Below are 57,671 nucleotides of genomic sequence, written 5' to 3'. Positions count from 1 at the left end.
TGTTTCTGTAAATCAAAATTTTTATTTTTTTGTTCTAGTTTTTTGTAACTTAATGTGCCATTGATCTTTTTTTCAATATAGTTTTGATCAGATTTGTATAGCCTTTTCTTATTTTTTAGCGATTCTATGATAAAATTTAATCGTCCGATATCTCCTTGATTATTTGCTATGATATTTTGAATTAACAGTATTGCCTGTTGAACGTCTATCTTCTTGTTATCCACTATGAAACTTTTGTAGATGACCTGTTTAAGAAGGTGGTTGGCAAAAGATCATTTTTTGGTTGTAATTATTTTATCAAGAGTATTTTGAAAATTTGATGTGTAATTTACACTCATTTATCCAGGTACTCTTAATGAATCAAATTTGCATTCAATTTTTGATGATGCATTCTTTTTGATGTGTTGAAAATACAGGTCAATCATTTTGATTCCTGCTACGATTCTTGGGGCATTGGTTTTTACAAATTCTAGTTTATCTGAGGCAGTTTTTGGTTTATTGTTTTTATAATTTTCAAATGCCTTTGTACCGTCATAATCTACAAATGCCATTCTTGCACTAAAGTCGGTTCTTTCCAAAACAAGGCTGTCTCCTCCCACTATTGCAGTGTGATATGGATGTTGGATTAATGATTCTGCAAATCTTTGTGAAACTTGAATTTTAGAGCCTGCCAACTCGGATGAATAGTGATTAAAGTTTGCCAAAAGATAGAATGTTGCTTCGGGTTTAGTTGCTTTTACGCCATCAATGGCGGTAACTGCATTATAGGTATACTCACCCATGATTTCATGAATACGTCTTGTTATCTCAAAATATTCATCCATCTCTTTGCTTATCTCAAAACCTGCTACTGCTGCATGTTGTATTGGTGTAGATACTGCAGTATACTCTGTTGCAAGAATTTTCTTGAATTGCTGTTTTAATTCAGTCACATATTGGGGAAATATCACATAACCTAGTCTGTATCCACCGGCTGCATGAGATTTTGATAATCCATTGGTAACAAATGTTCCTTCTGGATAGATTTTTCCCATACTGACAAATTCTTTCATGTCATATGTTGTCTGTGCATAAATTTCATCAGAGATTACAGTGATGTTTTGCTCTCTGCAGATATCTGCAATCTCTTCTAACTCTAATCTAGAGTATAAGAGGCCTGTTGGATTATTGGGGTTATTTAGTATGAGTATCTTTTGTCTATCGTGTAACCTTAATGCTAATTTCTTTAGGTCATCTGCATTGATCTTTCTGCTAGACTTTGTTGGCAGCATGTGATAATTTTTCTTTAAGAATCTAATCTGTGGGAGATACCCTATCCATGCAGGTGTTGGTAGAATTACAGTGCCGTGAAGAATTTCAAAGAGATTAAAGATTAGTTCTTTGGTACCTGGCCCGACATATACTCTCTTTGGGTCAATATCCATTCCAAAATAATGTTTATTGTAAGTGGCTATTGCCTCACGCAGTTCCTCAATTCCTGGTACCGGTGCATATTTTCCTTTATCGGAATTTTTCTGTAATGCAGTTTGCATTATCTGTGGCACATGAAATGGCGATTGGCCAAACGCAAATCCATAAAATCCAAAATTACACTCTGGATGAGGACAATCTTGATGAAATTCCTGTAAAAAAGTGTTTAATCTCAGATTCTCAGGCAGCTCGATGTCTTCTACCTGCTGATCTACGATGAATTTCATATCAATTCTCTAAATTTTAGAAATTAAAGGCTTATGCTTATTCATATCAGACAAATCAAATCCACTAGGAAATTGGAGTAATTTCATCTAAAACGTGGGGATTTTCTAGGGATGATTTGTCTCCTATTTGATTTCCAAGTAGTTTGTCTTTGAGCAATCTTCGCATAATTTTACCCGTACGAGTTTTTGGAAGATCCGATAACTGGATTACAAATTTTGGTTTTGCTAATTTACCAATCTTTTCAGAAACAAAAGATGTGATTTCATCTGATAAATTCTCTTCTTTGTAGTTGCCCTCTGGTACCACAAACACAACTATTGCCTCACCCGTAATCTCATCTGGAATTGAAATAGAAGCAACATCTGAAATCTTTGGATGCGATATTATTGTTTGCTCAATCTCTGCAGTGCTCATTCTGTGGCCTGAAATGTTAATCACATCATCAATTCTTCCATGCATATACCACAAACCATCTGAATTTGCCATTACGTAATCCCCATGAAACCAAATATTTTCAAATCTAGACCAATATGTCTTGAGATATCTTTCATTGTCATTGAGTAATCCTTTTGTCATTCCTGGCCATGAATTCTTTACAACAAGATAGCCTTTTTGGTCCCTGACTTGATTTCCTTTATCATCAAAAACATCAACATCAATTCCAGGACAGGGGGTTCCAACTGTTGTGGGTTTTAGTTTCATTCCTGGTAATACAGATAACATTGCTCCACCAATTTCTGTACCGCCAGACAAATTCATAATTGGAATTCTTTTTTTCCCTACCTTTTCAAAAAGCCACCACCATGACTCTTCATCAATTGGTTCTCCAGTAGTTGGAATCAATCTAATTTTTTTAAAATCATGTAAATCTGTTGGAGTGATTCCATTTTTTTTAAACATGCGAACAGCTGTTGGTGAAATTCCAAAAATTGTTGCACCATACTTTTCCATTATGCCCCATATTCTATTGATGTTAGGATAATCCAATGCACCATCATAGATTATGCCGGTTGCACCCATCTCAAGTAGACCATACACATTCCAAACTATACCTGTAATCCAGCCAATATCTGCAGGCCAAAACAAGACATCATCTTGATGATTATCGATTAGATAGGCTGATTGATGTCCTGCAAATACTGAAAAACCCCCATGTGTATGTACAACTCCTTTTGGTTTGCCAGTTGTTCCTGAAGTGTACAAAATGAATAGTTTATCATTAGAATCTAAAATTTCAGTTGGACACTCTTTTGATTGATTTTTTATTAGTTCATTGTAGTGTAGTAGCATTTGAGATGATGAGTAATCATCAAATCCCTTGTATTGTACTATAATGACATTTTGTACATTGGTATCTTTGATTCCAACTGTTAGTGCTTCCTTTTGAGAAATTTTTTTTCCCTTTCGTTCAAAGCCATCAGAGATTAACAAAATCTTTGCATTACAATCTTGTAGTCTAATTTTTAGTGAATCTGCACTGTATCCAGAAAAAATTACCGTTTGAATTGCTCCAATCTTAGCACATGCCAATATTGCAATGATTGCCTCCTTGATCATTGGCATGTAAATTGCAACGACATCTCCCTTGAGAATTTTTAATGATTTTAGGCCATTTGCAAGTTGATTTACCTCATCTTCTAGTTCTTTGTACGTTAAGGAGTCATAATCTCCACCTTCAGAAATGAAATGATAGGCTACCTTTTGAGGCGTCTTTTTTGCAAATTTATCAAGAGTTGATAGAATTATGTTTGTTTTACCGTTTACAAACCAGTCTATCCAGGGTACTCCTTTTGAAGAATCTAGAACCTTTTCAAATTTTTTGTCCCAAACAATACCAACATCTTCACTAACTGCATTCCAGTACCAAGAAGGATCCGAAATTGATTTTTGATGCAACTCCTCTAATGTTTTCAGATTGTATCTTTGCATGAATTTGTAAATGTTTGATGTTTCAATCTGTTCTTTTGTTGGAACAAAGACGTACTCTGACATAAAATAATGGTATTTTGAAATGATATAATGGCTTCTCTTGTTTTAAGATAATTTCTTTTTAAATAATTCAAGTGTAATTATCGGGTCTGCTTTTCCTTTTGTTTTTTGCATTACCTTCCCAACTAGATAGTTTATTGCCTGGGGATTTGCTTTTGCCTCCTCTACTGCTTTGCTCTCTTGGGATATTATCTCATCCACTATCTTTTCTAATTCACCTTGATCAGATTTGCCGAGGTCTAAATCTTTGATGATGTCATCCAGGCTTTTACCTGATTTTACCATCTCTTGTAATGCTGTCTTTGCAGATGTTCTGGTAATTGTATTTGCTTGAATTGCACTTACCAAGTCTTTCAAATGATTTGGCTTTAGCTTTGATTGCTCTCTTTTTTCACGTGTATCAACAAGGCCCATCAAATCAGTCGTTATCAGATTTGCAATATCTTTTGCATTTTTATCATCATGGGATTTTTCAAATAAATCTGAATAATACTTGTCAGAGGATAAGACATCGGCAACCTGTGGAGGGATATCAAACTGTGTAACGTATCTCTGCTTTTTTGAGCTGATACTCTCAGGCATCTCTTCTTTTAATTTTTGAATTCTTTGATCTGCAATTTTTATCCATGGTATGTCGCCTTCTGGGAAGTAACGATAATCCATCTCCTCTTCTTTTGATCTTGCCGAGACTGTAACTTTACGTCTGTCATCCCAATGTCTTGTTTCTTGGGCAATTGGAATGTCTCTTGCAGAAAGACTCTCCTGCCTTGTAATCTCAAAGTGCAGTGCTTTTTCTAAATCATGAAACGAACCAATGTTTTTGATTTCAACCTTTGGACCATTTTCTATTGAGACGTTTCCGTCTGCACGCATTGCTCCCTCTAATGTGGGCTCACTTACCCCTAGGTTCTCCAACAGATCAGATAGTATGTTCAAAAATATTCTCACTTGTTTTGGATTATCAAAATCAGGCTCTGTGACAATTTCAACTAGAGGAGTTCCTGCACGATTATAATCAACTAGTGTAATCTGGGTTTTTTCTGATGTTCCCTCGTAGATTAATCGTCCCGGATCTTCTTCAAGCTGTATTCTTCGTATTCTAATTTCCTTATCTTCAACATTTACCATGCCCTTTTCACCAATGCTAGTTGGGCCATACACGTTAAGCTGAGTAATTTGGAAGTTCTTTGGCAAATCTGGGTAAAAGTAATTTTTTCTAAAGAATGCAATCTTTTCTGGAATTTGGCAGCTTAACGCCAATGCAATTGTAGTTGCCTTTTCTACTGCTTTTTGATTTAATCGTGGTAATGAACCAGGCAAGCCCATGCATATTGGACAGATGTTAGTGTTTGGCTCAAATTCTCTATAATCTGCCTTACATGAACAGAATAGCTTGCTGTTTAATTTTGTTAGCTGACAGTGAATCTCTAAACCAATTTTGGTCATAAAGGAACCTCCGGTAGTTTTGTATTTTGTTCTAATGTATAAGCTGCCTGTAAAAGGAATTTGTCTTTGTTATGTTCTGCCATCAATTGTATTCCTATTGGTAATCCATTTGTTACTTTGAATGGAACAGATATTGCAGGTTTTCCTGTAAGATTTGCAGTAACAGTGTTAAAATCAACTAGGAACAATGCAATCGGGTCCTCAATCTTTTCTCCAATCTTAAATGGTTGTACAGGAACTGTCGGCGAGATTAGCAAATCGACTTTCTTAAATGCCTCATTGACCTCTCTTGTTAGCTTGTTTTTTACTTTCATTGCTTTTAGGAAATATTTTCCGGCATATCCAGCTGATGGAACAAAACCTCCTAGTATCATTCGTCTTGTAACTTCTGGGCCAAATCTTTTTCTTGCCCTTGATATGTAAGAGTTAAACTCGTATCCCTCTACTGGAAAGTCATAACCATATCTTAGGTTATCATATCTTGCAAGATTACTTCCTGCCTCTGTAGCAGTTATGGTATAATATGCAGCAACAGAATAATCCACTGCTTCAAGGTTGATGTCTTGAATCTGTGCTCCCTGTTTTTCTAATTTTGATATTGCTTCATTTGTTGCATCAACTACATCCTTTGATGCTCCTTCTCCCATCATCTGCTTGATGATTCCTATCTTTTTTCCTTCGATTCCTTGATCAATCTCACCTAGATAATCGTCATTGTGATTATCAATGGTGGTATTGTCATTTTCATCAATACCTGCAATTGTATTTAGCACAAATGCAGTATCCTTTACAGTTCTGGTTATGGGGCCAATCTGCTCGATGCTATTTGCATATGAGATAAGGCCATATCTGCTGATTAACCCATAACTTGGTTTTATTCCTACAACTGAACAAAAGCTGGCAGGATTTCTTGTAGAACCACCCGTATCTGAGCCTAAAGATGCTAGGCATTCAAAGGCACTAACTGCCACTGCACTTCCTCCCGATGAGCCGCCTGGCACATAATCTGGATTCCATGGGTTTCTGCTTGGTCCATAGGCGCTAAACTCTGTAGTCAGGCCCATCGCAAACTCGTCTAGATTGTTTTTTCCAATGAATAATGCGTCTTGGCCTTTGAGTCTAGTTATTACCGTGGCATCATATGGTGCAACAAAATCCTCTAACATTCTTGATGCACATGTTGTCTTTGAGTTCTTTATGCAGATGTTATCCTTGATTCCAATTGGAGCCCCATAAAATGCACCGACCTTTTCACCAGACTGTATTTTCTTGTCGATTTTTTTTGCATCCTCGATTGCTTTTTGGTTGATTGAAATGTATGAGTGTAGAACTTCCTCGTGTTTTTCTATATGCTCCAGTGTCTCTAAAACAAAATCTTCACATGTGTAAGTTCCATTTTTTACATTATCTACATATTCTAACAGGGATTGTTTGATTCTCAATTAAACCATCTTTGGGGCTCGAACATGGGTTCCTTTGTAATTTTTTAATTTCTCAATTAATTTTTCATCATACGGAATAAATTCGTCCTTACGTAAATTCTCAATTGGCATTATTGTAAAATTAATCTCTTCAGATTTCACGTCTGCTTTGTCTAATAAATCAAAATAGCCAAGCATCTTTTTTACTCGCTCAATATACTCTGAATGATCATCCATCTCTATTCTCATCAGTTTTGCAACTCTTTCAATCTCTTCTGCAGTAACCAATCAAATCACCTATGGAGTTAGCCTATCCACGTCTCTTGGATAAAATGTTACATCACGAATGTTCTCAGTACCAGTTAATGCCATCATCAGTCTCTCTAATCCTATGCCACAACCTGCATGTGGTGGCACGCCGTAATCAAATGCTTTAAGATGATACTCAAATGCTTCTGCCTTCATTCCCTTATTCTTCATTCGCTCAACTAACTCATGGCGCTTTTCAATTCTAGTACTGCCTGAGGATAACTCCAAATCACCAAACATCAAATCAAATGATTCAGAAATCTTTGGATTCTCTTTACTTGCTTTTACATAGAATGGTTTTGGAGCCATCGGCCAATCTTTTATAAAGTAAAAACCAGATAGTCCTATCTTTTTTAGATTTGAAGGGTACAAATCATCTCCCCACTCTGTCTTTGCGCCTGCTTTTTGCATCTTTTCGACTAGCTCATCATAGGTATATCGAGGAATAGAGTCTGGAATTTCAGGTATTGTAAACTCTACCTCTTCATTAGAACTGGCAAATTCTTTTACAGCTTTTACTGATGCCTTGATGATGTCTTCTATTCGATTCATCACATCATTGTAATCAACAAATGCTTCTTCCAAATCAATTGAGATTGCTTCAGCAAGATGTCGATTAGTTCTTGAAGGCTCTGCTCTAAATATTGGTGCAATCTCAAAAACTTTCTCAAGACTCATTGTGAGTTGTTCTTTGTACAATTGTGGGCTCTGTGCAAGAAATGCTTCTTTGTTATAGTAAAATATTGCAAAGAGTGCGGCACCGCCTTCAGTTGCAGTTGCAATCATCTTTGGTGTATTTATCTCTGAAAAATTTTGTGAATAAAAATAATCTCGGATTGATTTTAAGACAGCACTTCTTGCATGAAAGATATCAAGCAAAACTTTTCTTCTAAGATCAATTGGTCGTACCTCCAATCTTGTATCGATGTTTTTTACTGTTTTTGCTAATGGTTCAAATGGTGGAATCAACTCTACTTCTGAAAATACTCGGAGCTCAGTTGGGGTAATCTCTAAACCCTTTGGAGCCTTATCTGATGGTTTAATCTTTCCAGTAATTGCAATTGAAGAATGAGCCTTTAGTGAAGAAATCTTATCACGAACATCATCAGGACAATCTCCTTTCTTTGCAACAACTTGAATATCTCCTGTTTTATCGCGTAACGTCAAAAAGGAAATGTTTCCATGGCCTCGTATGGTTAGAACCCATCCCATCAAGGTAACTTGTGTGCTAATTGATGGATCTAAATCAGCAGCATAATGCGTTCTACGTAAATTTCCTAACTCTGTATCGATCATGATTTACTAAATGCCTCTTTTTTTGGTGTATTTAGTTTTCTTTTAAAGATTAGTTGAGAAACTGATCTAATTTACCTGAACTTGGGGCAGATTCAGTGGTTTAGAATTTTCCCATAATAGGCTACACAGTGTGAAGATATTGCCTGACATCTCTACTGAATTAGTACAAATGGCAAAATCTGATTCTGAATTGGAATGATCAGATAGGGCATCTGAGAGTATCATGTTTCGATTCTTTTCTACGACCATTCTGCCCCTTGTGCGTAAAATCCCCCTTCTAGTCGATGTGGCTCCAAATCTTCTGATGAATTGGACCTCTGAATAGTTTAACATTTCAGTGATTAATCTTACTTGGCCTCCGTTTTTCTCACATATCTTTATCTTTTCAGGAATATCAGTATGATACATCTTTGAGATGTCTTTTAGCGTGGTGACAAGGTATATGATGTCTTCAGATTCCTCAATTAATTTTTCAATCTCTGAATAGATCTTACCAGTTCCTTGGGTTACATGAAATGTTGGGATAGTTGTTTTGAAATTAGTTGGTATCGTAGTTTGGATTGATTCTATAATTTGTTGTTGTGAGTTCTTTATTCTATTAACCTGGTTCTCTTTTTGTTGTAGAATGTTATTTAGAACATCTTCTGGTTTGTTTGCTACACATAATTTTGGTTTTGATAGAGTAGTTGAAACAATTTGAAGATGCAATAACTTGTCAATAGTTCGGTATGCTTTGGTTCTATCCATGTGTAATTCTTTAGCTAAAGAACTAGCAGTTACAGGACCTAGTCTTAGCAAGTTTAGATAAACATGGGCATCTATTTCATCTAGTTCTAGTAAAGATGATAATTTGATTCCCAATTCCTCAATTTTATTTATTGAGGAATACATTTTGTTTTCTGATTCTGAAAAAAACTGATCTGAGATTTCAAGATTATTTTCTATATTTTTTTGATTCATTTTTTCCAGACCTTTGTTTAGCTCAACTATTTTTTTCGTGGTTTAATTATTCAAAATTTTATTAAAATGATTACGTATCAATCATCAGTGGAGTTTGAATTTTTAGAAATTTTTGTCTGATATGCAAGTACAATTACAGGTCTGCAAAAAGTTGTTCCTTCAATGATGGCATCTCTGCACCAAGATGAAACTGTTGTAACTCTTTTTTCTTTATTTTTCCTACAAGTGTTAGATCTCGCTCAAAGAGTAGATCAATAGTCCAATCTGTTGCAACCTTGATCTTCTTCTCTAGCGTTGGAAGATTTGCCAAATAATATGCACGCCATATTGCCCAAGCAGTAACTCCACTCAGATTTTTACCAAATATTGAGACTACGCCCACCCTATTTCCTATGGTGGCCATCATTCCCTTGCTTTTGTATGAGAATTCTTGGAATTTCGTGCCTCCTTTGAGTGATTCTAGGATGTTTTTGGCAACAACCTTGCTCTCACGAATTGCATGCTGAGCAGTTGGCGGATAGTACTTGCCATTCTTTTCATCTTTAATTGCGGCACAGTCCCCTAGTGCAAATACATTGGGATTGCAAGGATTTTGCAAAAACTTGTTTACCTTGATTCTTCCACCGTTTTCATGTTCGCAATTAATTGATGATATTACAGGATCTATTGCAACTCCTCCTGCCCAAATAATTGTAGAACATGGGATGCTTCCTCCATTATCTAATTTTATCTCAGCTTCGGATGCACCAACTGCTTTTGTATTTGTGACAATGTTTACACCTACTTTTTGAAGATACTTCATTGCAACATTTCCCAGTTTTTCACCAACTTCTGGTAAAATTCCTCCTCTTGCTGAAATTAATATCGGAGTAATATTTTTTGAATCAATTGTTGGATATGCATGCTTTACTGATTGTCTGATAAAATGATTCAACTCCCCTATTGTTTCAACTCCTGCAAAACCTCCACCAACTACTGCAAATGTTAACAATCTTTTCTGTAAATCTTCATCTCCTGTCTGCGCTGCATTTTCCATCATAGTTATTGCATGATTCTTTAATGCAATTCCATCCTCAATTGATTTGATTGTAAAGGAGTTATCCTCCATGTTTTTATTTCCAAAAAAGTTATTTTGACTTCCTAATGAAAGCACAAGATAATCGTATTCTAATGCATGAACCTTTCCATCAAAAGTTCTTGTAATTGTGACTAATCTTTCATTTAGATTAATATCGGAAACTACTGCCTGGTAAAATTTAGCTTGTTTACAAAATTTTCTAATTGGAATTGCAATGTTACTTGGATGAATCACCCCTGCTGCCATCTCAGGTAGCATCGGAGTAAACAGGAAATAATTTTCTTCATTTACAATTGTAATGCTTACCTCTTTATCTGATACTCTCTTTTGAATCTCCTTGAGAACTCCAACTCCTCCAAAACCCCCACCTAAAATTAAGACCTTCTTTATTGTAGGAGATGTTGTTTTGTGTGCAAATATTACATGGGCATTTTGAGATTTCTTTGAATCAAATACCAGATCACAATGCTTGCACCTATGCTGTCCAGACACAGCAAAAAATTAATGAAAATCCATCAAAAGGCTAAGTATGTCCACCCACCACAAACAAAATTACAAAATTTGTACATTAATTTAGAAGATTTATACCTAAATTTGCATGGATTTAACACAAAAAGAAAAGGCCATTGCTCTGATATCAAATGCAGTGTCTGTCTATTCCCTATACCAGGAAAGAGGAAAAATTCCACAAAATACTAGCATGATTGATTTTATCCTAAAGGCAATTCCTGCGGACATCAAACCGGAGATATCGATGGAGTTAGTTGATACCGTCTTTAATTATGTCTCGAGCGCACATAATTCATAAAGTCAAGGTTTTTTCTATCTAGTATCGCCTTGACATCGATAGCAACACTTGGATCTCACTGCTCTCTTCAGGTTTTAAAGGGTGCAAAAGATGAAGGATTCAAAACACTTTTGGTCTGTGAGAAAAAAAGAGAGAAACTATATCGTAGATTCAACTTTATTGATGAGTTAATTCTGGTTGATTCCTTTCCTGAAATTTTAGAAAAGAAATGCCTTGACATTTTAGAAAAGAATAACTCTGTACTGATTCCTCATGGTACCCTGATTGCTCAGATGAGCTCAGAAGAAATCGAATCAATAAAGATTCCAATATTTGGCAACAAGTGGATTCTGCGATGGGAATCAGACAGAAACAAAAAAGAGCAGCTCATGAAGGAGTCCAATCTTAACCTGCCAAGAACAATTCCAACACCTGAAGATATCAATGGGCTTGTAATAGTAAAGAGACAAGGTGCTGCTGGTGGTAAAGGATACTTTTTGGCAACAAACAAAGAAGATTATGATGCAAAGAGGGACTCACTAATCAAGCAAGGAATATTATCAAAAGATGAGCAACTCTACATCCAGGAGTATTCCCCTGGAGTTTTGGCGTATCTGCAATTCTTTTACTCTCCGTTAAATGAAGACATTGAATTCTTTGGCTCTGATCAAAGACATGAGTCTGACATTGAAAGTCTAGCAAGAATTCCATCCTCTGTTCAGATCAAACACGAGAAGGTTCCATCATTTAATGTCATAGGGAATACTCCAATTGTTTTACGTGAATCATTACTACAAGAAGCATATGATATGGGTGAGCGATTCGTTGAAGCATCACGGCGACTGGTAAAACCAGGAATGAACGGTCCTTTCTGTATTGAAGGCGTATACGATGAGAATGCAAAATTCACATCATTTGAGTTTTCAGCCAGAATTGTAGCTGGAACCAACATCTACATGGAAGGCTCACCATACTATGGTCTCTTATTTAATGAACCAATGAGTATGGGGAAACGAATTGCACGCGAGATAAAAAATGCAGATAAATCAAATCAGCTTGATAAGGTTACAACCTAAACAACTGGCTTTTCTTTGTTAATACAATAATTGATGTCGTTGTTACTATCAAAATTGCCAAAGCTCCTATAGGAAATTCCGGAATTACATTTGTTCCAATAATCTCAATCTCCTGGGCACCACTGAACAAAGGAATGGCAAACGTATTGATATCTTCAGATGATTCCAGGCCATATTCTACATCAATACCATCTACCAGAACCACGAAATCTCCATTCTGGGCGGAAATCATCTCATTTGGAATACTAATTACGAATTGACCTCCAATTGTATCTTCAATTCCTATTAGAAAAGAACGTAATTCTTGATCAATTTGCATTGCTAAAACATTACCAGAAAAATGATACTCTAAATCAAAAGTATGCTCATCTATAGAATACTGATATGTCCCAGTTTCTGCATATGCTGAATTAATGCATCCCAGAAAAATAATCCCAATTAAGGTTAGCGTATAATTTCTCATTGGAATTTCTAGAGCATATCAGTATTAGAATATTGTTTAGTACTGTTTAGTGTGTTCAACTGTTGTGCATTTTGCACAGCATTTGCCTTAACAAAAGTATGATGATATAGATGTGTAATAATGACAAACCTAACACCAAAAGAACATTTGACCAACCGAAGAGCAGTTGCACCAGTAATTGCAACACTTCTAATGGTTGCAATAGCAGTAGTTGGAGGAACTATCATCTTTGTATTCTCACAAGGATTCTTTAGTTCATCACAAATCAGTGGTACTCCAACTATTGAAGCAGTAAAGATTCTTGGTTATGACGCAAGAGCCGTGTCTGAATTACAAGCACATAACGGAAATCCAATGTTAGCAGGTTCTGCAGGTGATGGTAATCCAAACGTACAAGCAGATGAAAGAGTTGCAGTATATGTCACAAATGACAGTGTACAGCCAGTAGTTATCGGTACTCTAAGATTTGCAGGTTACGAGTATGATTACATCCAAGCAACAGGCGGTATGGGATTATACAACTCTGCAAACATCCCACAAGGAAACTACACTGTCTTGTTAAACACACCAGATGCAGTATTACAAGAAGGCGCTGCAGAAATTGCCCCAGGCCAAACTGCAACCATACTGATGGACCTTCCACAGGACCTAAGATCTGGACGCTCTGCACAGTTTAACATCCAAACAACTAACGGAAATCAGTTCGTCGGCACTGTCCAAGTTGGTCAACAAAGTGGTTAATCCACCTTTTTTTCTTTTTATGAGGGGAAAAGCATGAATCAAAAAATTCCAGTTCTGTTTTTTTCAGCAATACTGTTTACATCATCATTTGGATTTTCAGAAGCACAAATTCTTGTAACAAATTTAGATCATGCATCCCTTGAGCTAAGATTAGCACCATCCAGAGTAATATCAGAGGAAAACGTTCACCTTGCAGGATACATCAATCTTATTGATTCAAAGGGTACCATGATAAAACCATCAAAGGATGTTAGAATATTTTTAGAATCAGATAAACCTGGAATTGCTAAAGTTCCAGAGCTTGTAACCATACAAGCTGAGCAAGGATATGCATCGTTTTTTATTGAGACATTTGGTGTAGATGGCTCATCTGTAATCTCTGCTACATTTAATGATCAAACCATATCAAAGAAGTTTTTTGTTGGTGAAAAGGTGCCTATCCTTCCAGACACCCTGGATATTGTAATCAATCTTCCATCAAATGAGATGCATGTTTCCTCTGAGATGCCGTTTTCTGTTTATCTCATAGATGATGAAAAGAAGATAATCCAAGCACCATATGATATTACAATCGATTTTGAGTATGAAGACTCTTTGATTTCATTAAGGGATTCCTCGCTAACTATCAACAAAGGAAATTACTATTCTTGGAGTACGATTCTTACAAAAGGAGATGTAGGAAATGCATTCATTCGTGCAACACAGGATGATCTTAACATTCACAGTGCAAAGAATATTCGAATATCCTCATCATTACCTGCATCACTAGATATCGACATCTTTCCAAAATTTGTACCAAAGGAAGTAGACAGAACTGTAGAGGTAATAGTTAGTCTAGTTGATGCAGATGGAAATCCTACCTTGGCAACTGAAGACATTCCTCTAGAGTTTTTTTCTGATTATGATTATGTTGGAAGAATCATTGATGATAAGATAAAGGAATCTCTTTCAACTGGGGTCATAAAAAAGGGTGAGTTTAGCCATCACTTTCAAATCAAGATGAATCTGAATAGCTCACCTGAGGACATCACAATAGGTGCAAGTACAAAGGGATTGGGAATTGCATCTGACATGTTTACCACAGCTGATGCAATGAACTTTGAGAATAAACTAATTGCAGAAAACAAAACAATGATTGTCTATACACTAGAAAAGATTCCAAGCGATTCTACAACAATAGCAGTGTATCAAATTATAGTAGAAGAGGAAGAAGATGAAGAAACAGAAGAGACAGCAGAGGAATCAAGTGAAGAAGATGAAGAGCCAATCACCATACCCGTAATATCTAATGAGAACTTTCAATCAAAGGGCAGTCTGCAAAAGATCAACCTGATTTCTAGTGACGATCTACTGCTGCACATCATAGAATCTGGAAAGATTGAATCTGGAAAGTCATATGGCATTGCCACAATCAAATCTGGCAAAGAAAATGGTATAGTTACCCTAGCTTCTACCTTGAAGGGGGTGGGTTCAGGTACAGTTGATGCCCAAATAATCAACACACTACGACATGACAAGACAAAGATTTTTTCTCCAACAGGTCCCAACATGATTCTCTTTGATAAGACCGGTAATTTTGATATCTTTGTAATCTCACTAGATTCAAAGGGTCGTCCTACTATAGTAGAGGATGAAGCTAGATTCTTGTTGTCTCCAGTGAATGAGATGGTTGAGATAAAACGAAACAAGACGTTTAGTCATGCAACATTACACAGTACCTCATTTATCAAAGGAGAGTCATCCTTTACAATTAATGCAATTCCAATAGGAATATCAGCTGATTCTGATTTGGAGACTTCTTCCACATACAGTACAGAGCCTTCAGCTAAAATCAGAATTAGCCTGCCATATTCTGTAATGGATTCAAATGCAAAATCAGAATTTCCTGGAGTCATTCAGATAACTGATTTTAATGACAATCCTATTCATGCACTAGAGGATATCAAGATTCAGCTAATCACAGAAGAATCTGATTTGTTAAACATTCCAAGAAATATTCAGATACTCAAAGGAGAATCGCAAGCAATCTTTCCAATAATGACTAATGGGATAGCTGGTGAGAGCAAGATTTCTGCAAATGCAAAGGGTGCCATATCATCTGAATCCTCCTTTGAGACAAGGTCATTTCTAACAAAACTTGAGATATCTACAGGCGGAATAATAGAGCCATTGCCTGTGAATCAGCCAGTTACACTTGATGTCTATGTGGATGATGAGAATTTAGAGCCAGTAGATGGTGCCATTATTCAGATATCAAGTATTAATGGTGTTGCAACACCTACTAGCATTACTACAGACAATGGTGGAATTGCAAAGATTCGCTTTACTGCAAATGACCTTGATTCCTTTACTTCATTACAAATTATTGCAACTGCCGAAGGATACCTTGAGGAGTCTGAAACATTTGAGTTTGAAGTCGATGTACCAGAAGTTTTAGTGGAAGAAGAGATGACAGTACTTGGGTTGCCTGAATGGGTAATCTATGTTGGAATAGCTGGCATACTGGTAATAGTTGGAATAATTGTAATGTTTCTTAAAAAACCAAAGCAGGTTTTGGAAGACGAAGATGAAATCTACGAAGAAGACGAGATTTGAGAATGTTCAGCTGTTCATTCAGATGAACAGCATCGGACGTAAAAGTTTCTGAAATTCTTCTTTTCTTAATGACTACAAACAAGAAACTTCTATCGACAATAATATTGACATTCATACTAGCAGGGGGAATTATTTCCATTGCACCAAATGCATATTCGACATACTATGATGATGACGATGATGATCATGATGATGATCATGATGATCATGAGCCAACATGTGAATGCAGTAAACCAAAGGTATTTTCTGTGATATACAACGGTCCGGGAATTGAAAATGGATCTGAAGGAACAACCGATGAGCCAGTAACTGTGGAAATCTACAAAAAAGTTGACGATGTTGGAAAGGAGGGTAAAAAACTAGTCTCATTTCCAAACATTGTAGATGGTGATTCTATTGTTCTGGATGCAAATTCTTTTGGGAAAAAGAAGATAAACTCAAACACCGTTTATCATATCATACAGGGAGATGATGCCATTGCAACAATATCATTTCACACGTCATGTTCCCAATCATTATTCATAGGTGATATGCACAGTGACGGTCCGGTTACAATTACAGTTGAATCAGGAATTGATCACAAGGGAAGACAGTCCATATTTTTGGAAAATGATCCTTTGTGTCAAGGTGATACACCTGTTGTAATATCCGCAAAGGTGACATTCTTCAACTCTATAACAACTGATAACGGAGTTGCAATACCAGATGAATCATCATTTGGTTATGGAATCACGGGAGTAACTAGTCCTACATTCTCTAGTACTCATGAGGTAACACCAGATACTCCAATTACAATATCTATGGTAGTTCCTGATGGGTTTACACGAGTAATGATATCTGGTGATGACTGCCCTAGTGCAGCTGATTTTGAGGGAACAAACTCTGTTAGTATAACGCTGAGTCAAGGAGAAGAACTAGTCTGTACTGTTTATCATGATGATAATGGGGATGGTGCATCTGGAGGGTCAGGAGTGATATTTCACTTTGCCAACCAGCAGTTTAGCCTAGATGGTGGAGTTCAGCAGACTGGAACAGGAAACATCTGTGGTGATGTCACCGCAGGACCATGTATTACAATAGATGGTCAAAATGTTATTGTTGTGCCGGATTTGACAGGAACGGGCCAGGAATTAACTGACACTACAATTGTGATATTTACTATAATTCCAATTGGTGCTCACATTAATCCAATGGTAGAGCCACCACAGGCAATCTGTACATTTGATGGACTAGGTGAGCCATTTGATAATGGTGCTCTTTTAGGATTCCGATTGAATTGTCAAGCAGGACTCGATGGAAACACCTCGTTTAATGTAAACTATGCATTAATCGAGACCACATAATCTCTTTTTTTCTTTTTTTTGTATCTAATTTAATCTAGTTAGGAATTTTAAGGTGATTTTGTAAACACAAAGGATGACTGATCTTTACAGGCTGTTTCCAGAAGAGATGGAAGAGATGGTAAAGAAATTAGGTTATGAGCGATTTCGTGCTGATCAAATTTTGCATTATATCTACAAGGAGTTTCCTAAAACCATCAATGACATGTTGCAGCTCCCAGCTGCTATGCGTGAGAAATTAATTGCAGATGGATATACTCTTGGTTCTGCAAAACAGACTCACATGATACAGAGTGACAATGAAGATACTGTAAAGTTGTTGTTGGAGCTAGATGATAAAAAATCAGTGGAGACTGTACTGATGAGATACAGACCATTAAAGCTAAACACAAAGACACGACATACTGTTTGTGTATCCACTCAAGTCGGGTGTGCAATGGGGTGTACATTTTGTGCAACAGGCCAGATGGGCTTTGAGCGAAACATGAAAGCAGAAGAGATTGTCACACAGGTGATTCATTTTGCCAATCTACTAAAGGAGAGAGGCGAACATGTTACTAATCTTGTATTTATGGGAATGGGGGAACCGTTAGCAAACTATGATGAGATGATTCGCGCTATAAGATTACTGACAAACCCTCGTGCATTTGGATTGGGTCAGCGACACATCACAGTGTCTACAATTGGATTGGTATCAGGTATTTCAAAACTGGCTGGCGAAGATCTTCAGATTGGTCTTGCAGTATCATTGCATGCACCAAATGATACTCTGCGAAGAAGATTGGTTCCAACTGCTAGTGCAAATTCAGTTAGTGAAATTATAGAATCAGGTAGGGAATATTTCAAAAGAACTGGAAGACGGGTTACATTCGAGTATGCATTGATTGAAGGAGTAAATGACACACCTGAAATTGCAAATGAATTGGCAGAGTTACTTGATGGCAACGGTTCTCACATAAACCTGATTCCATTGAATCCAACTGCAGGTGACTTTTCTCGTCCTGCAAAGAAAAGAATCCTAGAATTTGAACGGGTATTGTATCGACACAACATCAACTGTACTGTGCGCGTTGAGAAGGGAGTAGAGATTGCAGCAGCATGTGGTCAGCTTCGAACCGATGTTTTGAATGAAAAAGATGCCAATTTACCCTGATTTTAGGTGTAAAACTATGCCAAACTAGGCCATTTTGAAAATTTGTATACTTTCGATGACAAATGTTTCTTAGCAATTCGATCAATGATCTCAAATCGTAGATTCTCTTTGCGCCTTTATGGCAGAAATTGAGCATAAAGGAGGCCCATATACCAAACCTGAACAAGATGCAAGAAGAAAAGAAGTCGCTCGTTTACATTTTGAATTTGGTTACTCTGCAAGAAAAATTGCAGACATGATGAACATTAATCGAAATACAATCATGGCCGACATCAAATATCATTATGATAACATCAAAGATGAAATTATACAAGAAAAAGATGATTGGGTTTTACAGCAAAAAGGGAGACTAGAAGCTCAACGGAGTAGAGTGATGCAGTACATTCTGGAGGGAAATGGTGACAAGCTAAAATTAGAAAAATTATTGCTTGAAATTGATGATAAGTTAAATCCCATTTTGCTCAAGATAGGCTCTGATGAAACAAGTGATGACATTGATGAAATCACCATAAAAGAGATTGTATTGTACATTATAATAAAATATTCAGGAGTATCAACATTAACTCAACAAAAGATTGTTAGTGAAATTATCAGTATGCAACAATGTTCATTTGAGAAAGGAAATAAAATATTTTCAAAGATGTGCTCTTTGGGTCTAGAGTGCTCAAAGAAAATTAAACAAGATGTAGTGTCTTATGATTTGATTGAATTTGCGTTATTGAGAAAGTATATAGTTTACGATGATAAATTATTCAAAATTATTTATGACCTGTGGTCATTGGATTTACAAAATCTTGAAAAATTAGAATTACTTGATAAAAGGTATCAAGAAAAGTTTGGACCAAAACAAAGATGGAGTAAAGATACTTTTGTTCAAAATGATAATGATAGACTAAAGATCCGCAATGATCAGACAAGAAAAAGAATAGAGGCAATTTCAAAGGCATTCGATACCTATGATGAGAAAACAATCAACAAAGAGAGATTCATGGAGTATGTACAATGTGCAAATGTTTTCTTTGCAGATGAGACTCCAATGATGGAAAAGATGGTTGATCATCCATAATTTTTCATATACATCTTGTATAATCTATGTCTACTCAAAATCAAACATAGAACTTTGTTTCTTGTCATGAAACTCTAATTTATCCAAACCTAACAACATTCTAAGCGTATTTGCCGATTCTGGTGCAAAACCTTCTAGGTGATTGTTTGAAAATGCCCAAAAGAATTTCACCTTTTCATTATTTTCTAAATTTGATAATCTATCTGCCCATTTCTGCAGGGTGTCTGTCTTGTCTCTAACCTTATGATCATAGACATCCTCTGGAAGATTTCTATCTCCAATTAATCTTGCATAGACAAAATCAGTAGTTATTGGTGCAGGGTTATCCACCATTGGAACTTCATTCCATACAAGACAAAGATCATTCTTCGACAAAAATTCTAATGATTCTTTTGAGAACCAACTTTCATGGCGTCCTTCTATTGCATATCTGCAGTAATGTGGCAGATGTTTTCCCAAAGATTCCAGTCTTTCTTTTGCCTGTAGAAACGTCAATGAAGGAGGAAGCTGCATTACTAGTATGCGTATTTTCTTTTTGAGTGGTTCTAAACCTGAAAAGAAAGCAGTTAGTGTATCCTTTGATGAATCATAGTCTAGCTTGTTTTCATGTGTAATCTTTCCAGGAAATTTTAACGAGAACTCAAAATGATCAGGAGTATCTTCATTCCATTTTGCTGCCATACTTTTTGGTATCACTTGGTAAAAGCTAGAGTTTACTTCTGTAACATCAAAGATTGATGAATAGTGTTTCAACCAATCCTTTTGTTTTATTGTCTTTGGGTAAAATGTTCCAGTCCATTCTTTGTAACCCCATCCCGTACATCCTATTTTCTTTTCAAGCAATGCTTGTCTTGTGAAATGCTCTTAATTCAAAATTTGTATTCTGACCATTATACTATCACCTGAGATCATCATGGCATGATTTTTACAGAATCTCCACAGTGCCTTGCACGCTGGTTTTTTGGTATATTCATCCTCAAAGAAATACACCATTGCTTGTCTATTTGATTCAGTGTCACATCCTTGTATGGTACAAAGCATTATGATCACGTATCCAGGCCTCTTGGTTCTGGCTCCTTTACCCCCCATTTGTGCACAATTTGTAGGTGAACTTCTAGTCTTCTTGGGGTTTCAAAGACATCACCGCATTTTAAGCATCGATAAATCATGTTTCCAGTAGGATTTATGGATAATAATGGATGGGTTATTGTGGAATATCTAATCTAGCAGAATTTTTCCACGGTCTGTATTTTGGGATGATCCTCTCCCCTGCAATAACCCTCTCAATATTGTTAATCAACACATCCATGTCGTAAGGTTTGTAAATTATTCCAGATACATCATTATCTACCAGTCTTTTGAAAGTGTCATCGCCCACACTTGCAGTAAGCATAACGATCTTTGCATCAGGATCAAAGTCTCGTATCCTTGTAATTGCGTATAATCCGTCATACTGTGGCATAAGAAAATCCAACAGGACAACATCAGGCTTGTGGTGTTGGTATAATTCAAACGCATCTTTGCCATTCTGCCCAGTAGCCAGAATGCTGACTCCTTTGATTTCCAAATACTCCGAAAGGGATGTACGTAGATCAGTCTCATCATCTACGACGATTGCCGAAAGCACGCATTATCTCAGAAGTAATCTACTATCAGCAAGCGTTAGTTTAATCTGAACAGACGATAACTGATAATATTTTCATAAATAATGAAAATGAGCCATAAAGTGGGATAACGTCTGAGTCCACCAAGTTTCAGACATTCCCACAACATCATGATTTTAGTTATAGGAATTTTCCGTGCGTAAGGGGGCGTTCTATTTTTACTCTTTATCGATAAACTCGTTAACCTATGGTATCACTTGTAACACAACCTCAGATGTTGGACCTATTGCAAAATCTTCCCCAGGATCCCCATTTGTAACCTTACCGTCTGCCAAAATATACATCACATACATCTGCTCATTAGTCACTGTAGGTGCTGTTGCAGAAAATTGAATCGTTTTTCCCTCTAAACCTGCTGGACCACTACCATCAATTGCACTATTCAAATCACCAATTATCTGAGATGAATTATCTGAAAATGTCTGGTAACTAGTCGTAAAATCACCAAATCCATTGATGCTAGCTGGATTTACAGTCCATCCCCTAGGTACATTAATGATTAATCGAGAGCTAGCATCAATCTCATTTGTTGTTCCCTTTTCAAAATCAGCTAAAACTACATTAAATGTCTGAGAAGAACCAGATAAAATACCAGTCTTGTTAACATAGATGTTACTGCTCAATGTAGAATCTGGAACTGTTGACAGATACACATTGACCATTGAAGTATCTGAATTTCTATTATCAAATGATGTGCTGTATCCTGCTTTGCCAAACTCACCTACTGTAGTAAACACATCAACATGTACAATTACTGATTCTAGTAATGCAGAGCTTGCAACACCACCAGGATGGACTTTAGCTAGAAATGGAAACACAGAGTATGGTGCAATTCTTTGTGGAGTATCCAAGTCCTGCCACATTAACTGGTTGTGAGCTGGACAAGACCATTGGTTAGTAGTAGGCGCTACAGTTAACGGATTACACTTGTCAGAACCAGATGATGAATCAAGCATTACATCCTGACTGTTTGCCCTAGGACTAAACACTGATATCGTAACCTTACTGACATACATCTCCTGTCCTGTAGGATTTACGATATTTGCACCCCATAGTGCATGCTCAGGTGCATCACCAAACGGAGATGGAATCACCATGAATATTTCAGGACGAGACAGCAAGTCCTGTGTCAGAACAATAAGCTCAGATGAATCAGGTGCTTGCAGTTTTACAGAATCAGAATCATCATTGCTTTTAACAAAATATCCTGTTATTGCTTCAGTTCCAGTTGCATTGCCAGAAAATGTAACAAAATTTCCAGCAGTGCCATTTACTCTAAACTTCCAAGTGAATATTGTAGATTCGGCAGGATCCAGTGTAACTGGGATGGGATTTGGCGGCAAAGGCGTTGCAACGCCACTGGATGGTGTGATGATTAGCTGCTGTGGTGCAACATCATAGATTCTGCTTTTTCCAATGTTTGTAACATGCATTGCCAGTGTAGTATTCTGGCCAACTTTGACATCAGGTGGAATTGTAAATACTTCGGCTCGAAGCTTGTTTGCACCTCCTGCAAAGAGCTCCTCAGTGTGTATCGTACCTAAAGTAGATACCACTTTAACATCATAGGTATCAGGAATCATGTGTAATTGCTGGTTTGATACAATGTCTGCCCCATATCCAGGCGGTATCACAGTATCAACTCCAGTCAGATTATACGCCTTTACTGGATAATCATTTGCAGCATCAGTCTTGTTGATAATCCATAGTCTAGATATCTCAACTGGGTAGGTTCCCTCATTTTTTACTAAAACACTTAGCTTGTTATCATTTAATGGGTCAGTAGAGACCGATATAGAATACTGTTCACGAATTTTCTTGATTTCATTTTTTGTAATTGATTGCTGTGAATTTATCAGTTCATTTTGTGTATCTAATGCCAGAAACACTACAGATAGTGAGCTTGTCATTAGTACAAGAAAAAATAAGGCTCCAACTACAGTTGATATTCCACGTCTAGTATTCTTCCATGGTATCACCGTGTATCACCACTTAGTATGATAAATTCAGATGGCTGGTTTGCACCAAAGTTGATATGAATTTGCAGTGGACGCCAGACTAGAATGTCAGGTGCGATATCACCACTTAGTTTTATCACCAGTCTGACTTCTTGGTCTGGAAGTAACTGATTTGTTGACTGTTGTAATAGCTGCACACTATCTGATTCGGGAATGATACTAAACTGTCCACCTAATGGATACTTTCCAGTAAAATCATCAACAGATGTCTCTAATAATTTTCCTGATGTATTTGGATCCCAGCTGTGAAGTACATTGTTTATCTGAACATTATGTATAAAGACAGGTTTTGTGTATGTATTTTTTATTTTCAAAACAATAAAGTGAGTTCCTTCATTGCTAACACTTAGTGGAATGTTATCTTCGTATAATGCACATGAATCAGTACACAGCTCCTGATCAAAGTTATTATCAAGCTGAATTATATTTGAAAGATTTACAGAATCGCGTGTATCATATCCTGTCAGTTTAATTGAATTTGGCGGTATATCTGAAACTGTTTTTCCAACGTTTGTCAAATCCGAATCACTCATTATTATTGATAGAAACAGTGCGCCAACTAGCGTCATTGCTAATATCAATAAAGTAGTGATAACTTCTGATACTCCTCTGTGCGATGATGATACCATCATGTGTTAAACGGCCTCGCTATAGTATCAAAAAAATTCCCACGTCCAGTGATTATTGAGATTTTATACTCGCTGTTTGAATAGTAGGAATCCTGCCATTCCTCTGGTGTGGCATTTGGCAAATCTGCCTTAAATGATATATCTCCTGAATCTTTTATCATCATCAAAGAGGCCAGATTACTCTGAGAGAAGATTACCTCTTGGGTATCCATTTTTACTACAGTAATTTTGTCAACTGAGGTCTGAATCGTGCCTATATTGCGTATTGATATGGTAACAGTATCGCTTTTTGGCTCAAATCTAATATGCTCAAATATCAAATCCTCACGCAGTGAATTTGATGTCTCAGGGCCCGTGGTGATTAGCCTCTGGTTTAGCTCATTTGTTTCTCCAAGACCCTGACTTAGAATTACTCCACCAATTGGAACTACCACTGCCAACATAAACAAGCTCCCCACAACCTGACTTATCCCCCTACTTTTCCTCATTCTCACTCAAAACCGATAATCTTGTTTTTATCACATCTTCAGTATCATGAATAATTTGATCAGTATTCTGTGATGCAATTACCGATACGTTGTAACTTAGTGCAATTGATTTTGCCTTGTCTGATATTGTTGCAAAACCAATCAAAATTGCAATTGATGGTGATGTATCAAGCACTTCGATAATTTTTGAATTAATTTCTGAATTGTCAATCTCTTTTTCTGCTTTTTTGATAAAAATCATTATGCTCTTTCCAGAATCATTTATCCCATAGATGTCTACATGATGATACCTGCCACTTGTTCCTTTGATGGAATAATTCTCATCTGCCTTAAATCCAAACTTTGTTAACAGATGTAGCAGATTTTGTTGCAGTTGTATTGTCTCTGAATTTGAATCATAGTTATCATCCCGTAATTTGTACCCATTTACTGAAATTGTTGCAGCATTTCCTGTATCAAAATCATGATCATGTTTTCTACAGTATAGCTTTATCATGACGTCATCAAATTTCTCATTGCAGTTGTTGCACTCATACCACATTGCAGGAATTCGAATCTCTTTTGAATCCTTGATTGGTTTTTTGCATGAAGGACATGATGTCACCTCATTGTTTTTATCATGCTCAAACTTTGTTCTCTCTGAAATGTAACCGCATCTAGTATGCTCTAGTAGATGTAGCTTTTCAATATCCATTGATGAGCATTTCTTACAGTACAGTCTGACATTGATGTTAAAGGAGTCTGAATGCTTTGGGCAAACTATAATCTTTTCATGAACGACTTTTTCTAGAATCTGTGCATTCTGTGATGATAAATTTTCTAAAAACTCGACATTATCTTCTGATTCATTAATCTCAGTTAAAATTGGATATGTAACCACTCCATTAAAGAAATCAATCTTTGGTGCAATGACTCTGTTTTTGTGTCTTTGAATTGTCTTGATTAGCTGAGAGATTTTATCAATGGCAGGCTCATTTGTTGCAATGTCTGGTGAGGGATTTTTCTCAGGTGTTTCATCTGCCCCAGAGGCCTTTTGCCTGTGCAGAAACGAGTTGATCATTGCCTGTTTTAGTGGTATTTTCTCTGATTTTGGCTCAGAATTGTCCTCTTTTTGGGTCTTTTCTTCGTTTTTTAGCTTGTTTTTGTTAAACATCATAATTTTCGCCTTTAATCCTACCTCTAAATAGCAAATCCGAATTGGGCATCATACATTATCGAATATTATCGGATGTAAGACGAATGTTGTTCATTTGTCCGAACAATTGTTTAAGAAAATTATTTTCCCACTAGAATCATTGGAGTTTAAAATTATCAAGGATATCATCCCCAAGGTAAAATTAAGATCTATTCTAAACCCAAAGTCAGAGTTTGAGCATGTTGTAAATGCTGATCATTCAAAGCTGAATCTTGCATCCCTGCCAAAATCAGTAGAAGAAGATGACAACCCTAACATTCCAAAGTTCTTTTCTGTATCAAAGCTAGATTTTGAGGGAGTCGAGATTCACGGCGGAGTGGTAAAGGATCCAACATCAAAAAGTGGAGTACGATACATGGTGATTCAGCCAAGACTAAGTGTTCGTGATAAGAAAAATTTTGATATTATCAGAAAATTATTGATGAGTGAATTAACCGTATCCCTGCATGAAATAAAGACAAAAAAGGATGCAGAAAAACGGCTCAAAAAGAAAATCATTCAATTAATTAAAAAATACAAATTAGAAATCCCAACAAAAAACCTATCAAAGATTTCATACTATGCAATTAGGGATTTCATCTATCTAGGAAAGATTGAGCCATTAATGCGAGACCACATGGTTGAAGAAGTAAGTTGCGATGGTACAGGAATTCCATTATACGTATGGCATAGAGAGTATGAGTCCATTCCAACTAATGTTGTGTTTAGTACTGATGCAGAGCTAAATAATTTTGCAAGAAAGGTATCATATGTCTGTGGCAAGCACGTTTCCATGGCAAACCCAATCATTGATGCTTCATTGCCAGATGGTTCAAGAATTAATCTAACATTAGGTCATGAAATTACAAAACGCGGCAGTACATTTACTATAAGACGATTCAGAGCAGACCCAATTACTATAATCGATTTGATAAAGTTTGGTACAATGAATACAGATATTGCAGCATATTTGTGGTACATTGCAGAAAAAAATTCTACAATGTTAGTAGCTGGCGGTACTGCAAGTGGAAAGACTACTGCATTAAACGCACTTGCATCATTTATCAGGCCAGGACAGAAAATAGTCAGCATTGAAGACACTCAGGAGCTAAACTTACCTCATGAAAACTGGATTCCTGCTGTATCAAGACAAAATTTCACAGATGGGCAAATTGGTGAGATTAACCAGTATGATTTGCTCAGAGCTGCACTCAGACAAAGACCAGATATTATCATCGTAGGTGAAACAAGAGGTAGAGAGGCATATACTCTATTTCAGGCAATGGCCACAGGTCACGGAGGTTTCTCATCAATACATGCAGATTCTGTAGAGGCAACATTGACAAGATTGGCATCCTCACCAATGGATATTCCAAAGCCATTGATTGCAAATACACTAGATCTAATCACACTGCAGCTAAAGATTCGCGTCAAGGACAAATCTGTTAGAAGAATTATCCAGATTTCTGAAATTGCAGGACTAGATGAGGAGACAAACGAGATAAAAACACACGAGATATTCAAATGGAATCCAAATCAGGACATCCACCAGTATGCAGGAAATAGTGTTGTCCTAGAAAAGATCAAGGACAGAACGGGTGAAAGTGATGATGAAATCAACTTTGAGCTAAAGAAAAGAAAGATTGCCCTAGAATGGATGGTAAAAAATGATATCCGAAAACACAAAGAGGTAACAAAGAATGTCCTAGAGTTCTACTCAGATCCAGAGCGATTCTATGAAAGAAAGAGAATGGTGGTTTGATGTCGTTTCTTTCAAATCAAAACAAATCAAAGAAACATGATGAGGCAACATCATCAATTCAGGTTCTTAGTTACAGATTGTTAAAGAATCATGTTCAGCCATTATACCCAAGGCTAGCTTCACTTGAAAAGAATCTCAAGCAGGCAATGATGCCAATTCCATTTGATGTCTATGTCTGCAGCATGGTTTTTTTCAGCTTTATTGCAGGAATTGTAGGTGTTGCAATTAGCATTGTAGCTGCACTATTTGTTAACATCCAACCAGTTGCATTTGCATTTTTGTTACCAATACTAGCTGGTTGTGGTATCGGCACTGCAACATTTTTTGTTTTACAGATGTTACCATCAATTAATGTCAAAAACAGGGCAAGTAAGCTTACTGAAGAGCTACCTCACTTCATTGGATACATGGCAACACTCGCTACAAGTGGCCTTGCACTAGAGGGAATCTTCAAGGCAATTGCAAATGAGGATTCTGAAGAGGAGATAGTAAAGGACTGTCGATTCATCACCAGAAATATTGAGATTTTAGGCATGGATTTAGTCAGTGCAATAGCTGATTTAATCAAAAGAGCCCCCAAAGGCCCCTATGCTGAACTGCTAGAAGGTGCAATCATCACAGTACAAACTGGTGGAAATCTCAAAGAGTATTTCATTGCAACTGCAAAGGTACAGCTAGAAGAAAAAAAGATGGCACTGCGAAAATCTACAGAATCACTGGGCGTCATGGCAGAGATGTATACTATTTTGCTAATTGTTTTTCCATTAATGGCAGTAATCATGTTATCCATCATGGCAATTATGAGTCCTGATTTAGCTGGCTTTGATCTTATTCAGTTAATGAATCTCTTAACATATGTCTTGGTGCCATTCTTTGGTGTTTTACTTTTGTTTATGATGGATTCAATGGTGCCAAAGAGGTAATACATATGCAAGAGTTTCAAAAAAATCTAAACGATGTTGAAGTTCCAAAGCTTTCATTCTTTCATTCTGAAAAATTCAAAATAGGAATTGCGTCAGCTGTTGCAAGTGGAGTAATACTATTTCTTAGCTTTTATCTTTCCGAATTATCCATCACTACTGGGATTAAGGACATTGGCATAGTATTTGGTATTCTGACTGGAATTGTTCCAATTACTTTACTTCAAGTTAGAGAGTCACAAAGAAAAGATAGCATTGATAGAAACCTTCCATTGTTTTTATTGTCTCTAGTTAGTGCAGTCCAGAGTGGTTCAAATCTTATCAAAGCCATAGAGCAGGCAGGAGATAGAAACATGGGTGCGCTAACACCAGAGCTAAAAAATCTTCGAGCAAATATTAGTTGGGGCATCCCCATAGATGATGCATTTGAAAACTTTGCAAACAGAATGGGAACTAAAATTTCACGTAGAGTAGTAGTATTATTACAAATGGCACTAAAGATTGGTGGTGATATCACAACAAACCTTGAGATGATTCAAAAGCATGTCACTGAATTGCAGAATTTAGAAAAGGAGAGAAAATCAAATCTTCAGCCATACACCTATACAATTTACATCTCTTATGCAGTCTTTATTGGAATAGCTGTCATTCTATCATCTCAGTTTTTTGCAGAGATTGAGACTGTACAGGAGATGCTAAAAAATACAATGAAGATGACAGGCAGTAATGGGGCAGGATTCTTTACTGCTTTAGCAGATATTGAGATTGACCAGCTAAATTCCCTTCTATTCAACATGGCCCTAGTTGAGGCAATATTTGGCGGATTAGCAGCAGGAAAGATTGGCTCTGGAACCTATGTTTCAGGAATCAAGCACGTGGTAATCATGGTAGTCATTGCAGTGCTTGCATTTGCCCTAATCAATACGGATTCCATTGGAACAATAGGCATCTAGGCGTAAATTTATGCCTAAATCCTGTTCAATTGTCCGTTCAATTTAGACACCAAATTGAGTATTACTGGGAATTTCCCAAGAAAAATTACATTGGCTCAAAAGGCATACTCTAGTCTAGGCATAGGGGAAGGAGAAGAAAAGACACCCCATCTTAGCCATATTGATGAGCTAGGAAAGGAGTTAGCTTCAGTGCTAGACCTTGAAGAATTAGAGGGTCATATCTACCTGAATTTACTGCGTACAGGTCCTATTACTGCTAGTGCATTAGCTAAAGAGCTCGACATTGACAGAGCAAAGACATACAGAACAATTGACAAGCTAGTAAGTGAGGGATTGGTATCAACTACATTTTCAAATCCTAAATTATGTATTCCAATTGATCCTGAAGAAGCACTCAAAATTGTTCTACGAAAAAAGCAAGATGAGCTCAACAAGATTAAAAAAGTTGGAGAAAAAGTAATTCAGCGAGTACAGGGAGTAGTCACTGCAGGATACGGAACAAATGTTCCAACATTTAGAATTGCTCAAGGATTAACAAACATTTATGCAAATATTGAAAAATTAATTGAAGAATCATCTGATGTAGTGTATGTTGTAACTACAATCAAGGATATCTCAAAGATGTATCACACAAATATTCCTGAAAAGATCAAAGTTTGTGAAAAGAAAGGAGGTTCAGTAAGATTACTAGTAGATATAGAAGATGACAAGATGTTACCATTTGTAAAACGCTTTTCTGCAACAGAAACTAAAATTGGTAAATTGCCATCAAAAGGAAGAATCATTGTATCAAAAGGAAATCAAATGATAATGTCAGATGCAACTGCAAAGGGTTCAATGAGCTCAAGCACCGAGACTGACTTTGCATTGTGTACAAATTCATATGAGATGGTAAGCAACATTCTCAGTTTATGTAACTTTTTGTGGAAGGCAGGAAAACCAATCGAATAATTATTTTGTTTTTACTAGTACGCCACGTTGAGATTTTATAATATACTTATCTCTAATTTTTACACTGATTAGATCAATAATCAATACAACAACTAAGACAACACCCATGAATACAGCGGCTTTGCCATACTCAAAAAATTGGATATAGCTTATGATATAATATCCTATCCCTCCGGCACCAACCAAACCAAGAATACTGGTTTGTCTTACATTGTAATCAAACATGTAAAGAATTTGCCCCAACAAGTGTGATGCAGATTCTGGAATAACTACAAACCTGATTAATTGTGATTTTGAGACGCCGATAGAACTAATGGCATCCATTGGATCAGAATCAATAGCCTCAATTGTCTCGTATTGAAGTTTCGCTACAAAGCCAATTGTATACATAATGATAGCCAAAACTCCTGCAAATGGACCTAATCCAACGATAATGACAAACAAAATTGCCCAAAGAATAGAAGGAAACGTCCTAATCATTGCTAACAATGCTCGCATAGGGGCATACACCCATTTGCTATTCAGATTACGAGCTGCAAGAATGCTCAGTGGTAATGCTATTGCAATTCCAATCATTGTTCCAATGAACGCCATCTGTATTGTTTCAAACATTGCAACAAATGCAACTTCAAATAATTGGGGATCAACTTGAGTCATCTCTTCGGCAATTTTTATGATTTTTGGAAAACCACCAACAAAATCAGCTGGGTTTGCGTTAATGTTTACTGATGCAGCAATAACCACTGCAACAATTATTCCAATAATTAAATTATTTTTAGGATTTATCATCGTACATCTCCAGAATTTCTTGTTGGGTAACGTTTCCAGTTTGAAAGTCTACTATACTATCGCCTTCAACACCAATTTCTAAAATTTTTTCTCCTTGCTTAATTACAGCAACCCTATTTGCATATTCTAATGCAAGATTCATGTCGTGGTGAACCATTATTACTGTTAAATTGATCTTTTTTTGTGCTTCAGTAATTAAATCCATAATTTCATGTGATGTAACATGATCTAATTCAGAAACAATCTCATCTGCAAGAATTATCTCCGGTTGTTGCATTAGAGCTCTTGCAATTGCAACTCTTCGTTTTTCTCCACCACTTAATTGATATGCCTTTCTTTCAGATTTGTTTTCCAATCCAACCATTTTGAGAATTTTATTGGCATCATTGATTTCATTTTCTGGAAATACAGAAAAAAATGATTTTAATTTATCCACTCTAGGCAGTGCACCCATTAGAGTATTTTCTAAAACGGTTAGATTTTTCACCAACCCAAGTGTTTGTGGTATGTAACCAATTTTTGTCATTACTTTTTTAAAACTTTTATTTGAAATGTTGGGAGTTTGATAATCAACTCTGATAGTTCCCTTACTTGGATTCATCATGCCGTTAATTAGTTTGAGGAGCGTAGACTTTCCTGAACCTGATTGTCCAACAACAGCATAATTCACACCACGGTCAACAGACATGGTGACTTCTTTTAATGAGTAGTTTTTACCATCATATGAAGCCCATACATCATTCATTTGAATAATTGTCTTTGAAGAGATTTTTTGGATGGGTTTTGAAATTACCTTCATCATTGGTGGTCAATTATGGCCCATTAATGTGAATTACTAAATGTGTGGAATCTTTGTTTTTGCAATAGCATTACCCAATTCTGCCAAGTGTGAATAATGATTCACAGGGATAAAGTCAGTTGCACCAAATAGTGCTGATTCGAGCAAATCTGGTCGTTCAGTCTTCATATCAAGAACTGCTTTTTCAAATTGTGCTATTTGTTCTGGTGACACAAGGTCGGTTCTGTAAATAATTCCATGGGTTGGGACTGGTCCTTGTTTTTCAATAACTTTGATTTGACTTTGTTCTTCTGGTGTAAGGAATCTATACTTTGCATGATCACCACCAGCAGCAATATCGACTTGTCCTGCAATTAATGCAGTTAGAGATTGCTGATATCCACCACTGAACAGTACATTTCCAAAGTATGTCTTCGGATCATCTCCGCCTTTAATCAAACCCTTGTCCACTAGTTTTGCCATAGGGAAGAGATAACCACTAGTAGACGTAGGTCCAGAAAATGCTACATTCTTGCCTTTAGCATCCTCAAGTGTGTTGATTCCACTGTCTTTTTTTACCCAAAATTCACTATAATAGAAAGTATCTAGTTTTTCTCCAGAGTCGCTATCAAATGGTCGAACTTCTGCCATGAATAATAATGATTTTCCATCGCTTCTTTCATTTGCAAGTTGTGCTGGTCTTGCACTCATAAATGCAATTTGTGTTGAGCCCGTGACCATGGACTCTACTGTAGTTGTAGCATCAATTGGATAGAAAAATTCAGTTTCAATACCTAGTTTATTTGTAAAGTATTCTTCTAATGCGTTTCCTTGCATTTCAAACTTTTTAGGATCTTCGTTAGGCATTACAGCAATTGTAATTTTTTTGAGCTCTTTTGGTGCAGATTGAGCTTCGATGTTATCTTGTCCATCCATTCCAAAACCACCAGCTGCATAACCTACAGCAATTCCAGCAATTCCTGCTATAATTATACCAGCAATTAGAATTGTTTTTGATTGTTGGGTGCTCACGAAAATCACAAGTTCAGAGCATTATATTAAGAAACGTATCAATCTAAAAGTATAGAATAAGAATTTGAAAATTAATCAAGAATTGTTGTTTGGATACAAATGCAAAACAGGCTCGGTTTCATTAAAAGTAATTTCAACTTTTCCTATTCTGCTTCGATAATGCTTGATCTTTTTTCCTTCAGAGGATATCACAAATTTCTCCACATCAATTAGTGCAAGATCCTCAAGGTTAGACACAGTCTTGTAAACAGTAGATAAGGATATTTGCAGTTCGTCGGCAATCTGTGTTGCATCTTTTGCCTCATTTTTTACTGAAAATAGAACGGCTCTTGTACATACATTACTTAATGATTCAATAATTTTTTGCGTTACATCAAATTCACTTAATTGAATGATATTTCGTTTTTCCATTTTTATCACGTGTTAGGAATTAAAACTAGAGACGGTTCTGGCTTTTTTATGCTAATGTCTGCTTTACTAATTCTTGAGCGATATACTTTGAATTTCCGTCCCTTATCGGAAATCATCCAGCTATCAACTTCAACTAGTGTTAGCTCTTCTAAATCATTTAATTTTTTGTAAACTGAACTTAATGGAATTTTAAGTTCATATGATAAATCAGTTGCAGTCTTTCCTTTTTTAATCATTGAGAACAGTATTGATCTGGATTCAGCATCTGCCAATGCCTCTAGAACTTTTTGAGTGATGTCATATTTTTTTAATTGTGGTAATGTCAGTCGTTTTGCCAAGTGTATTTCCGTAATACTTGAGTTATTTAAACGAAAGCCCAGTTATTCTAAATTTCTAGAATGAGAATGAAAAATCAGTTAGAAGAGACATACATCTCTTTGTCGGGCTGGAACTTGTTCCACAGGACACCCAAAATTATTGGAATTGATATCCAAAATGAGGACACTGCAAGAACAGACATCATTCTAAATCCATTTACCAAGTCCATTGGAGCACCTACCTCGTCTGGATTTGCAGGCATTACAACAAACATTACACCGATTAGTACGCTATATCCAATAACTGATACAAGTTTCTTTCTTCCTTGAAATCTTTTTGATAATTGATAAAATCCTAATGCTGAAAAGCCAGAGATTGCAATAAAAGCCAAAAACAAAACAGAACGCAACACTACAGTTTCCGCATCTCCAACTGTCGGAGGATTTGCAGGATATTTCAAAAATGGCAACAAGTAGATTGTCAACCACATGATTCCAGCCAGAATCAATCCCTTTTTGACATTATTACTTCCTGGTAGCACCTTTCTAGAGTATGCAAAAACTATACCAAACAATGCACCAACTGATGTTCCCAAGATAGCACCTGCCAATACCTGTCCGCCTTTTTGCCAGTAACGATAGGAATTATACTCTATCCAGAATTCAGGAGAGTCTTTTTCCTCACCAGAAGCAAAGAGATTCTGGTTTTCAATGTTAATTGCGTTATCAAGATAGGGCTCAACTAAAACAAGATTAGCTCCACCATGAATCAAACCTGCAATTGCGCCTGAAACTAGAACTAGAATAATAAAAAGTGCCGTTTTCATGACTAATCACTAGTGGCAGGGAAAGCCTGCTGCGTGCCTCATGTCATGAGTCAGCTCGTGGATGTAAAGTTGATCAAAAGCTTCTGCGCCTTGAATCATGCTAAACAAATGTCCTTGATCAAATCCTACAACGAATAGACCAAAAGCAAAGATTGCAGCTAGTGCAATAACTGCTCCAATTGGAACACTAGATTTAGTTACTGTTATCTCTCTTGATTGAGACATACAGCAAAACAATTTTGTTTTGTATTTAAATTCTTGGATAATTTGTCCAATATAAATAACAGAAAAACCAATTAGAAGATCTGCACCAACAGATCAAAACATTACAAAGTATTGTCTCAAGAAAAGGATCAAGCAAAGTCCTAACATTTAGTATTCCGCATGTCTTCAAGGCTTTACAAGTTTTAGAAAAAGATCATTATGTCAGTAGAGCAAGTTTTTGTAAGGTTCTCCACTTGGGCGAAGGAGCTGTTAAAACATTAATTCTTCACTTGAAATCTTCAGGACTTGTAGACTCTACAAAATCAGGAACATATCTAACACCAAAGGGTAAGACATTTGTTACAAAAATTCTCCAAGAGATACCTTCTGAATGCACAATTACAAAAAATAAGATTCTAAAGTCAAACCACAACCATGTCATTCTACTTCGAAACTATGCAGACGCAATAAAATCAGGCATGGAACAAAGGGATTACGCCATACTGTATGGTGCAACAGGGGTTATCACCTTAATCTATTCAAATGGAAGATTCATGTTTCCAAACGAAGGAAAGGAATTCTTTACAGAAGAACCGGAACTAAAAGAAGAGCTAAGAAAAAAACTCGAACCAAAAGAAAATGATGTCATCATAATATCTACTGCAGATGATGATTTTATGGCCGAAGTGTCTGCTAAAAATTCTGCACTATACACTATTGCCATGCATGAACATCATTGATACAAAACAAATCTATTCATGAATTTTGTTTTAGAGCAAAGCGGGCAAATATAATTCCCAGAATGGTTCCAAACCATATCGTTGAAAGTCTTGTAAAAATAACAACTAGAGAGGCAATTGAAAGGCTCAATCCTTGTTTAACTAGTAAATAATCTGCAATTCCTTCAGTAACTACTACACCGCCAGGAATAAGAGATAATATTCCATACCCAAGTGATGTAAAATAGATTTGAGATGTCAAGACATAACCCAAATCAACACCAAATGCCAGAAATCCAACATACACTGCAAGTGCATCAATGCTCCATCCTGCGATGCTTATCAACCATCCCTTTGTCATAATTTTAGGTCTAGTCAAAATAAGAAACGAGTTGCTTGACTCAATCTCAGGAAGCTTGTCTGCTAAAAATTTAATTTTGGATAATTTATTGCGAATCGAAGAGAACACTCTCAGACGAGTAATCATCAAGAAGATCAACAGCAACAAGAAAGATGAAATTACAACCAATGTTGAAGAAATCCAGCTAAATGATAACCAAAGGCTGAAAAGGATTATTGTTGTTCCTGCAAGTAAATCATGATACCGCTCAAGAAAAATCATTGCGATTGATTTGCTGCTTTGAATGTCACATTTTTGTTTCAGAAAATACGCTTTTATGAAAACTCCAAATCCACCTGGAGTAAAAATCAGCGATAAACCACCAAGATAAATTATCATATTTTGTTTTAGTGAAATCTTTTCATCAAGAATGCGAAGAAATTCTCTTTGGCGAAGAGATTTGATAAAATGTGAAAATATGCCAATGCCTAAAACCAGGGGAACAAACTCTAGCCTAATTTTAGAAAAATGATCCAAAATTGTACTTACATCGGAAGATAGGATCAGTATAACGTAAAAAAACAGGATTGCCAGAAAAACCCAGATTGAGTTTTGTTTTATAGTGTTCCAGCTTATCAAGTCATATCACCAGTAAGAATATGTCAGTATGTTCCTTATTGTGTATACATCTCACTCGTTTCTGAATTTGTCAAATTTTACTTTGCATTCTCTGTTCAAATCCCTCACGAGCATAAAATATGTAAAAACAAGAATACCAATGGAGAGAATCCGCAATGGTATCTCAAAATTTGTCAAAACAGTTGTAGTCACTCCCCCCACTACACCAAATATTGAAATCAATGCAATTCCTATACCTCCGCAACATGCCCCAGCTCCTGCACCGATAACTGAGCCCAAAATTCCTGTTCGAAGTTTTTTGGTGCTAGCATGAAGAAAACGAATGCGGTAAATTGCCATGCTAAGAACCAAAGCTGTCAGTGCAGAAATAACAATTATTGATAAAAAACTAACTACCTGGTACTCGGGCACATAAAATAAAAAATATGGCTCAAAGAAAATAAATTCAGTCAGTATAGTCAGTGGCAAAAACAATCCTGCAAATACTAGAATCCATAATCCAATGTATGTAAAATTAGAAAATACAACTTTTAGTGCTAAACCGTTCTTTTCAATAAAGCTCATGTTAGCTAAACTCACTAATTACTCGCTCAAATATCATCGATGGTTGCGGACCGTTGATCTTTTTTATCTCACCAGTTTCAGACACTACAATAAACGATGGAGTTCCAACTATGCCCTGTGATTGGGCAACTTGCTTGTTGTATTCCACTCTAAGTGTATTTTTGTCCCAATACAGACACTGCTCAAACTTGTTGATATCCAAATTCAATTGCTTTGCATATTCCACCAAGGAATCAAAATTTGCCCAGCCTGTTTGGATACCATTATAATTTAATGCCAAAATTTTGTGATACTCGTCGTACTTGCCTTGTTCTTCGGCACAGTAAACTGCCTCAGCTGCAGTAATGGAATCATCCCCAAGAAGAGGATAATCAAGGACATAGAATTTTGCTTTTCCCTTATCAATTACATTTTCATTTAGGATTTCCTTTTCGTGTAAAATCCACTGTGCACATTTTTCGCACTGATAGTCACTAAACATTATGATCATTACCGGTGCATCAGATAATCCTTCATAAGGTCCAGCCTCCTTTAGATCAAAAAATTCAGCAGGTGATTCATCTTTGTTAACTGAAACAATTCCATGTGAAATCAAAAATTCAATTCCGTTTAGAAATTCCCTGTCTGAGATGTTCCCATCTGCCCACCACTTTGCATTGTTTTTTATCCAATCAGGAATCTTGTCAGTGCTTTTTTCACTCATTTGATTTTGTGAAACTTTGATCAAATCATTGTTAACTAAAAATTCTAAACCAGTGACAAATTCATCATCAGAAATTTGATCCTCTGCCCACCACTTTGCATTGTTTTTGACCCAATCTGGAATGTCATTAGCAAAAACAACATCTGGGGTAAAAATTACAAAAATTATCAATACAAACAAAAATGCTTTCAATATGGAACAATTACAAAAAAATCACTATTAAGGAGAAAGACAATTTTCACTTTTGAAAATATTTTAGACTCATTTTTGATAATCAAAATGCCCCTTTTATATAGAAAATTGGCCCTAAACAACAATGACAAAATTATCAATAGCTGTACTCTTTATGACATCAATTTTGATGACAGGAGCAATAATTGCTACTCTTGATAGTATAGAACCTGCTTATGCCGCAAAGGCAAAGGGAGTTTCCTCGACACAGTTTGGTGAGGACACAAGAAAGATAGTTTGCGGAGACAGACTGTGTTCTGAGATCGAAGGCGGAAGAGAAGCCTTTGATAGAGGATCCACTACACCATCAAAAGCATTACCTGTTCAACAGCAAAGAACACTAAGTGATTCAGATTGTATGTGTGCAGGAGATTGCGCATGTGATGAAACTGGAATGTGTACTTGTGCAGGTGCTGACGGACCATGTATGTGTGGTGAGGACTGTACTTGTGGAGATGCTGCTCATGCAAAATCAGAGCATAAAATGAAAGAGCATTCAGGCGATCATGCAAATTCTGAACACAAAATGAAACATTCTGGAGATTATCATAAAAAGTCTGATCACGGAATGAAGACGGATTCTGGCACCATTACATCATCACAGGACCCAGGTATTGGTCATGAGACTCATCAGTTAGCAGTGCTACTTGCACCATCAAACAAAGTCTACAAGGGAATGGTAAACTATGCAGCATCAGAGAGCGTCCAGCTTGTTGCATTACATGGACCATTAACAGATGATGAAGTTAATGGACAACCAATTTGGACTCCAGATGGAGAGACAAAGTTTGCATTAACTCTAGTTGATACAAAGACAAACATGGGAACATGGATGTTTACTGGAAATGCACTAGCGGTGCATACATTCAAGGACCAGCCATTTACCGTAAGCTATACAGTACATTATTCAGAAGTATCTGAAGGTACTGCAATGGAAGGGTCATGCAATTGTGCATCAGATTGTACATGTGATGAAGATGGCATGTGTACTTGTGCAGGCATGAATGGTGCATGTATGTGTGGACCAGATTGTGACTGCGGAGACCACTCTAGTCATGGTGAATCTGGACATAAGATGAAGGCAGTAACTGGAACAGCAGTATCATCACAAGACCCAGGTATTGGACATGAGACTCATCAGTTAGCAATTTTGCTAGCACCAAGCAGTTCACCATATTCTGGAATGGTTACCTATTCTGCATCAAAGAATGTTCAACTTGTTGCATTACAGGGACCTTTGGACAAAGATGATGTTAAGGGACAACCAACATGGACTCCAGATGGAGAGACTGTGTTTGCATTAACTCTAGTTGATACAAAGACAAACATGGGAACATGGATGTTTACTGGAAATGCACTAGCGGTGCACACTCCAAGTGAAGAGCCCTTCACTGTTAGCTACTCCATTGTGTCAATGGGTGGCCATATGGATGAAATGTCTGAGAGAGCCCACGGCGAAACTTGTAACTGCACAGCAGATTGCATGTGTGACGAAAGTGGCATGTGTACTTGTGCAGGACAACCAGGACCATGTATGTGTGGACCAGAATGTGATTGCGGTCCATAAATTCTCATTTTTTAAAATTCATTTTATAATCAAAAGACAAGTAACTAGTTTGTTATTACAGACTATCAAATGTACAAGACTTTGATGTAACAGTTTACATTAATTACAATTTGTAAGTTTGTATAAAATCAAATCCAATTGGGTTTAACTGTTATTTCTTAAAAGAAAAATATCAAGTAAAATAAAAAAAGTTAGGATTTGGGTTGAAATAGGGTATATTTTTCTTCAAGAATTCTCTTGTTTTCCAGATATTTCATAGGAACAGAGTATGTCACCTCTATGATATCTCCGGGTGAACCCACATACTGATCAGTTACTACTGTAACACCAGTAGATGTTTCAACAACGATCCCTTTTTCGGTAACTGCGATTATCTTTACCTCTTCGGTAATCTGTACGGGCAATTCGGAAGTAATCGGAGTAGCGAATATCACAAAATATGCTACTATTGAAGCAAACATTATTCCGAATAGCATCGGAGTTACCAAATGACTGGTTTTTTCTTTTTGTATTGCTTTTGGTTTCATCTCACTATTATTACGTTAAACTGGACAATAAAGAGAAGAGATGTTTTTCAATTCTAGTTTCCACTCTTGAAAATCACAAATTGAAAATGTACTTATTCATTATATCCTAAGATATCAGGGAATTACCAATGAAAACAAAACAAATCGGCATAATTGGTGCAGTGATGATTGGTATTGCAATTGCATGGACCATGACATTTTTCAGTGCAGATTTGAACCAGGATATTCAAGTTATTGATACCCCGTATGCTATTGACGCTAGTACACTACAAAACAAGATAAAAGAGAAGCAAATCTTTGTAGTTGATATTCGAGACGAGCAGTCTTATGCTGCAGGACACATCCCAGGTTCTTCATTTGATTATCTTTATGACTCTACACTAGACAAGAGAGTAGGCACCATTCAAAGTAGATTACCGGATGTTGCTTCTACAGCACAATTCGTATTGATTGATGAGGATGGAAAGGTATCAAACCAAATAGCACAATCAATGTCAGAAAACGGAATTAAAACATTCTATTTAGAAGGCGGCATTGAGTCTTGGGGTGAAGAATTGAAGACTACATCTACTCCAAAGAAGATAGATGCAAGTCAGCTCTATTCTAAAATCCAACAAAATGAAGATATTTACTTGCTTGATGTAAGGGAACCAAGTGAGCTAGAAGTTACAAAGATTTCCTCCAGCGTAAACATTCCACTTGCAGATGTTTTTTCCACAAATCAAATTGAGCAAATCCCTGATGACAAGCCCGTGGTAGTGATATGTGCTTCCGGAAACCGTGCCACCATTGCAACATATGCATTAGCATTGGAAGGAATTGACTTTCAAGTTCTTGAGGGCGGAATTAACGCATGGGATTCATTTCTTGAAGAAAACAACCTAAATCCCATCTAATTTTTTTAAAAATTAAATGAGCAAAAGTTTTTGCAAAAAAATGAAAACAGCCTCGTTATCCAAACCAATGATTCAGCAAACTATTTACACAAATCAAATTTGGTTAAAACATGTTAAAGTATCTTGCAATTCCAATTGTAATCGGGGTCATCACAGGAATCGCACTAGCAGTTACCTTTGAAGATGACAATAAAGATGATGACATTTTACTATCTGCTCAAAAGCTAATCAAAGATGGCTCCCCAATTATGGGCGATAAAGACTCAGAGATTACAATTTTAGAGTTTGGTGATTACCAGTGTACATTTTGCTTTAGGTTTCACCAGTCTACACTAAAGACACTAGAGAAAGACTATATCGATACAGGAAAGGTAAGACTAGTCTTCAAAGACTTTCCACTAAACGGTCCGGACTCAGTACTGGCAGCAGAAGCATCATACTGTGCAGAGGACCAAGGAAAATACTGGGAGTACCATGATGAACTGTACACAAACTGGGCTGGTGAGAAGACAGGCTGGATTACTAGAGACTCACTTGATGCATTTGCTAAAACTGTAAATCTAAATCTTGAAGAGTTTAACCGGTGTCTTGATTCTGGCAAGTATAACAAAAGAGTTTTAGATCATCAGGACTTTGCAAGACAGATTGGCGTTGATGCAACTCCGTCATTTTTCATATTCAATGACGAAAAGATAATCAAAATTAGAGGAAATCAACCTCTTGATGTATTCAAACGAGTCATTGATGATTTGAAATCTTAGTTTTGCGCTTTGTTCTTAGCTGAGTTCCACAGCATGGACAGTGAATATCTTCACAAAACATATACACATTACAATAAGTACAGCGTTTAGCTCCTCCCTGATATCGGCTCTTCTCCGATCTATATCGTTCGCATATTCCTCTGCATGCCAATTATGACATTATAATATCAACCAAACTTAATATTCGCATCTGAAAAAATTTCACCATGGGAAAGATTCAGGTCGATAAACAGGACTCTGTAAAGCTATACAAGATTAGAAAAACCCTTGAGGAGCTTTCAAACAAGTCAGGACACGGCACTGAATTAATCAGCGTATACATTCCTGCTGGAAAGCAATTACATGAAATTATCAGCGTACTAAAAGAGGAGCAGGGAACTGCAGTTAACATAAAGTCAGATCTCACCAGAGGTCATGTGGTTGATTCACTTGGAAAAGTAATTCAAAGACTCAGACTGTACAATAAAACTCCTGATAGGGGCTTGGTAATGTTTTGTGGTGCACTTCCACCAGAAGGTGGGGGTCCAATTGGTAGTGAAGTGGTAAAGGTGTATGAGATTGACCCACCAAAAGAGCTCAAGACGTTTCTGTATCGATGTGATGATCATTTTCATGTTGATATACTAAAGGACATGCTAAAAGATGACAATCTAATTGGCTTTCTTGCAATTGATTCCAAGGATGCAGGTTGGGGTTTGTTGCATGGTGATAAGATAGAAGTACTATCTGAAACTGGCTCTGGTGTTGCAGGAAAACACAGACAAGGAGGACAGTCTGCAAAAAGATTTCAAAAGTTGCGAGAGATGGAGCTGACCTATTACTTTAATCGTGTAGCTGAAACCACACGTGAATATTTTGTTGACATTTACCAAGTAAAGGGATTGATTGTCTCAGGGCCAGGCCCAACAAAAGAAGACTTTGTCAATGGAGGGTATTTGGAATATAGATTACAAGAAAATATTATTGCCACACTAGATACATCATATTCTGGTTCAGAAGGAATCAGAGAAGCATTTGCAAAAGCATCTGATGTATTATCAGATTTCAGAATGGTTGAAGAAAAACAAATTGTTGAAAAACTATTTCAAAAGATAAACTCTCACTCTGGACTAGGTACCTATGGCCTAGGTGAGGTAATTGATCTTCTAAAAAATAATGTGGTAGATACTTTGCTCATCACTGATGATACAAATCTAATCAAGCTAGATGTTGTGTGTAATCGATGTAAGCATCTTCAAGAACAAATTGTAGAAAGACCACAGGTCATTCCAAAGAGAACAGAACTACTTAGTGCACCATGCCCAGGATGCAAGGCAGCAGACTTGACAGCAAATGAGCAGGACATAGTAGACTATCTATCATTAATTGCTGCAAAGACCGGTGCAAAGATTGAAGTTATCTCAGGTAGTGCAGAGCATGGTGCAATGTTAGCTAGTCTTGGCAAAGTTGGTGCCATTCTAAGGTATAATCCAGGACACGCAAAATAGTATTATCTAATTGCTGCTGCATCCTGTGTTATGGATAATGGTGTTCCTTGTTGTTCACCAACAATTCGCTGTCCAATTAGTTTGCCCTCGATTTTCTTCACTAGAAATTCAAGTGAGAATGGCTTTTGAATAATTTGCACAGTGTCATCTCTTAGATCATTTACCTTACCCAGAATTCCATGACCGTATGCTGAGAGAAATACCAGTCTTTGGTTTGGTTTATACTTTAGAATTTCCTGAGCAGCAGTGGCACCATTTTTTCTAGGCATGTCATGATCCATTAAAACAATATCAAACGGAGGCGAGTTGTCCTTTCGGAATAGTTCAGAATATTTTGCCTCATTCATGAATTCATCAACGCATTCCACACCGTCTTTTGTAAGTGTGACCTTGTGGCCACGTTTCTCTAGAACAGTCTTGTACTGTTTTGCAGTATATTCATTGTCTTCTGCAATCAAAATATTCATCGTCATTATTATCAAGTAATTTTTTTCATCATTTTAAAACGAGTTTGTTTGGCTTGGACGAACTAATTTGCTCAGATGCTGTTTCGTATCTTTTCGGCAAGTTCAGCCAAGTCAGAATCTTTTGATATCTCACGCTTTGTCCAGATTGTTCCCTTGTCATTGAATCTTGGTATGATGTGAATATGCACATGTGGAACTATCTGTTTTGCTGCTTTGCCATTGTTTTGAGCAAGACTAAACGCATCCGCTTTAGTTGAGTGTAAAATAGAGCGAGCAATCTTTGGAACAAGAGAGAAAAGTTTTCCAACATTTTCTGGCTCCATGTCTGTAATTCTCTCATAATGTCTCTTTGGTACAACAAGGCTATGTCCAACATCAATTGGGTATTTGTCTAAAAATGCAACATGCTCATCGTCTTCGTAAATTAAATGACCTAAACGATCACCTTTGATGATATCACAAAAGATGCATCCCATGAATCTATGGGATTTTTGTATTTTATTTATTGTTTCATCGATTGAGTTAAGTAGGGTAATTTTTTCATCAGGAGTTAATCATGGGTAAAAAAGCCAGAAAAGAGCGCGAAGAGAAACGTGAAAGTTTTGCAGCTCAACGTAGCAAGAAGAAGAGAAAGACTTACCTCATGGCAGGCGCTGTTTTTGCAGTTGTGATAGCTATCGTAGGATATTCTGCTTACAACTTTGCAACAAACTTTTCAAATGCACCAGGTGCACCACCAGGCGCAGGAATGCTTGGAGGAGAACATGTACACTCTTCTATACTAGTGAAAATTTTTGGCGATAAATTTGATTTCAGTCTTCCAGCATATCAGATAAAAAGTAGCTGGATTCACTTTGAGGCCCAAGATGGTACAACAATCCACAGACATGCAGAAGGAGTAACTCTAGGATATCTCTTTGATACTCTAAGTATCGATGTATCAGATGAGTGTTTCATATTTCCTGATGGAAGACAGTTTTGTACAAATGAGGATTACACCTTAAAGTATTATGTAAATCACGAGCAAGTAACTGGAATCTATGATTATGTCTTTAATGATGAAGATAGAATTCTGATTTCATACGGTAGTGAAACCCCTGAAGAGATTGAAGAGCAATTACGAGAGTTAGATTCACAACAAATTCTTGCATGATTTTTTAAAAAAACTCTAAATTATACTAATTCAAGGTAGATGTGTTAATTCATGGAAATTTCTAGTAGAAATGTAGTAGAAGGAACTTCGCGAGCACCTCACAGAGCCATGTACAAGGCAATGGGGTTATCAGATGAGGATCTTGGCAAACCATTTGTCGGAGTTTGTCATACAGGAAATGAAGCTACTCCATGTAACATTCATCTGCCACAGCTAGCATTTAGTGCAAAGGAAGGAGTTGCAGCTGGCGGTGCTACACCAAGAATGTTCTCAACCATTGCAGTCAGTGATGGAATAGCAATGGGACATGAGGGAATGAAATCATCTTTGATATCAAGAGAAGTCATTGCAGATTCAATTGAACTAATGGTCAGAGCACATCAGTATGATGCGCTAGTTGGAATTGCAGGTTGTGATAAAAGCTTACCAGGAACAATGATGGCAATGGCCAGACTAAACATTCCATCTGTCTTTGTGTATGGCGGAACAATAATGCCAGGAATGCTAGATGGGAAGGAGCTTACAATAGTTGATGTATACGAAGCAGTAGGAGCTTATGACACAGGACAGTTATCACTTGAAGCACTAAAAAATATCGAAAACACCGCATGCCCAACTGCAGGCTCTTGTGGTGGAATGTTTACTGCAAATACCATGGCATCAATCTCAGAAGCAATCGGATTGGCATTACCAGGTAGTGCTAGTCCTCCTGCAGAAGATGATAGACGCAAAAAGATGGTGTATGATACAGGCCTTGCATGCGCAAAGCTATTAGAAAATAACATTCGACCAAAGGAAATTCTAACATTTGAGGCATTTGAGAATTCAATTACTATGCTAAATGCAGTAGGTGGCTCTACTAATGCCATTTTACATCTATTGGCATTAGCAAATGAGGCAGGAATCAAGTTAACATATGATGATTTTGAGAGAATAAGAAAAAAGACACCACATTTGGCAGATATGAAACCAGGTGGAAATTATGTAATGAATTCACTAGATAAAATTGGTGGAATCCCATTTGTCTTAAAGAAATTATACGATAAAGGATTGATTCATGGTAACTGCATGACATCTACTGGAAAGACAATGGCAGAAAATCTATCTGCAATGAAATTTCCAGAGACAGAACAAAAGATTGTAAAATCAGTTGATGCGCCGTTACATTCAGTTGGAACAGCTGTAATTCTAAAAGGCTCACTTGCACCAGAAGGTGCAGTGATAAAGACAGCTGGTGTCGAGATGACAAAGTTCACTGGAAAGGCCCGAGTCTTTGATAGAGAAGAGTATGCATTTGATGCAGTATCAAAGGGTGAGATTGATGAAGGACATGTCGTTGTCATTCGATACGAAGGACCAAAGGGAGGTCCAGGAATGAGGGAGATGCTTGCAACAACTGCAGCTCTAGTAGGTCAAGGACTAGGAAAGAAAGTTGCTATGGTTACTGATGGAAGATTTTCAGGTGGAACAAGGGGATTCATGGTGGGCCATGTTGCACCAGAGGCATTTGTTGGAGGACCAATTGCATTGGTAAAAGATGATGATGAAATCACAATAGACACTGAAACCAATATCATTGATCTTCATGTATCACAAGAAGAATTAGAATCAAGAAGAAAGGCATGGAAGCGTCCAAATCCAAACTATACACATGGTGCATTAGCAAAATATGCATCACTAGTAGGCTCTGCAGCACAAGGAGCAATCACATCTCCAGCTAGCTAGAATTATTTTAGATAATAGTGGGAACCACAGAAGAATAATGAGCCCATTGGGGTATGTTTTGCAGTAAGGGATAATCCATCCTCTAGTCCTTTACCACAGATGTAGCAGCTGATACTAGTAGCAGATGACTTTACCAGTGGTTTCTGAAATGGTAGAAAATCCTGTATGAGAAGACGGCTGTTTTTTGGTCTCTCTAAGATTTGACTCATGGTTATATTACGAAGCGATCAGATATAAAGGTACCGTACCATACCGTATAAAGAGGGCCGAGGGTCCCAAAGAATGGAGGGGCATTTGGGCATTGGGAAACTCCTCGACTTTAATTAGTAAAAGAAAATTTTTGCCTTAACTTTGTGTGTGTTATACCTGAACACACTGTTGCGTTTCAAAATTTTAAATAGCCATCAAATCTGATTTTACACATGGGTGAACACCTTTGGAAAAGCAAGACCAACAGTAATACCCCTAGAGTTATCTGAAAATCAATTCGAACTTTACAAAAAGATTTCAAAAAATTATTCACACACATTTCTCTTTGAATCACTTACAGGTCCTGAGGAGTTAGCAGAGACATCAATTATTGGATTTGAGCCAGAGTATGTAATCAAGGGGTACAAAGACAAGATAGAAGTCTATCAAAAAAACAAACTAACAGATACTATTCCAACTGATGATCCTTTCAAGGAGATTAAAAAATTAATCAAGACAACAGATGATAAATCATACAGATACTTTGGCGGAGCAGTAGGATTTGTAAATTATGATGCCATAAGGCTAGTAGAAGACATTCCAATCAAAAACAAATCAGATGATGTCTTAATGGAGTTTGGAATATACCATGATGGAATATTTTTTGATAACAAAAAGAACAAGCCGTATTACTTTTTTTATGATACCAACAGATATTCAGAATTAATAAAACAAGAAACAAAAGATTCCTTTGAGATATCAGAGTTTACACCAAATATTTCAAAGGATGTCTTTGAATCAATGGTGGAAAAGGCAAAAAGATACATCCATGATGGAGACATCTTCCAAGTTGTTCTATCGAGAAGATTTGATTTTACTGCTAAAGGGAATCTCCTAAAGGTGTATGATGTACTACGAAAGATAAACCCATCACCATACATGTATCACATGAAGATGAATAACAAAATAATAATTGGTGCAAGTCCTGAGATGCTAATTCGCGTAACAGATGATGTTGTTGAAACATTTCCCATTGCAGGAACAAGAAAGATTACTGATGATGAAGACAAAAACAAAAGTCTTGAAGTAGAGCTTCTAAATGATGAAAAGGAATTAGCAGAACACACAATGCTAGTAGACCTAGGAAGAAACGATATCGGTAGAGTGTGTAAATTTGGCTCTGTAGTGGTCAAGGAATTGATGAAGATCAAAAGATTTAGTCACGTTCAGCATATAGTATCTCATGTGGTAGGTACTCTGAATCAAAAATTTGACATGTTTGATGCATTCAAGGCAGTATTTCCGGCTGGAACAGTTTCAGGTGCACCAAAGGTTAGAGCAATGGAGATCATTGAGGAGTTAGAACCACAATCAAGAGGCCCATATGCTGGAGCAGTCGGTTACTTTTCATGCAATGGATGCTGTGATTTTGCAATAGCAATTAGAAGCATCTTCTTTGATGGAAAGAATGGTTTTGTACAGTCTGGAGCTGGAATTGTATCGGATTCTATTCCTGAAAATGAATTCAAAGAGACAGAACACAAGGCAAATGCAATGCTTACTGCACTAAAGGAGGCTACAAAATGAAATTTCTGATAATAGACAACTATGATTCCTTTGTGTATAATTTGGCGCAGTATCTTGGGGAGCTAGGCGTTGATTGTGATGTGATTCGAAATGACAAGATAACAATTGATCAAATAAAGCAAAACAACTATGATGCAATAATAATCTCCCCGGGGCCTGGTACGCCCGATGATGAGAAATATTTTGGAATCTGCTCTAGTGTTATCAAGGAGCTTGGCCCAACAAAACCAATTCTAGGTGTCTGTCTTGGTCACCAAGGAATTATTTCAGCATTTGGCGGACAAGTTACAAATGCAGGATGCGTTCGACATGGAAAGACAAGCAAGGTAGAATACAAAAAAGATTCATTGTTTGAAGGGGTAAAGAATCCATTTAGAGCAACTAGATATCACTCGTTAGTTGGAGACAAGACAATCATTCCAGACTCACTAGAAGTCATTGCAACTGCAACAGATGATGGAGAAATAATGGCAATAAAGCACAAGGACTATTTGATACAGGGTGTCCAGTTTCATCCAGAATCAATAATGACTGAAGATGGAAAGATAATTCTCAATAATTTTATCAAGCAGGTGAAGGCACAAAAATGATTTCTAATTCAATAAAAAAATTACAAGAAAAAACCAATCTATCACACAAAGAGATTACTGAAATAATGACAGAGATTCTCTCTGGAAAGACAACAGAGCAAGAAAACTATGACTTTCTATCAGGACTAACAGAAAAGGGAGAGACAGATGAGGAGTTACTAGGAATGCTTGAAAAGATGAATGAGTTTTCCCTAAAGATTACGCCTGAGAATGAGGGCAGAATCATAGATGTGTGCGGTACAGGAGGCGACAAACTCCAGACATTTAACATCTCAACTACGGCATCCTTTGTTATTGCAGCATCAGGCGGAATCGTTGCAAAGCATGGAAACAGATCAAATTCAGGAATCTTTGGCAGTGCAGATATCTTTGAGTACTTTGGATATGACTTGATGCAAGAGCCAGATTCAATTAGAAAAGTTTTGAAAAAATTTAACATCTGCTTTATGTTTGCACAAAAGTTTCATCCAGCAATGAAGCATATTGCCAGTGCAAGAAAAAAACTGCAAACGAGAACCGCCTTTAACATTTTAGGACCGCTAACAAATCCTGCAGGGGTGAAAAATCAGCTAATTGGAGTATCTTCGGATGATCTACTAGAAAGATTGCCAAAGATTTTGCAAAAGAATGGTGCAGAGTATATCATGACTGTAAAGTCAGAAAATGGAATGGATGAGTTTTCAACCAGTGCAAACAACAAGGTCTGCTTTTTAAAAAATGGCAAGATTCTAACAAATATCGTAAATCCTGAGATGGTCGGATTACACAAATCACCAATTAAGGATATCCAAATAAACACAAAAGAAGAGGCAATCAAGTCATTTGTTGATGTGTTAAACGGAACTGCAAATCAGGCAATGATTGAAACTACTGCGCTAAATGCAGCAGGTGGATTAATTGTAAATGGAATCACAAACAGCTTTGATGAAGGAGTGGAACTGGCATTATCATCAATCAATGACGGTAAGGCATTCAAGTTATTTACAGAATTTATAAAAAATACTGGAGACCAAACAAGAATCAAAGAGGTGCTTGAATCATAGACAATATTCTAACAAAGCTTCTCAACAACTCACAAGCTGCAATTGATGATGGAGTGTATGAAGTTGATGCAAATCTGGAACAATCAACCCAAGACTTGCTGCAGACTATACGAGTCAATCAGCATCCAACATTAATCACTGAGATAAAATTTGCATCACCCTCACTAGGTAAAATCAGAACAACATCAGATCCTGTAAGGATTGCAAATGCAATGATTGAGGGAGGCTCTAGTGCATTATCCGTATTGACTCAGCCATACCTGTTTAATGGTAGTCCAGACTTTTTCATGCAGGTAAGACGTGAGGTAAAGGTGCCTATGCTCATGAAGGATATCATGATTGACAAGGTCCAGATAGATACTGCAAGAAAGATTGGTGCAGATTACATGCTTCTAATCCAGTCATTATTTGAGCAGGGCCACCTAAAGGAGATTGATGAGTTTATCGATTATGGTCACAAAAAAGGACTAAAGATACTGCTAGAAGTCCATACAAAATCAGAGCTAGAAAGTGCTCTAAAGACAGATGCAGATTTGGTTGGAATAAACAATAGAAATTTAGACACATTAGAGATTGATCTAAAGACAACTGAGAATCTACTCAAAGAGTACAAGCAAGATAGACCAATTATTTCAGAAAGTGGCATAGAGACACCAGATGACATCAAGTATCTGAGAAAGTGTGGTGCGAGTGGATTCCTAATTGGTTCCAGCATAATGAAAAGCGATAATATCAGAGAGAATGTGAGAAAATTGGTGAGTGCATATTGAAGTATCCAAAAAACGGCAGATTCGGTGAATTTGGTGGAAAATACATTCCTGAAACGCTAGTTCCAGCAATTGAGGAGCTAGAAGAAAATTATCTAAAGATTAAAGATGATAAAAAATTCAAAGCAGAACTTGATTATTACCTAAAGGAGTATGCCGGAAGGCCAACTCCCCTATACTATGCAAAGAACCTAACAGAAAAGATTGGCGGTGCTAAAATTTATCTAAAAAGAGAAGACTTGCTGCACGGTGGCGCTCACAAGATAAACAATACACTAGGACAGGCACTCCTTGCAAAGAGAATGAACAAAAAGAGAATCATTGCAGAAACTGGTGCAGGCCAACATGGTGTTGCAACTGCAATGGCATGTGCATGTTTGAAGATGAAGTCAGAAGTTTACATGGGATACAAGGACACAATACGACAAAAGCTAAATGTTTTTAGAATGAATTTGCTTGGCTCCAAAGTGCATCCAGTAAAGTCAGGTTCACAAACACTAAAGGATGCAATCAATGAAGCTATACGAGACTGGATTACAAATGTAAATGACACTTACTATCTATTGGGTTCTGCAGTGGGACCACATCCATATCCTGTAATGGTGAGGGACTTTCAATCAGTTATCGGTCAAGAGATTAAACAACAGATGAAGAAATTAGAAAATAAAACACCAGATACAGTAATTGCATGTGTTGGTGGAGGCTCTAACGCAATTGGAACGTTTTATCCACTAGTTGATTCAAATGCAAAGATAATTGGTGTAGAGGCTGCAGGAAAGGGCCTAAAATCAGACTATCACTCAGCTACACTATCTGCTGGAAGCAAGGGAATCTTACATGGCATGATGACATATCTTTTACAGGATGCAGAAGGGCAAATCAAGGAGACACATAGTATATCAGCAGGACTGGATTATCCAGGGGTTGGCCCAGAGCATGCATATCTAAAGGATCAAAAACGAGTAAAGTATCACAGTGCAAAGGATTCAGAAACAATTGATGCATTCTTGCTCCTAACTAGAACTGAAGGAATCATTCCAGCACTTGAATCATCACATGCAATTGCAGAGGCAATCAAAGTTGCAAGAAACAGCCCAAAATCTGAATCAATTGTAGTTACATTATCTGGCAGAGGAGACAAAGACGTCGAAGTAGTAGAAGAGTACATGAAGAAAAATGTCAAGAATTGAATTAAAGTTCAAGGAGTTAGACTCTAAGAACGAAAAGGCATTAATTGCTTATGTTATGGTTGGATTTTTGCCAGACAAAGATACCATCTCAACTATTCGAGGACTGATCAAGGGAGGTGCAGACATTATAGAATTAGGATTCCCATTCTCTGATCCATTAGCAGATGGTCCTGTCATACAGAATGCCAGTACCGTTTCATTATCAAAGGGAACAAAGATGAAAAAGTTTCTTGATATCGTAAAGACGATAAGAAAAGAGACAGACATTCCACTAGTCCTTATGACATATGCAAACATTCTGTATCACAAGGGATATCAAAAGTTCATCAATGAAGTAAAAAAGGCAGGAATTGATGGACTGATTCTACCAGACATGTCAGTTGAAGAATCCTCAGAGTATTTGGCTGCTGCAAAAAAAGCAAAAGTTGATACGATTTTCTTGGTCTCACCAAATACTACCAAAAGCAGAATTGAAAAAATACTAAAGGCAAGCTCTGGCTTTTTGTATCTTGTAGCAGTGTATGGCACTACTGGAATCAAGACAAGTATTCAAAATTATTCCATAACAGCTGTAAAAACGGTAAAAAAGATTACAAAAAATAAAATTCCAATAGGGATTGGATTTGGAGTATCTACTCCATCAGATGTTAAAAGATATGTCGCAGCTGGTGCAAATGGAGTAATTGTTGGTAGTGCATTTCTTAGAATAATGGAGAGTACTCCCTCATCAAAACTACAAGACAGGATTTTCAAATTTACTAAAAGTTTGAAAACACAGACAAAGTCAAGATAAACGATTAAAAACCCGATATGTCATTCATATATGTGCAGACAAAGTTCATTTTCGTAACAGGGGGTGTAATGTCTGGCCTTGGCAAAGGAGTCGTGACTTCATCCATTGCAAAATTATTACAGTTATCAAATCAAAAGGTATCATGCATTAAGATCGATCCATATCTGAACTATGATGCAGGAACGATGAATCCTGTTGCACATGGTGAGGTCTTTGTCACAGAAGACGGGGGCGAATGTGATATGGATATTGGAAATTATGAGCGATTCTTGAATCAAAATATTCTAAAGAGCCACAATATCACTACAGCGCAGGTCTATTCCAAGGTAATAGAGGCAGAAAGAAAAGGAGAGTATCTTGGTGCATGTGTTCAGATTATACCTCACGTTACAGATGAGATAAAAAATAGAATTTTTCAGGTAGCTGAATCTGAGGAATTAGATGTTTTAATTGTTGAATGTGGTGGAACAGTCGGCGACATTGAGAGTCTCCCATTTTTAGAGGCATTAAGGCAGATTAGAGTGGAACAGGGACCAAAGAATGTAATCTTTGTTCATGTAACCTTAGCCCCTTCACTAGATGTTGTAGGAGAACAAAAGACAAAACCAACACAGCACAGTGCACAGGAGTTAAGAAGAATTGGTATTCAGCCAGACTTTTTGGCAGTAAGATGCACAGAACCATTACAAGAAAAGACCAAAAAGAAGATTGCATTATTTACAAATGTTACACAGGATGACGTACTATCATGTCATGATGTAAAATCAATATTCCAGGTACCACAGATACTGTATGATCAAGGAATAGTGGATTCAATCTTTACAAAGTTTGGCAAAGTTGGACTCGTCAATGCATCTGCTAATTGGGACAAGTGGAATGGAATTGTAGAATCTATGCTGAATCATGAGGATAAACCAGTAAAGATTGCAATGGTTGGCAAGTATGTTACTCTGGCTGATAGTTATGTTAGTGTTAATCATGCGTTACATCATGCAAGTGCAAAGATTGGAAAATCAGTAAAGATTGATTGGATTGATTCAGAATCAATACCAGATTATAAAATACTATCAAACTATGATGGCATACTAGTTCCAGGAGGATTTGGAACAAGGGGTTCAGAAGGGATTATCAAAACAGCAGAATATGCACGGGAAAATAATATCCCATATCTAGGAATCTGCTTTGGATTCCAGCTAGCAGCAGTTGCCTTTGCAAGAAGTGTTTTGAGGCTAGAAGATGCAAACTCTACTGAAATCAAGGCAAATGCAAAAAATCCAATCATTGATCTGCTACCTGAACAAAAAGACATCGAAGACATGGGCGGCTCACTGAGATTAGGTGCAAATGAAATCTTTGTAAAGGAAGATTCTGTTGCAAAGAAAATTTACAAATCTAAAACAATATCAAAAAGACACAGACACAGATACGAGGTAAACAAGGATTACATCAGTCAATTTAATGAAAAAGGATTATTCTTTACTGGTGAAAGCGATAGTGGAAAGAGAATGGAGATTCTTGAGATTCCATCACACAAATTCTTCATTGGAGTTCAATTCCACCCAGAGTTTAACAGTAGGCCGGGATTTCCTGAAAATGTCTTTGAGGCATTTGTTAGTGCGGCTGCCCAAAAGTAGTTGTTTAGAGTCTCAAACCCGGTAAAACCCTATAGAATTTTTATAAATTGAATGCATACTAGAGTCATGAACACTGCACCATTTTGGAGAAGCAAAGTCTGTTCTGATTGCAAACGGATGAAATGCCAAAAAGGATGCAACTGTGATTGCCACTGGGATAGAAATCGGTAATATTTTTCCAAGTAGAAAATTATAGAATTAATTACAAGAAGAAAAAAAATAATCTGCTAATGATTATTCCAAAGGGTTCTCTCTGATTCCTCTTAACGTGATGAAAACAAATTCCGAATATGAAGCAAAATTTACTTTTGGATTATTCAACAATATCCACTAATTCTAATGATACCAAAAAAAGTAATGTTTACTATTAGCAAAAATATTACCTCTAGCTCGTTTTTTGTGAACAGGATCTTTTATGATAATAAAAAATATTCATCATAACCAATAGGAGCTAAATTTGAAAATTAAAGTAAAACTCGCCATAGGCCTTACCATGTTACTGCTTGTATTTGGAGTAAATTTTCTAATGGACAAGCACTACAACGAAAAGATGGAAACCGTAGCAAATTATCATCACTTTATGAGCATTCCTGCATTGACTATACTTGAAAAGATTGATACCAATTTTATGAAAATGAATGCCAAGTTTTACGAGGATATAGCTAAAGGCAACGATGTTGAAATCAAAGAAGAATTTTTCAGAAACTTTGAAAACACCAAGAATTTGATTCAAGAGTATGATGACTTGAGATTGGTAAAAAATAATGACAAATACCTTGCAGATCAAATGATGAGGGAACAAATGCATGCATATGCTAGTGATATGCAAATTAGCCTACAAAATTACCACGATGTATCAATTGGGATATTTTCAAATGAAATTAATCAAAGCACACTGTTTGGATTTAATTTTGATGAAATAGTTGAAGAGGAAAAACATTTTCTTGAATTGTTAAGTATGGCAAAACAAATGGAATCACAGGGTCAAAACATAAACCAAGCACAAATTAATTCTATTGTTGAAGAATCAAATTATTCACAAAATTTCTTGTTAATAATTTCTGTTGGAATATCATTAGTAATTTCAATTTTGATCATTAATTCAGTAAATTCTTCAATAAAAAATATCAGCAAAGTTACTCAGGAAATATCTTCTGGCAAATACGATATAAAATTGGATAAAACTAATGATGAGTTTGATGAAATTTCTAACAGTATAAACCAATTGTCAAATGAAATTATGGTAAAAACAGATGAGGTAAAAAAACAGGAACGACTTTCAGCCATAGGGGAGTTGTCTGCAAGATTGGCACATGACTTGAGAAACCCACTCTCTGCAATTAAACTCTCCATGGACATCATCAAACATGAAGCATATCCAAAAATGAATGAAAATATTGAAGAAAAATTCAGAGTCATCGATAGAGCAATCCATCGCATCTCGCATCAGGTTGAAAATGTATTAGAGCATGTCAGGGAAAAAGAGCTACAACTGAGTTCCTGTAACATATCAGATATCGTAAAAGATTCCTTTGCATCTATTGCAGTACCAAAGAATGTTAAGATAAAATTCGAACTGTCAAACAATAATCTTGTGTGTGACCGAGCCAAAATTGAGACATTAATCACAAATCTGCTTGTAAATGCGGTTCAAGCAGTATCTAATAATGGTGAGATCAGCGTAAAAACTAAAGGAGATTCTAAATCTATTATCATTGAGGTTCAGGATTCGGGATTAGGAGTTGATTCAGAATTTCAAGAAATGATCTTTGAGCCTTTGTTTACTACAAAACAAAGAGGTACAGGATTGGGTTTAGCAAGCTGTAAAAGAATCGTAGAACAGCACAAGGGAACTATTGAATGCAAGAGCAATCCTTCAACATTTGTAGTGAAACTACCAATACTCAAAAACCCACTCGTTGAATCAAGAAGTTAATCGTTCAATCCCATCATATCGCAAAACATTTTAGCAAAGTCACAAAAGAGAGGATTGTTTTTTTATTTATTCTATCTTTGATATCTCGTAAATTTTCTGTCTTGCATCACGAATCGACACCTTACGCTTTACGTATCCTTTATCCAAAAGATGGCTAATTGCTAATCGAACTGTTCTATCAGGAAGTAATGTTTTGCTTGCAAGCTCTTTTTGGGTTAATGCTCCCTCATACTCTAGGATCTTTAACAATAGCTTTGAGCTTGGAGGCATGCTGAGTAGCTCCTCAGCAAGATGAACCTTCTTTGCAAGTGCAGAGATTGCAGTAGAGTCCTTTTTCATTCGAATAATCCTGGCTGGAGGCAAAAACTTTGTGCACTCTACTAATTTTTTCACATTGTACCTATCGATTCCATCCAAGACTACTTCACAGTGTAACCTAGATGAGATATCATCAATCTCAATTGAGCTATCATTTGAAACTATTATGGGCCTTCTTGTTACATTCAAAGAGTTTACAGAGATTATTCCAAAGACAGCAGACTCTTGAAATATCACAGGCCCTCCTGCAGACATTGAATATGCAGAGGAACCAATTGGTGTCGATACAATTATTCCATCACTGCTATCATGCCATACTTCTTCACCATTAACACGCAGTGTATGCTCCATTAGCATTGCACTCTTTGATGCAAACACAGAGACATCATTTAACACAGGATAAACATTCTTTCCATCAATTTTTACTCCTAGTCGCTGAACTTCCTCTACTGTGTACTTTTGTTTTTTCAGACGCTCAACATAACTTGAAAGCTCTTTTAGATCTATTTGTGCCAAGAATCCACTAATTTCAGCTTCGCTGATTCCAAGTATTGGTGTTGTCGAATCAAAGGTACGATGAAAATAGTTGCGTACTCCCTTGTCACCACCCAGTACGATAATGAAATCAAAGGGTTTTGATTTTGTTTTTGAGACAAGTGATGTGGAAATTCCCTTGTCTTCAAAAATTTTCTTGATTAATTTTGATGAGGAATCCGTTAATCCTTTACCATAGATACCAACGTGCATAATTGAATCATAAATTGGATCAATAAAAGGATAAATCCATTATCAAGTCAAGAAGTATACGATTTCGTTCAGGAAATTATCCTTAAGAAATTATAGTAATTATCAAATCTGATTTTCTTCAAAATTCTAATTTATTAGAAATTCATGTTTGATTTATGGACATTATAGGAATGTATATGATAAATTCAGGCTACGATAAAGAGAAAGTTAACGAAGCTTTAGAATTGTTATACCGAGATAGAAAAAATGAATTCTATGAACTATCTCAAGCATTCCTAGGTAAAGAGAAAATGGACAAAATGCCAAACTGGAAAGAATTTGTTTTAAATTTTTGTTTGGATCTACGTGATTCTTTTAAAACTTGGACCAATCAAAAGCCTCCTTCTCCAACATCACCACAAAAGGACTAACAATCTTAAGACAGATTGGAGGCGGGATGAAAACTATGAATGAACTGACCAAAATTTTAAACATTGCCTACTCTCTTGCAATTGAGTTTGAGGAAATCTACAAACGAGTAAGATAAGAAAAATTCATACACGATAAACTTCATTTGGATAATTCAAAACGATTAATCAAGGAATGCCATAAGTTTTTGGATTTACTAAATCTGCCTAAATTTTATCGTGTTATAAAAATAAGATGCGTTTGTTTCAATAGCTCCGCGTTCTGGTACCTTGAGTAAGCCAATCTCTTTTGTATCAAGGGCTGCCTGAGCAGAGCCGCCAGCAAAACAAAACGCCCATAGAAAGTCCTTCTCTTT

The 57,671-nt window shown here is 36.7% G+C and carries 59 protein-coding genes (1 of these 59 running past the window's edge); 27 read left to right on the top strand and 32 right to left on the bottom strand.

Features of this window, described 5'->3' with window-relative positions:
• The 9 genes from C6988_RS05975 to C6988_RS05935 form a co-directional block, all read right to left on the bottom strand.
• Positions 1–224, bottom strand: partial view of a coiled-coil domain-containing protein gene (locus tag C6988_RS05975; protein WP_182134151.1) — the 5' portion only. 835 nt of this gene lie to the left of the window's left edge; only the first 224 of its 1,059 coding nucleotides appear in the window; the start codon lies at positions 222–224; the stop codon falls past the left edge of the window.
• Between the two features lie 114 nt (positions 225–338).
• Positions 339–1,697, bottom strand: coding sequence for a pyridoxal phosphate-dependent aminotransferase (locus tag C6988_RS05970; RefSeq protein ID WP_182134150.1), 1,359 nt, complete (start codon positions 1,695–1,697; stop codon positions 339–341).
• 64 nt (positions 1,698–1,761) lie between these two features.
• Positions 1,762–3,690 (bottom strand): acetate--CoA ligase, encoded by a 1,929-nt coding sequence (locus C6988_RS05965; protein ID WP_182134149.1) that lies wholly within the window; start codon positions 3,688–3,690, stop codon positions 1,762–1,764.
• A gap of 42 nt (positions 3,691–3,732) precedes the next feature.
• Complete coding sequence (gene gatB / locus C6988_RS05960) at positions 3,733–5,133, bottom strand: Asp-tRNA(Asn)/Glu-tRNA(Gln) amidotransferase subunit GatB (protein ID WP_182134148.1); 1,401 nt, start codon at positions 5,131–5,133, stop codon at positions 3,733–3,735.
• On the bottom strand, positions 5,130–6,575 hold the full coding sequence (gatA, locus tag C6988_RS05955; RefSeq protein WP_182134147.1) for an Asp-tRNA(Asn)/Glu-tRNA(Gln) amidotransferase subunit GatA: 1,446 nt from the start codon (positions 6,573–6,575) through the stop codon (positions 5,130–5,132). Before gatA ends, gatB begins: the two co-directional genes overlap by 4 nt.
• The gene (locus tag C6988_RS05950) at positions 6,576–6,842 is read right to left on the bottom strand and encodes an Asp-tRNA(Asn)/Glu-tRNA(Gln) amidotransferase subunit GatC (RefSeq protein WP_182134146.1); all 267 of its coding nucleotides are present in this window, start codon (positions 6,840–6,842) and stop codon (positions 6,576–6,578) included.
• Positions 6,843–6,851: 9 nt separating this feature from the next.
• Complete coding sequence (gene aspS, locus C6988_RS05945; protein ID WP_182134145.1) at positions 6,852–8,159, bottom strand: aspartate--tRNA(Asn) ligase; 1,308 nt, start codon at positions 8,157–8,159, stop codon at positions 6,852–6,854.
• A 66-nt stretch (positions 8,160–8,225) separates the two neighbouring features.
• Positions 8,226–9,119 (bottom strand): TrmB family transcriptional regulator, encoded by an 894-nt coding sequence (locus tag C6988_RS05940; RefSeq protein WP_255464300.1) that lies wholly within the window; start codon positions 9,117–9,119, stop codon positions 8,226–8,228.
• A gap of 133 nt (positions 9,120–9,252) precedes the next feature.
• On the bottom strand, positions 9,253–10,689 hold the full coding sequence (locus C6988_RS05935) for an NAD(P)/FAD-dependent oxidoreductase (RefSeq protein WP_255464299.1): 1,437 nt from the start codon (positions 10,687–10,689) through the stop codon (positions 9,253–9,255).
• A gap of 106 nt (positions 10,690–10,795) precedes the next feature.
• Between C6988_RS05935 and C6988_RS05930 the strand changes: the two genes are divergently transcribed.
• Both C6988_RS05930 and C6988_RS05925 read left to right on the top strand, forming a co-directional pair.
• Entirely contained in the window at positions 10,796–11,005 is a 210-nt protein-coding gene (locus tag C6988_RS05930; RefSeq protein WP_182134144.1) for a hypothetical protein, read from the top strand.
• Positions 11,006–11,034: 29 nt separating this feature from the next.
• The gene (locus C6988_RS05925) at positions 11,035–12,060 is read left to right on the top strand and encodes a formate--phosphoribosylaminoimidazolecarboxamide ligase (RefSeq protein ID WP_182134143.1); all 1,026 of its coding nucleotides are present in this window, start codon (positions 11,035–11,037) and stop codon (positions 12,058–12,060) included.
• Here the strand turns inward: C6988_RS05925 and C6988_RS05920 are convergent.
• Positions 12,050–12,523, bottom strand: a complete 474-nt coding sequence (locus C6988_RS05920; protein ID WP_182134142.1) for a PEFG-CTERM sorting domain-containing protein — start codon at positions 12,521–12,523, stop codon at positions 12,050–12,052. The genes C6988_RS05925 and C6988_RS05920 overlap by 11 nt on opposite strands.
• A gap of 120 nt (positions 12,524–12,643) precedes the next feature.
• On the opposite strand from C6988_RS05920, the gene C6988_RS05915 reads away from it, so the two are divergent.
• The 5 genes from C6988_RS05915 (at position 12,644) to C6988_RS05895 (ending at position 19,418) form a co-directional block, all read left to right on the top strand.
• Positions 12,644–13,264, top strand: a complete 621-nt coding sequence (locus tag C6988_RS05915) for an archaellin/type IV pilin N-terminal domain-containing protein (protein ID WP_182134141.1) — start codon at positions 12,644–12,646, stop codon at positions 13,262–13,264.
• 33 nt (positions 13,265–13,297) lie between these two features.
• Complete coding sequence (locus tag C6988_RS05910; RefSeq protein ID WP_182134140.1) at positions 13,298–15,859, top strand: Ig-like domain-containing protein; 2,562 nt, start codon at positions 13,298–13,300, stop codon at positions 15,857–15,859.
• Between the two features lie 68 nt (positions 15,860–15,927).
• A complete protein-coding gene (locus C6988_RS05905; protein WP_182134139.1) occupies positions 15,928–17,202 on the top strand; it encodes a DUF7467 domain-containing protein in 1,275 nt (424 codons plus the stop codon).
• Positions 17,203–17,275: 73 nt separating this feature from the next.
• Entirely contained in the window at positions 17,276–18,352 is a 1,077-nt protein-coding gene (rlmN, locus tag C6988_RS05900; protein WP_182134138.1) for a dual-specificity RNA methyltransferase RlmN, read from the top strand.
• A gap of 118 nt (positions 18,353–18,470) precedes the next feature.
• A complete protein-coding gene (locus C6988_RS05895) occupies positions 18,471–19,418 on the top strand; it encodes a hypothetical protein (RefSeq protein WP_182134137.1) in 948 nt (315 codons plus the stop codon).
• Positions 19,419–19,448: 30 nt separating this feature from the next.
• Here the strand turns inward: C6988_RS05895 and C6988_RS05890 are convergent, their stop codons facing one another.
• The 7 genes from C6988_RS05890 to C6988_RS05860 all read right to left on the bottom strand — a co-directional run bounded on the left by C6988_RS05890 (position 19,449) and on the right by C6988_RS05860 (position 25,373).
• Positions 19,449–20,261: a DUF72 domain-containing protein gene (locus C6988_RS05890; protein WP_182134136.1), complete on the bottom strand. Its 813-nt coding sequence runs from the start codon at positions 20,259–20,261 to the stop codon at positions 19,449–19,451.
• Between the two features lie 21 nt (positions 20,262–20,282).
• Positions 20,283–20,507, bottom strand: a complete 225-nt coding sequence (locus C6988_RS05885; protein WP_182134135.1) for a hypothetical protein — start codon at positions 20,505–20,507, stop codon at positions 20,283–20,285.
• Between the two features lie 115 nt (positions 20,508–20,622).
• Positions 20,623–21,045: a response regulator gene (locus C6988_RS05880; protein ID WP_182134134.1), complete on the bottom strand. Its 423-nt coding sequence runs from the start codon at positions 21,043–21,045 to the stop codon at positions 20,623–20,625.
• A gap of 222 nt (positions 21,046–21,267) precedes the next feature.
• Positions 21,268–23,061: a hypothetical protein gene (locus C6988_RS05875; RefSeq protein WP_182134133.1), complete on the bottom strand. Its 1,794-nt coding sequence runs from the start codon at positions 23,059–23,061 to the stop codon at positions 21,268–21,270.
• Positions 23,058–23,732 carry an archaellin/type IV pilin N-terminal domain-containing protein gene (locus C6988_RS05870; protein WP_182134132.1) on the bottom strand — a complete coding sequence of 225 codons (675 nt, stop codon included), beginning with the start codon at positions 23,730–23,732 and terminating at the stop codon, positions 23,058–23,060. The genes C6988_RS05875 and C6988_RS05870 overlap by 4 nt, the downstream gene beginning before the upstream one ends.
• Positions 23,729–24,187: a hypothetical protein gene (locus C6988_RS05865; RefSeq protein WP_182134131.1), complete on the bottom strand. Its 459-nt coding sequence runs from the start codon at positions 24,185–24,187 to the stop codon at positions 23,729–23,731. Before C6988_RS05865 ends, C6988_RS05870 begins: the two co-directional genes overlap by 4 nt.
• Positions 24,188–24,203: 16 nt before the next feature.
• On the bottom strand, positions 24,204–25,373 hold the full coding sequence (locus C6988_RS05860) for a TackOD1 domain-containing metal-binding protein (protein WP_182134130.1): 1,170 nt from the start codon (positions 25,371–25,373) through the stop codon (positions 24,204–24,206).
• A 139-nt stretch (positions 25,374–25,512) separates the two neighbouring features.
• On the opposite strand from C6988_RS05860, the gene C6988_RS05855 reads away from it, so the two are divergent.
• Genes C6988_RS05855 through C6988_RS05840 form a run of 4 tightly spaced genes read left to right on the top strand, consistent with a single transcriptional unit; the run spans position 25,513 to position 29,977 of the window.
• Positions 25,513–27,153, top strand: a complete 1,641-nt coding sequence (locus C6988_RS05855; RefSeq protein WP_255464298.1) for a type II/IV secretion system ATPase subunit — start codon at positions 25,513–25,515, stop codon at positions 27,151–27,153.
• The gene (locus C6988_RS05850) at positions 27,153–28,076 is read left to right on the top strand and encodes a type II secretion system F family protein (RefSeq protein ID WP_182134129.1); all 924 of its coding nucleotides are present in this window, start codon (positions 27,153–27,155) and stop codon (positions 28,074–28,076) included. The genes C6988_RS05855 and C6988_RS05850 overlap by 1 nt, the downstream gene beginning before the upstream one ends.
• Positions 28,077–28,081: 5 nt before the next feature.
• On the top strand, positions 28,082–29,026 hold the full coding sequence (locus C6988_RS05845; RefSeq protein WP_182134128.1) for a type II secretion system F family protein: 945 nt from the start codon (positions 28,082–28,084) through the stop codon (positions 29,024–29,026).
• A gap of 54 nt (positions 29,027–29,080) precedes the next feature.
• A complete protein-coding gene (locus tag C6988_RS05840) occupies positions 29,081–29,977 on the top strand; it encodes a TrmB family transcriptional regulator (protein WP_342752371.1) in 897 nt (298 codons plus the stop codon).
• On the opposite strand, the gene phnE is transcribed toward C6988_RS05840, so the two are convergent.
• From phnE to C6988_RS05805, 7 genes are all read right to left on the bottom strand, one after another.
• Positions 29,978–30,766, bottom strand: a complete 789-nt coding sequence (gene phnE, locus C6988_RS05835) for a phosphonate ABC transporter, permease protein PhnE (protein WP_255464297.1) — start codon at positions 30,764–30,766, stop codon at positions 29,978–29,980.
• A complete protein-coding gene (locus tag C6988_RS05830; RefSeq protein ID WP_255464296.1) occupies positions 30,753–31,565 on the bottom strand; it encodes a phosphonate ABC transporter ATP-binding protein in 813 nt (270 codons plus the stop codon). Before C6988_RS05830 ends, phnE begins: the two co-directional genes overlap by 14 nt.
• A gap of 36 nt (positions 31,566–31,601) precedes the next feature.
• Complete coding sequence (gene phnD / locus C6988_RS05825; protein WP_182134126.1) at positions 31,602–32,576, bottom strand: phosphate/phosphite/phosphonate ABC transporter substrate-binding protein; 975 nt, start codon at positions 32,574–32,576, stop codon at positions 31,602–31,604.
• A 75-nt stretch (positions 32,577–32,651) separates the two neighbouring features.
• Positions 32,652–32,987: a winged helix-turn-helix domain-containing protein gene (locus C6988_RS05820; RefSeq protein ID WP_182134125.1), complete on the bottom strand. Its 336-nt coding sequence runs from the start codon at positions 32,985–32,987 to the stop codon at positions 32,652–32,654.
• Between the two features lie 5 nt (positions 32,988–32,992).
• Positions 32,993–33,325: a winged helix-turn-helix domain-containing protein gene (locus tag C6988_RS05815; RefSeq protein ID WP_182134124.1), complete on the bottom strand. Its 333-nt coding sequence runs from the start codon at positions 33,323–33,325 to the stop codon at positions 32,993–32,995.
• 74 nt (positions 33,326–33,399) lie between these two features.
• Positions 33,400–34,131, bottom strand: a complete 732-nt coding sequence (locus C6988_RS05810; protein ID WP_182134123.1) for a CbtA family protein — start codon at positions 34,129–34,131, stop codon at positions 33,400–33,402.
• Between the two features lie 9 nt (positions 34,132–34,140).
• Complete coding sequence (locus tag C6988_RS05805; protein ID WP_182134122.1) at positions 34,141–34,356, bottom strand: CbtB domain-containing protein; 216 nt, start codon at positions 34,354–34,356, stop codon at positions 34,141–34,143.
• 233 nt (positions 34,357–34,589) lie between these two features.
• Here C6988_RS05805 and C6988_RS05800 point away from each other — a divergent pair, with 233 nt between their 5' ends.
• Positions 34,590–35,075 (top strand): DUF4443 domain-containing protein, encoded by a 486-nt coding sequence (locus tag C6988_RS05800; protein ID WP_255464289.1) that lies wholly within the window; start codon positions 34,590–34,592, stop codon positions 35,073–35,075.
• Positions 35,076–35,091: 16 nt separating this feature from the next.
• Here C6988_RS05800 and C6988_RS05795 read toward each other — a convergent pair whose 3' ends face one another.
• Genes C6988_RS05795 through C6988_RS05785 form a run of 3 tightly spaced genes read right to left on the bottom strand, consistent with a single transcriptional unit; the run spans position 35,092 to position 37,492 of the window.
• Positions 35,092–36,033, bottom strand: coding sequence for a lysylphosphatidylglycerol synthase transmembrane domain-containing protein (locus C6988_RS05795; RefSeq protein WP_182134121.1), 942 nt, complete (start codon positions 36,031–36,033; stop codon positions 35,092–35,094).
• A gap of 51 nt (positions 36,034–36,084) precedes the next feature.
• A complete protein-coding gene (locus tag C6988_RS05790; protein WP_182134120.1) occupies positions 36,085–36,597 on the bottom strand; it encodes a hypothetical protein in 513 nt (170 codons plus the stop codon).
• Between the two features lies 1 nt (position 36,598).
• A complete protein-coding gene (locus tag C6988_RS05785) occupies positions 36,599–37,492 on the bottom strand; it encodes a DsbA family protein (protein ID WP_182134119.1) in 894 nt (297 codons plus the stop codon).
• 124 nt (positions 37,493–37,616) lie between these two features.
• On the opposite strand from C6988_RS05785, the gene C6988_RS05780 reads away from it, so the two are divergent.
• On the top strand, positions 37,617–39,098 hold the full coding sequence (locus C6988_RS05780; protein ID WP_182134118.1) for a hypothetical protein: 1,482 nt from the start codon (positions 37,617–37,619) through the stop codon (positions 39,096–39,098).
• Between the two features lie 191 nt (positions 39,099–39,289).
• Here the strand turns inward: C6988_RS05780 and C6988_RS05775 are convergent, their stop codons facing one another.
• Positions 39,290–39,625, bottom strand: coding sequence for a hypothetical protein (locus tag C6988_RS05775; protein ID WP_182134117.1), 336 nt, complete (start codon positions 39,623–39,625; stop codon positions 39,290–39,292).
• 128 nt (positions 39,626–39,753) lie between these two features.
• Between C6988_RS05775 and C6988_RS05770 the strand changes: the two genes are divergently transcribed.
• The 3 genes from C6988_RS05770 (at position 39,754) to prf1 (ending at position 42,769) form a co-directional block, all read left to right on the top strand.
• The gene (locus C6988_RS05770; RefSeq protein WP_182134116.1) at positions 39,754–40,521 is read left to right on the top strand and encodes a rhodanese-like domain-containing protein; all 768 of its coding nucleotides are present in this window, start codon (positions 39,754–39,756) and stop codon (positions 40,519–40,521) included.
• 110 nt (positions 40,522–40,631) lie between these two features.
• Positions 40,632–41,282, top strand: a complete 651-nt coding sequence (locus tag C6988_RS05765; protein ID WP_182134115.1) for a DsbA family protein — start codon at positions 40,632–40,634, stop codon at positions 41,280–41,282.
• Between the two features lie 206 nt (positions 41,283–41,488).
• On the top strand, positions 41,489–42,769 hold the full coding sequence (prf1, locus tag C6988_RS05760; RefSeq protein WP_182134114.1) for a peptide chain release factor aRF-1: 1,281 nt from the start codon (positions 41,489–41,491) through the stop codon (positions 42,767–42,769).
• Between the two features lie 2 nt (positions 42,770–42,771).
• Here the strand turns inward: prf1 and C6988_RS05755 are convergent, their stop codons facing one another.
• A complete protein-coding gene (locus tag C6988_RS05755; protein ID WP_182134113.1) occupies positions 42,772–43,236 on the bottom strand; it encodes a response regulator in 465 nt (154 codons plus the stop codon).
• 71 nt (positions 43,237–43,307) lie between these two features.
• Entirely contained in the window at positions 43,308–43,712 is a 405-nt protein-coding gene (locus C6988_RS05750; RefSeq protein ID WP_182134112.1) for an HIT family protein, read from the bottom strand.
• Positions 43,713–43,792: 80 nt separating this feature from the next.
• Between C6988_RS05750 and C6988_RS05745 the strand changes: the two genes are divergently transcribed.
• Positions 43,793–44,389: a protein-disulfide isomerase gene (locus C6988_RS05745; RefSeq protein ID WP_182134111.1), complete on the top strand. Its 597-nt coding sequence runs from the start codon at positions 43,793–43,795 to the stop codon at positions 44,387–44,389.
• Between the two features lie 51 nt (positions 44,390–44,440).
• The gene (gene ilvD, locus C6988_RS05740) at positions 44,441–46,114 is read left to right on the top strand and encodes a dihydroxy-acid dehydratase (protein ID WP_182134110.1); all 1,674 of its coding nucleotides are present in this window, start codon (positions 44,441–44,443) and stop codon (positions 46,112–46,114) included.
• 2 nt (positions 46,115–46,116) lie between these two features.
• Here the strand turns inward: ilvD and C6988_RS05735 are convergent, their stop codons facing one another.
• Complete coding sequence (locus tag C6988_RS05735) at positions 46,117–46,323, bottom strand: hypothetical protein (protein ID WP_182134659.1); 207 nt, start codon at positions 46,321–46,323, stop codon at positions 46,117–46,119.
• A gap of 217 nt (positions 46,324–46,540) precedes the next feature.
• Here C6988_RS05735 and C6988_RS05730 point away from each other — a divergent pair, with 217 nt between their 5' ends.
• The 8 genes from C6988_RS05730 (at position 46,541) to C6988_RS05695 (ending at position 55,843) form a co-directional block, all read left to right on the top strand.
• A complete protein-coding gene (locus C6988_RS05730) occupies positions 46,541–47,890 on the top strand; it encodes an anthranilate synthase component I family protein (RefSeq protein ID WP_182134109.1) in 1,350 nt (449 codons plus the stop codon).
• Positions 47,887–48,480 (top strand): anthranilate synthase component II, encoded by a 594-nt coding sequence (locus C6988_RS05725; protein ID WP_182134108.1) that lies wholly within the window; start codon positions 47,887–47,889, stop codon positions 48,478–48,480. The genes C6988_RS05730 and C6988_RS05725 overlap by 4 nt, the downstream gene beginning before the upstream one ends.
• A complete protein-coding gene (trpD, locus tag C6988_RS05720; protein ID WP_182134107.1) occupies positions 48,477–49,523 on the top strand; it encodes an anthranilate phosphoribosyltransferase in 1,047 nt (348 codons plus the stop codon). The genes C6988_RS05725 and trpD overlap by 4 nt, the downstream gene beginning before the upstream one ends.
• Positions 49,524–49,576: 53 nt before the next feature.
• On the top strand, positions 49,577–50,293 hold the full coding sequence (locus C6988_RS05715; protein ID WP_255464287.1) for an indole-3-glycerol phosphate synthase TrpC: 717 nt from the start codon (positions 49,577–49,579) through the stop codon (positions 50,291–50,293).
• Positions 50,290–51,480: a tryptophan synthase subunit beta gene (trpB, locus tag C6988_RS05710; RefSeq protein ID WP_182134106.1), complete on the top strand. Its 1,191-nt coding sequence runs from the start codon at positions 50,290–50,292 to the stop codon at positions 51,478–51,480. The genes C6988_RS05715 and trpB overlap by 4 nt, the downstream gene beginning before the upstream one ends.
• Entirely contained in the window at positions 51,467–52,273 is an 807-nt protein-coding gene (gene trpA, locus C6988_RS05705) for a tryptophan synthase subunit alpha (RefSeq protein WP_182134105.1), read from the top strand. The genes trpB and trpA overlap by 14 nt, the downstream gene beginning before the upstream one ends.
• A gap of 17 nt (positions 52,274–52,290) precedes the next feature.
• Positions 52,291–53,907, top strand: coding sequence for a glutamine hydrolyzing CTP synthase (gene pyrG / locus C6988_RS05700; protein WP_342752370.1), 1,617 nt, complete (start codon positions 52,291–52,293; stop codon positions 53,905–53,907).
• 457 nt (positions 53,908–54,364) lie between these two features.
• Complete coding sequence (locus tag C6988_RS05695; protein ID WP_182134103.1) at positions 54,365–55,843, top strand: HAMP domain-containing sensor histidine kinase; 1,479 nt, start codon at positions 54,365–54,367, stop codon at positions 55,841–55,843.
• A gap of 66 nt (positions 55,844–55,909) precedes the next feature.
• Here the strand turns inward: C6988_RS05695 and C6988_RS05690 are convergent, their stop codons facing one another.
• The gene (locus tag C6988_RS05690; RefSeq protein WP_182134102.1) at positions 55,910–56,908 is read right to left on the bottom strand and encodes an NAD(+)/NADH kinase; all 999 of its coding nucleotides are present in this window, start codon (positions 56,906–56,908) and stop codon (positions 55,910–55,912) included.
• Positions 56,909–57,063: 155 nt separating this feature from the next.
• Between C6988_RS05690 and C6988_RS05685 the strand changes: the two genes are divergently transcribed.
• Positions 57,064–57,318, top strand: coding sequence for a hypothetical protein (locus tag C6988_RS05685; RefSeq protein WP_342752369.1), 255 nt, complete (start codon positions 57,064–57,066; stop codon positions 57,316–57,318).
• Positions 57,319–57,671: the final 353 nt, after the last annotated feature.

The organism is Nitrosopumilus sp. b1, from assembly GCF_014078545.1.
Lineage (GTDB): Archaea > Thermoproteota > Nitrososphaeria > Nitrososphaerales > Nitrosopumilaceae > PXYB01.
This window is presented reverse-complemented; position numbering and strand designations above follow the sequence as displayed.

What these genes read in the sequence shown, in the direction of transcription:
- C6988_RS05970 (WP_182134150.1), bottom strand. Translation starts at nt 1,697, where the DNA reads ATGAAATTCATCGTAGATCAGCAGGTAGAAGACATCGAGCTGCCTGAG.
- C6988_RS05965 (WP_182134149.1), bottom strand. Translation starts at nt 3,690, where the DNA reads ATGTCAGAGTACGTCTTTGTTCCAACAAAAGAACAGATTGAAACATCA.
- gatB (WP_182134148.1), bottom strand. Translation starts at nt 5,133, where the DNA reads ATGACCAAAATTGGTTTAGAGATTCACTGTCAGCTAACAAAATTAAAC.
- aspS (WP_182134145.1), bottom strand. Translation starts at nt 8,159, where the DNA reads ATGATCGATACAGAGTTAGGAAATTTACGTAGAACGCATTATGCTGCT.
- C6988_RS05940 (WP_255464300.1), bottom strand. Translation starts at nt 9,119, where the DNA reads ATGAATCAAAAAAATATAGAAAATAATCTTGAAATCTCAGATCAGTTT.
- C6988_RS05930 (WP_182134144.1), top strand. Translation starts at nt 10,796, where the DNA reads ATGGATTTAACACAAAAAGAAAAGGCCATTGCTCTGATATCAAATGCA.
- C6988_RS05920 (WP_182134142.1), bottom strand. Translation starts at nt 12,523, where the DNA reads ATGAGAAATTATACGCTAACCTTAATTGGGATTATTTTTCTGGGATGC.
- C6988_RS05915 (WP_182134141.1), top strand. Translation starts at nt 12,644, where the DNA reads ATGACAAACCTAACACCAAAAGAACATTTGACCAACCGAAGAGCAGTT.
- C6988_RS05910 (WP_182134140.1), top strand. Translation starts at nt 13,298, where the DNA reads ATGAATCAAAAAATTCCAGTTCTGTTTTTTTCAGCAATACTGTTTACA.
- C6988_RS05905 (WP_182134139.1), top strand. Translation starts at nt 15,928, where the DNA reads ATGACTACAAACAAGAAACTTCTATCGACAATAATATTGACATTCATA.
- rlmN (WP_182134138.1), top strand. Translation starts at nt 17,276, where the DNA reads ATGACTGATCTTTACAGGCTGTTTCCAGAAGAGATGGAAGAGATGGTA.
- C6988_RS05895 (WP_182134137.1), top strand. Translation starts at nt 18,471, where the DNA reads ATGGCAGAAATTGAGCATAAAGGAGGCCCATATACCAAACCTGAACAA.
- C6988_RS05885 (WP_182134135.1), bottom strand. Translation starts at nt 20,507, where the DNA reads ATGGGGGGTAAAGGAGCCAGAACCAAGAGGCCTGGATACGTGATCATA.
- C6988_RS05870 (WP_182134132.1), bottom strand. Translation starts at nt 23,732, where the DNA reads ATGATGGTATCATCATCGCACAGAGGAGTATCAGAAGTTATCACTACT.
- C6988_RS05860 (WP_182134130.1), bottom strand. Translation starts at nt 25,373, where the DNA reads ATGATGTTTAACAAAAACAAGCTAAAAAACGAAGAAAAGACCCAAAAA.
- C6988_RS05850 (WP_182134129.1), top strand. Translation starts at nt 27,153, where the DNA reads ATGTCGTTTCTTTCAAATCAAAACAAATCAAAGAAACATGATGAGGCA.
- C6988_RS05845 (WP_182134128.1), top strand. Translation starts at nt 28,082, where the DNA reads ATGCAAGAGTTTCAAAAAAATCTAAACGATGTTGAAGTTCCAAAGCTT.
- phnE (WP_255464297.1), bottom strand. Translation starts at nt 30,766, where the DNA reads ATGATAAATCCTAAAAATAATTTAATTATTGGAATAATTGTTGCAGTG.
- C6988_RS05830 (WP_255464296.1), bottom strand. Translation starts at nt 31,565, where the DNA reads ATGAAGGTAATTTCAAAACCCATCCAAAAAATCTCTTCAAAGACAATT.
- C6988_RS05820 (WP_182134125.1), bottom strand. Translation starts at nt 32,987, where the DNA reads ATGGAAAAACGAAATATCATTCAATTAAGTGAATTTGATGTAACGCAA.
- C6988_RS05810 (WP_182134123.1), bottom strand. Translation starts at nt 34,131, where the DNA reads ATGAAAACGGCACTTTTTATTATTCTAGTTCTAGTTTCAGGCGCAATT.
- C6988_RS05805 (WP_182134122.1), bottom strand. Translation starts at nt 34,356, where the DNA reads ATGTCTCAATCAAGAGAGATAACAGTAACTAAATCTAGTGTTCCAATT.
- C6988_RS05790 (WP_182134120.1), bottom strand. Translation starts at nt 36,597, where the DNA reads ATGAGCTTTATTGAAAAGAACGGTTTAGCACTAAAAGTTGTATTTTCT.
- C6988_RS05780 (WP_182134118.1), top strand. Translation starts at nt 37,617, where the DNA reads ATGACAAAATTATCAATAGCTGTACTCTTTATGACATCAATTTTGATG.
- C6988_RS05775 (WP_182134117.1), bottom strand. Translation starts at nt 39,625, where the DNA reads ATGAAACCAAAAGCAATACAAAAAGAAAAAACCAGTCATTTGGTAACT.
- C6988_RS05770 (WP_182134116.1), top strand. Translation starts at nt 39,754, where the DNA reads ATGAAAACAAAACAAATCGGCATAATTGGTGCAGTGATGATTGGTATT.
- C6988_RS05765 (WP_182134115.1), top strand. Translation starts at nt 40,632, where the DNA reads ATGTTAAAGTATCTTGCAATTCCAATTGTAATCGGGGTCATCACAGGA.
- prf1 (WP_182134114.1), top strand. Translation starts at nt 41,489, where the DNA reads ATGGGAAAGATTCAGGTCGATAAACAGGACTCTGTAAAGCTATACAAG.
- C6988_RS05755 (WP_182134113.1), bottom strand. Translation starts at nt 43,236, where the DNA reads ATGAATATTTTGATTGCAGAAGACAATGAATATACTGCAAAACAGTAC.
- C6988_RS05750 (WP_182134112.1), bottom strand. Translation starts at nt 43,712, where the DNA reads ATGGGATGCATCTTTTGTGATATCATCAAAGGTGATCGTTTAGGTCAT.
- C6988_RS05745 (WP_182134111.1), top strand. Translation starts at nt 43,793, where the DNA reads ATGGGTAAAAAAGCCAGAAAAGAGCGCGAAGAGAAACGTGAAAGTTTT.
- ilvD (WP_182134110.1), top strand. Translation starts at nt 44,441, where the DNA reads ATGGAAATTTCTAGTAGAAATGTAGTAGAAGGAACTTCGCGAGCACCT.
- C6988_RS05735 (WP_182134659.1), bottom strand. Translation starts at nt 46,323, where the DNA reads ATGAGTCAAATCTTAGAGAGACCAAAAAACAGCCGTCTTCTCATACAG.
- C6988_RS05725 (WP_182134108.1), top strand. Translation starts at nt 47,887, where the DNA reads ATGAAATTTCTGATAATAGACAACTATGATTCCTTTGTGTATAATTTG.
- trpD (WP_182134107.1), top strand. Translation starts at nt 48,477, where the DNA reads ATGATTTCTAATTCAATAAAAAAATTACAAGAAAAAACCAATCTATCA.
- trpA (WP_182134105.1), top strand. Translation starts at nt 51,467, where the DNA reads ATGTCAAGAATTGAATTAAAGTTCAAGGAGTTAGACTCTAAGAACGAA.
- pyrG (WP_342752370.1), top strand. Translation starts at nt 52,291, where the DNA reads ATGTCATTCATATATGTGCAGACAAAGTTCATTTTCGTAACAGGGGGT.
- C6988_RS05690 (WP_182134102.1), bottom strand. Translation starts at nt 56,908, where the DNA reads ATGCACGTTGGTATCTATGGTAAAGGATTAACGGATTCCTCATCAAAA.
- C6988_RS05685 (WP_342752369.1), top strand. Translation starts at nt 57,064, where the DNA reads ATGGACATTATAGGAATGTATATGATAAATTCAGGCTACGATAAAGAG.